Raw genomic sequence first — 47,165 nt, forward strand, 5'->3', positions numbered from 1 at the left:
AACCCTGTCCTAATTGAAGGAGGCATTGTGGCTATCGATCGCACCGTCGTGCTTGGCGTGAATGGACTGACCTGCGGACATTGCGTGGCAACTGTCACCGAAGAACTTGCCGAGGTCCCGGGCGTCCTCAATACCGAGGTCATCCTCCAAAGCGGCGGAACCTCCACCGTCACCGTCGTCACCGACACCGGCGTGGACGATGACGCCCTGCGTGACGCCGTGACCGAGGCGGGCTTTGAGCTGGTCTCCATCACCCGCGACTTCTAAAACCCACTCTTTTCACCCTTCACCCCCTAGGAGTGCAAGGCGCATGTACCGCCTTCGTCTGCTCGTTTCCCTGCCCCTCTCCGCCGTGGTCATGGTGCTGTCCATGTTCCCGCCCCTGCAGTTCCCCGGCTGGCAGTGGCTGGTGGCAGCGCTTTCCCTTCCCGTCGTCACCTGGGGCGCCTGGCCCTTCCACCAGGCAGCCCTACGCACCGCCCGGCACGGGTCGACCACGATGGATACCCTGGTCAGCCTGGGTGTCACAGCCTCCACCCTGTGGAGTCTGTGGGCCCTGTTCTTCGGCGGTGCTGGCCATATTGGGATGACGATGCAGATGAGTTTCATCCCCGCCGCAAACCATGGGCACGCTGATATTTACTTTGAAGGCGCGTGCATGATCGTCGTCTTCTTACTCATCGGCCGCACCATTGAGGCCCGCACACGCCTGGCTGCCGGGGACGCCCTGCGCTCCCTCCTGGAGATGAGCGCGAAGGAAGCTGTCCTGCTCACCACCGACGAGGCTGGCGCCCGCGTGGAACGCCGCGTGCCCACCGCGCAGTTGCAGGTGGGGGACGTGGTGCTGGTGCGTCCGGGGGAGAAGGTGCCCACCGATGGCGTGGTCATTGAGGGAGCCTCAGCCGTGGATTCTTCCCTGATGACGGGTGAGTCCGTGCCGGTGGATGTCACAGTGGGTGATGAGGTCATTGGTGGCGTGATGAACACCTGGGGGTCTTTGACCCTGCGCGCGACGGCTGTGGGTGAGGATACGGCTCTGGCTCATATTGGCCAGATGGTTGCTTCCGCGCAGGCCGATAAGGCTCAGGTGCAGCGTCTGGCGGATCGCGTGTCTGGCGTGTTCGTCCCAGCTGTGCTTGCCCTGTCGGCCGCGACCTTCGTGGGCTGGCTAATTGCGGGCGGTTCCACGCAGGCTGCGATGACGGCGGCCGTGGCGGTGCTGGTGGTGGCCTGCCCCTGCGCGCTTGGCTTGGCGACGCCCACCGCTTTGCTGGTGGGTTCGGGCCGCGCCGCTCAGCTGGGTATTGTCCTGCGTTCGGCGCAGGTGTTGGAGTCCACGCGCCGCGTTGACACGATGATCTTTGATAAGACGGGCACCCTGACCGATGGGCGTATGGGCGTGGTAGATGCTGCCTTCGAGGGCGCCTCCGAGCCTTCCTTGTGGGCGAAGGCCGCCAGCGTTGAGGCCTTGTCTGAGCACCCTGTGGGTGCGGCGATTGTGGCCGCTGCCGGGGAGAAGAATATTCCCCCTGTGCCAGTGGAGGCTTTCACCGCTTTTGCTGGCAATGGGGTGTCGGCGGTGATCGGCTCTGAGCGCGTGGTGTTGGGCAAGCCGTCGTGGATGAGCGCCCTTGGCGTGGAGATCTCCCCGGAGATCTCGACCTTCCAGGCAGAGCACGAGGCTGCCGGTGCGACCGTCGTCATGATGGTGAGCGTCCCGGCCAGCGCGGTCGCACCTGGTACAGCCGGCGCGGATGCTCTCCTCCCTGATGCGCCCCAATCTGGTGCCCCGCTTCCTGACAGTCCCTTACCTGACACTCCCGTGCCTAACACGGACGCAAGCAGACATCTGCTCCCCGCCCTCGCCTCGCCAGAGGCACCAGCCACCCCGTCGGCCCCCGAATTGCCGACCCTTGCCTTCCCCCAGATCGAGCTCAAGGTTGAGGGCATGACCTGCGCTTCTTGCGTGCGTCGTGTGGAAAAGAAGCTCGCCAAACTCGAGGGCGTGTCCGCCTCGGTCAACCTCGCCACCGAGTCCGCCCTCGTCACCCTGGATCGCGAGTGGGATCCCCAGGCGATTGCTGACGTTGTCGATGCCGCGGGCTTCCATGCGACCATCCTTGGGCTGCGCGAGGCTCCCGCCCGCCAGGCCGCCATGCAGGCCGCGCCCCAAGCTCCCACCTGGGACCCCCACTCCCTCACGCAAGCGAAGGCGCGCGTCAGTGCGGCTTTTGCCGTGAAGGACGCCCTCAAACCTGATGCCCGCCAGGCCATCGCGCAGGTCCGTGACCTGGGGATCACGCCCGTGCTCCTCACCGGTGACAATGAGCGCGCCGCCCGCGCCGTCGCCTCCGAGCTGGGCATTGAGCGAGTCCACGCGCAGGTCACGCCCGCCGACAAGCACGACCTGGTGCGCGAGCTCCACTCTCAGGGTGCGACGGTGGCGATGGTCGGTGACGGTGTTAATGATGCCGCTGCCCTCGCCCAAGCGGACCTGGGCATGGCCATGGGGTCGGGCACGGATGTGGCCCAGGACGTGGCTGATATTGTCCTGACCACCTCGCGGGTGAGCGCCGCGCCCCTGGCGGTGCGCATCTCCAAGAAGACCCTGCGGATTATTAAGGAGAATCTCTTCTGGGCCTTCGGCTACAACGTTGCGATGCTGCCCTTGGCTGTCATGGGGCTGCTCAATCCGATGATCGCGGCGGCCGCCATGTCGATGTCTTCGGTGTGCGTGGTTGGAAATTCCCTGCGGCTGCGCCGGATTCGCCCCGACGCTTAGAGAGCAACGCTCAGCCTCGCGGGGTGCGCTCGGCGCTCTGACCGCCATGGTCGCCGCCTTCAAGGGCCAGCAGAGCAACCTTGATCCCATCCCCACCCGTGTAGCGGCCCAGCGTCCCATCGGCGCGCACCACCCGGTGGCAGGGGACGAGGATCGGCAGGGGATTCTTCCCGCAGGCCGTGCCCACCGCGCGCGTCGCACCCGCATTCCCCAGGGCGGCAGCGAGGTCCGCGTAGGTCCGCCGCTGCCCGTAAGGGATGGTGGCGATGGCCTCGTGGACGCTGGCGGTGAAGGGCGAGGTCGACGCGGGGGAAAGGGGCACGGTGAAATGCTGACGTTCGCCGCGCAGATAGTCGGCGATTTCCTCGGCGGCCTGACGAGCGTGGTGCCATGCGCGCGCCTCATCCGGCTGCGCGGAGAGGCCCTCACGGGCGTTGGTGCTCCCCGCAGTGAAACACCCCGAGGGCACCTTCACATCCGGGGCGTCAATGAGGATCGTCGGCGCCTTCGGCACAGTCGGTAGGCGATCGCCTAGAATCACGCGCGTCACGCCCTGTGCGTTGGCGCAGATCTCCACATCAGCTTGAGCGATGATGCCGGCCAACAGGCCACGCACACGCACGCGGACCTCTAGGGAAGCTCCGGCGGCCTGATGGGCGTTCATTGAGCGTCGCCAGAGAGAAGGTCGGCATCCCGTGCGGCGGCAGGCTGCGGATAGGGCTGACCTTCAACCTGCTGGCGGGCCGCTTGACGGCGCACCGACACCGGCAGGTGCACGCGACGCAGGCGACGATTCGCAATCGTCCACAACACATCAGCGTAGCGCTGCTTGCGGTTCAGGAAGCCCAGGCTCTCATCAGCACCCGAGTGGGTGAAGGAGCAGGGCAGTTCCACAATTGACATGCCCGCTGACAGCATGTCGATGGTCATCCCCACTTCTAGGCCATAGCCATTAGCAAAAGGCATAGCCGTATTGAGCGCTTCACGCGTGAAACAACGCATTTCCGACAGGGACGCCCGGCACTCCCAACCGGTGGCCCGCCGGATCGCCGCTGCAGCAAGGTTCGCAGCAAGGGAACGCCGCTCAGCTTCCAGGCCCACGGGCGCGGCCACCGCGCAGTCCACTTCACCACTCATCACGGCTTCAACGAGGGTTGAGGCTTCCACCGCTGATTCACCGACGTCGGCCGAGAGGAAGAGGAGGAGGCGTTGGGGGCCGTCAGCGCGATCGCGCATGGCCGCTACTTTCACGCCGGTTTCTCGGGCGGAGGCTCGGCCTCGCGGGACGGAGTGGCGAACCACGACCGCGCCCGCGAGGCGAGCCTGATGGCCAGTGTCGTCGTCCGAACCATCATCGACGACGACGATAAGATCCACGCCGGGGATGGCCCGGCAGGAACGGACGGTTGTCGCAATGTCATGTCCCACGTTGTGCGCCGCAATAATGGCAGCCACTCGGCGTGGCCCTATGCTGTGTGGGCCGTGTGGGTGTGGGGACATGATCCTTGGACTTCCTCTTAGCGGATGGTCACCTGACGGGACACGAGGCCCTGGTAGGCGCGGCGCTCGTCATGCGTGAGGGGATCGGTGACGGCCAGGGCCTTCTCCACGCCCTTCGCAAGAGCCTGAGCGGCGTCGGCGACGTCGGCTGCGGTGGTGCCCTCGGGCAGTTCAAAGACGGGGATGGCGATGCCGCAGGCGCGGAAGGCGCCAACGAAGCGGCTCCCTTCACCCAGGTTGGCGGCGTCGGCGACCTTCAGGCGAGCGAGGGCTTTGAACAGCTGGTTTTCGTCGACGTCGGTGACGTAGCGGACGAAGTTGGCGTTCATCGCGCACCAGAACATGCCGTCAACGCCGGGGACGGCCTCGGTGGGGATGACTTCCTCGGTGTTTTGCTCGAGGGCGTGACGCATTTCGTGGGTGAGTTCTTCGTCGGGGTTGAGCCAGAAGGCGAAGTTCTCACGCAGTTCCATGGAGCCAAAGGAGTCCAGGTCGAGGATGTCTTGAAGGCGGGGGGAGGGCTCACGAACGTCGATTTCGACAACGCCTTCTCCACCGTTGTTCTTCAGTTCAATGGCGGCGAGGATAGCGGCGGCAACGTCATGAGAGAGGTCACCGGAGTTGGACCGGGTTTGGAGGCCCACGAGGATGCGACCATCGCCGCGGACCATGGCGGGATTGCCGTCCGGGACGAGGGTGACGAGGTCAAACTCAACGCCACCGTTATCGGCGTTGGTTCGAGCTGTCATGGTGGCACAGGGAATGATCTCGCGCATGGCGACCAGTTCCTTCTCTGCGGAGAGCCCTTCAAAGGGGCGGTCCACGAAAGGAATCGGCGCGCGGTAGGCGGGACGATTCGCGGGGTTGATGACCTTCTTGCGGCGACTTGCTTTACCCATAGAACACAGGGTACTCGCCATGGGTGTTTTTGTGCGACGCGCGCCCGCGTGTGCGTCCACACCTTTAGAGGGACTCTAGGGGCCACAATGACCGTGGGCGCACACCTGGGAGCGCGGGGGCGTTGAGCGGGGTCGGGCAGGGACAGGCAGGGGGAGAAAGCCGTGTTAAATAGACGAAATAATGCAGATATTTTGATGCTTTCTTGCTGCTCAGATAGGGATACCCTCCAGCATTTCCTGCCCTTTTAGGTTAGATTAGGTCCTACTTCCGCGTGAATCCTTCGGCCAAGACTCAGAGGATCAACTCGTGCAGCATGCAAATAAACCCCCGCTGAAATCATCACTCTGGTGGGCGACGCTCACCGGAGCGCTCTTTCTTGCCGGGGTTACTGCGGGCATCGTTGACTTCTCAGCAGATCACACTGATCGCGCTCTTCCGGGCGTCCATGTGGGCCACCATTCCGTCGCTGGGATGACCCGCGAAGAAATCACCGACCTCATCAAGAGCTCCTACTCATCTGCCCAGCTGACGATCACCATCGCAGGAAAGAGCACGACCGTTCCCCTGAGCCAGACCGGCGCCCGCATTGACGCTGAAGCCACTGCCGATGCCGCACTCGCAGGTAGCGGAACTGTCAACGCTGCACTCTTTTCACTCTTCATGCCCACGCAAGTACCCGCTGTCGTCTCCACCGATGCGGCAACCTTCACGACCTTCACGGACACGGTCAATGAGCTCACCGGGGCCGCCCCCACACAGGGTAGTGTCATCGTCTCGGCAGACGGGAATTCCCTCATCTCCTCGCCGGCGACCGCCGGCCGTGGAGCCAGTGACGCTGAGCTGAGGGAGGCCATCCACTCAGCCGCGCAGAGCCTGACTTCAACGAGCGTTAACGTTCACGAGGACCACCTGGACCCCCGAATCACCACGGAGGAAGCCGAACAGGCCGCCCAGGCCGCCAATGAACTCGTGTCGGCCACCGTCGAAGTGGTCACCCCGAAAGAGACCATCACCGCCTCCCCCGCTGACAAGGTCAAATGGGTGACGGTCAAGGAAAATAACGGAGCGCTGAGCGCCAGCCTCAACACCGCTGAAATCAATAAGTGGATTGATGGTGTCGTCAAGGCAGCGAATCGCACGCCGATCAATGGCATCAATAATGTCGACGCCTCCGGCCAGTTCATTGCCCTAGCTCGCCCGGCCAAACCCGGCGTGAGCGTCACGAATGAGAACGCCGTCCGCGCTCAGATCCTTGAGGCCGTGCAAAACTCCGCCGCCGTGAAAGCCACCCTCACCTACGACGAGGTCCCCGCCGACTTTGATTCGCGCGTTGTGCCCTCCGGCCCTGAACGTTTTGCGCACCGGCCGCGTCCGGGCGAAAAGTGGGTGGATGTGAATCTGACCGATTCCACGTTGACGGCCTATGTGGGCCACGAGGTAGCCTACGGGCCGATCCTCATTAACCACGGCGGCGTCGGGCATGAGACGGTGACGGGCACATTCCACGTCTACCTCAAATACGACAAGCAGGACATGGGCTGCACCGCAGAGTGGCCCTACTGTGAGCGTGACGTGCCCTGGGTGTCCTATTGGCATGGTTCCTACGCCCTGCACGGCGCCCCGTGGGTCAAGGAGTTCGGTATCGGCACCGATGAATCCTCCCATGGCTGCATCAATATCCCTGTCTCTGATTCGCAGTGGCTGTGGAACTGGGCAGAGATGGGGACCACCGTCGTCACCCACTACTAACGAGGGCGGTGGCGGGGGCCGTCGTGGTCACCGCCGCCTCCGCCGCCGCCAGTGTCGGAAGTGCACACCTCAGTGGGCGATGACAACCCCCAGGTTTCGAGGGCCGTGCACGCCATTAATGCGCACCAGCTCAATGTCGCTGGTGGCAGAGGGTCCGGCAATCCAGGTGAGGGGCCGCGTGGGGTGCTCATTGAGCACAGCCACTGCCTCCGGCACTGTCGTGACAATGCTCTTACGCTCCACGACGATAATGTGCTTATCGGGCACGAGGGTGATCGCCCTGCGCCCCTGGTCCGGCTCACCATCGAGGACGATGGTGCCCGAGATGGCGATGCCCAGACGCGAGGCGGTGAGCACCGCGTCGGTCGCATCCAGCTCGGCCTTGGTCAGCGGCTTTTCCGGGGTGTCGACGCGAACGTCACGACCGTTGCGCGCGGCGGCCTCGAAGAAGTAGGCGGGCAGGCCCTCGGGGACGACGACGCTGCGCGCCTCACCGAGGAGGTCGTCAATGGCGTCCCCAATACCGGCCTTGTTCTTCTCTTGGCGCACGCGCGCCCCATAGTCTTCGAGGCTCTCGACCATGGCATCGACGACGGGCGCGCTACCGGGGGCATTCTCACCGACCTGGATGTAGTCGCGAGGAACGGGCGGGGCGGGCTCACGCTGGCTGCGGTCGAGTGCGTCAACGAGGCGAGCCAAAATGGCGGTGCGGGCGTCCATCACTTCTCCTCCTGCGCCGGGTGAGTGCGCTCCCACCACTGTCTAAAGGTTTCCTTGGGGGCGACGGGCACGTCGCGCACACCCGTCCACATGGAGGCCGGGAAAGGCAGTGCGCCGATGCGCTGCTTCTTCCCGCCCAGCAGGCGCGTGGCCTTCAGGGGTGCGGTGGCGACCTTCCACATTGCTGCGTTGGACATGGGGGCGGCCGAGGCCTTCATGCCGACATCCCACATGTCGGGCAGGACCTTGCCCGATTCTTCCACCGTTCGGGCACGCAGGTGGATGAGGACTTCGGGAATGTCGATCTTGACGGGGCAGACCTCGCCGCAGGCGCCGCATAGGGAGGAGGCGAAGGGCAGGGTGTGTACCGGATCGTCGTGGGAGAGGCCCTGGGTGAGCTGCGGGGTGAGGATCGCGCCGATGGGACCGGGGTAGACCGAGCCGTAGGCGTGGCCGCCGGTCTGCTGGTAGACGGGGCAGATATTCATGCATGCACCGCAGCGGATGCAGTGCAGAGCCTGACGTCCGACCTCGTCGGCGAGGGTTTTCGTGCGGCCGTTATCCAAGAGGATGAGGTGGAATTCCTGCGGCCCGTCCCCGGGGTGAACGCCCGTCCACATGGAGGTGTAGGGGTTCATACGCTCGCCCGTGGCCGAGCGCGGCAGGAGCTGACTGAAGACCTCCACGTCACGGAAGCGGGGCACGATCTTTTCGATACCCATGAGGGTGATGAGGGTATCGGGCAGGGTCAGGCACATGCGACCGTTGCCTTCGGATTCAAAGACCGAGACGGTGCCGGTTTCTGCAATACCCATATTCGTGCCCGACACGGCGACCTTGGCCTCCAAGAACTTGCGGCGCAGGTACATGCGGGCCGCATTCGTCAGCTCTTGGGGGTCGGTGGAGAGGTCCTTGGGCGCGCCTTCCATCTTGTCGAGGAAGATGCCGCGCACCTCCGCACGGTTGCGGTGGATGGCGGGAACGACGATGTGGCTGGGCATGTCGTCGGCCAGTTGCACAATCAGTTCGGCGAGGTCGGTTTCGTGGGCGGTGACGCCGCGTTCCTTGAGGTACTCGTTGAGGTTGGTTTCCTGCGTGGCCATGGACTTGACCTTGACGACCTCGGTCACTCCCTTGGACTTAATGATGTCGAGGATGATCGCATTGGCCTCGGCAGCGTTGCGCGCCCAGTGGACGATGCCACCACGCGCGGTGACATTTTCTTCAAATTGGACGAGGAGCTCAGGCAGGTTGCTCATCACCTCGTGCTTGATGGCTGCCGCTGCGTCGCGCAGCTCCTCCCAGTCGGGCATTTCCTCCACACGCAGGGCGCGCTTGCCGCGGATGGTGCGCGTCGCGTAACCGAGGTTTCGGCGCATCTGCGTATTGGCCAGGGTCGCATGCGCCCCCTCGGGGAAACTATGCCCCCAGCGGAGGGTGTTAGCCGGAGGGGTGACGGTGGTGATCCACCCGCCGGTGTTAACGGCGGAAGGGGCGAGGGCGTCGGCCTCGCCAGCCATATCGGAAGAGGTGGCGCGGGAGAAAATGCGGGGCATCCCCAAGAAAACGTTACGCATCATGCACCTGCCGCGAGGGAGTCGGGGGCGAAGGAGACGTTGGAGACGAAGGGCTCATCCTGCGTGGAGGCGAGGATTTCAGCTAGGTGCATGATCCTCACCCCGGAGTTTAGGCGCGCCAGGCCGCCGCCAATGTGCATGAGGCAGGAGTAGTCGCCGGTGCACAGGACCTCGGCCTGGGTGGAGAGCACATTCGTCATCTTATTGGCGAGCATCGCAGCGGAGGTTTCGTGGTTCTTCATCGCGAAGGTGCCGCCAAAACCGCAGCAGACTTCCGCGTCGGGCAGGTCAACGAGGTCGACGCCCTGCACGGCGCGTAGGAGCTGGTAGGGGCGATCCCCCACCTTTGCCACGCGCATGGAGTGGCAGGTGGGGTGGTAGACGACGCGGTGGGGGAAGTAGGCGCCTACGTCCGTCACGCCCAGGACGTCGACGAGTACTTCGGACAGGTCGTAGGTGTGCTTGGCGATGAGGCGGGCCTGTTTGGCCAGTTCATCCTCACCGATGTGCTCAAGGACCATGGACTGTTCGTGGCGGGTGGCACCGGTGCAAGAGCCCGAGGGGACGACAATGCCGTCCCATTCGCCGTCGAGGACGGGGGCGAAGGTGCGCACGTGGTTGGCGATGATGGATCCGGCTTCTTTGAAGTAGCCGGTGTTGGCGTGCATCTGCCCGCAGCACACTTGTTTGTCGGGGAAGACGACCTCGTGGCCGAGACGTTCGAGGATGGTGACGGTTGCCTGCGGAGCCTGCGGGAACATGGAGTCACCGATGCAGGTGGCAAAGAGCGCAAAACGCATGTGCTCCTCCTTGCGGTCGTCGGAAGGGGTGGCCGTCCGGGGGCCTGACATGGCCGGGTCCGTGATGCCTCCGACGCTAGAACACTTTGACCACGATGGCAGCACAAATGATCAGGCTGTGGAATTCCGCCAAAAAGTCAGTGTTTGCGCACGTCATTCAGGGCAGGCTGAACTGCCTTAACGTCACATGAGCGGTACGAAATAGCCTCGCTCAGGCGCCCGCCCCACTGGGGAAGGCAGCGGGTTCAGGCAGGTAGGCGCCAAACCAGCCCTGGGAGGCCATGAACACCAGGGCGCACAGCGTCAGCACGAGGGCGATCGAGAAGGGCGCGGCCTTGCGCAGGATCTCCGCTTCTGAGCCTGGCTCGCCAATGGCGGTGGCGGCGACGGTGAGGTTTTGTGGGGAGACGATCTTTCCCAGGCCACCGCCGATGGTGTTACCGGCTAGGAGCACGCCGGGATCGAGGTTGGCGCCCGCCGCAGCTGTGGCCTGCAGGTTCGCGAAGAGGGCGCCAGCGCTGGTGGCCGATCCGGCAACCGCCGTGCCCGTCCACCCCAGCAGGGGCGAGAGGAAGGCGAAGGCCGCGCCGGTCCCAGCGAGGGCGGCACCGATGGCGGTGGTCTGGCCCGAGAAGTTCATGACGAAAGCCAGGCCCATGACCAGGGCGATGGTCAGCAGGGACAGGCGCAGGTTGTAGATGGTCTGTGGCAGGGCGGCCAGGGAGCGCGACAACGGCATGTCGAAGCTGCCGGGCTTGCCGTAGGCGGCGTAGACCACGGCGACGATAAGGCCGGTGACGAAGATCCAGGTGCCGGGGTTGGACAGGATTTGCAGGGTGTAGACGGCTGAGCCGGAGGGCTCGCCCGATGGGGTGAGGAGTTCCCCATGCAGGCCCGGCCAGGGAATCTTGATGTCGGTGGTTTTGAGCGCGGCATCAACGTCGACGCCGATGCGCCAGAGTTTGGTCAGGCCAATGACGACGACCACAAGGACGTAGGGCAGGAGGGCCAAGGCGATGCGCTGGCCGTTGGGTGCGTTGGCGGTGTCGACGTGGCTGCGTTCTTCCTCGGGGGTGGTGGGGGTCCACACGAGAAGGAACAGGGCGGAGGCGGCCAGACCCAGGAGGGATGCGGTAACGGCGGTGAGTTCGTAAGAGAAGGTTGGGACGAAGAAGTGGCCTGCGGCGGTGGCGCCGCCTGCGACGAGGGCGAGGGGCCAAAGCTGTTTCACGCCGCGAGCGCCGTCCATGATGCCCAGGAGGATAAGGGGGATAAAAGCGGCGAGGATCCAGCTCAGGCGGCCCATGAGGGCGCCCACGTAGAGGGGGCTTTCGCCGCCGAGACGTCCGGCGGTGGTGATTGGGATAGCCATGGCGCCAAAACCGACGTTGATGGCGTTACCGACCACGGTGAGGACGGCGGCTTTGATGGCGGGCACGCCGAGGGCGACGAGCATTGCGCCGGTGATCGCCACGGGTGCGCCAAAGCCGGCGAGGCCTTCCATGAGGCCGCAGAAGGAGAAGGAGACGATGAGGGCTTGGGCGCGCATGTCACCTTTGCCGATGGAGTTGAAGACGGCGCGCAGGTCGTTACTGCGTCCTGATTTTTCAGTGAGGCTGTAGAGCCACACGGCGGCGATGATGATGTAGATGATGGGGACGAGGCCGAGTGCGATGCCTTGGGTGGCCGACAGGAGGGTCAGGGGCAGGGGCATGCCGAAGGCGAAGACGGCCAGGATGATGGCGAGGACGAGGGAGGCCAGGGAGCACCAGTGGGTTTTGACTTTGAATACGCCCAGGAGCACGAAGAACAGTAGGAGAGGGATGACCCCGACAAGGGCGGTAAGCCAGACGCTGCCAGCGACGGCGGTGGTCGAGGGCGTGTATCCCGCAGGCAGTGGCGCCGTGATTGAGGCGAGGGCGGCAGCCAGGGGTGCTGCGGTAGGGACATGAAGAGTCATGGGGGCTCCCAGAATGCGTGGCGGTTGTGGAAAACGCTAACCGATTCAGAGGAAAAACTCCTGCTGAACGGGTGTGACAGGGACAGGGGTGGGGGCGTTGCCAATGGCAACCCCCCCACCCCTGTTCATCTGAGCAGCTTTCACCCCAGCCGTGGGCCAGCTTTTCAACTCAGCTTTTTACGCTGGCTTTTCACGCCGACTTTTCAGCTGATCTTCTCAGCCCAGTCCTGAGAGTGTCCTGCCCTGCTCGTCCCCAGCAAAGGTCGCGGGCAGGCACCCCCGAGGATCTGGGCGTTCATGCTGGGTGCTGGTTATCCGCTCAGTGAGTGTCGCGGTAGCGGGCTTCGAGGGTGTCGCCCACTTCCTGGTCAATATTGCGCCAGTATTCGAACACGCGAGACAGCACCGGCTCCACAACGCCTTCAAGGGAACCAAGCACAGTGTCAATGAGGCGTTCGCGCTGTTCATCGGTGTAAACCTTGCGCACCAGGGTGTGCGCCTGGCCGAAGTCGTCGTCCTCGGCGTGCAGGCTGTAGGCGGCGCGCACCATCGCCCCATCTGCTTCCCAACCATTCTCGACGACCATTTCCTCAGCCTGGTAGGCGCGCCCATAGGAGTTGGGGGCGTAGACCGGCGCAGCACCGGAGTGGTGGTACTGCATGTGGCCTTCCTTGTCGTAGGAGTTGACCGGGCAGATGGGGGCGTTGACGGGCAGCTGGTTGTAGTTGGTGCCCACGCGGTGACGCTGCGCGTCAGGGTAGGAGAAGATGCGTGCCAGCAGCATCTTGTCGGGGGACACGCCGGTGCCAGGCACGGTGTTCGACGGCGAGAAGGCGGCCTGCTCGATCTGCGCGAAGTGATTGGTGGGGTTTTCGTTCAGGGTCAGGGTGCCGACCTCGATACGGGGGTAGTCGGCCAGGGGCCACACCTTCGTCAGGTCGAAGGGGTTGAAGCGGTAGGTCTTCGCGTCCTCGTAGGGCATGATCTGCACCTGCAGGGTCCAGGAGGGGAAGTCGCCGTCCTTGATGGCTTCGAAGAGGTCGCGGCGGTGGAAGTCAGCGTCCTTACCGGCCAGTTCGACGGCCTCGGCGCCGGTCATGTTTTCCACGCCCTGGTTGGTGAGGAAGTGGTACTTCACCCAGAACTTTTCACCCGCGGCATTGACCCACATGTAGGTGTGGGAGGAGTAGCCGTTCATGTGGCGCCAGGTGCGGGGCAGGCCGCGCTCGCCCATGAGGTAGGCGACCTGGTGTGCGCTTTCTGGCGAAAGCGTCCAGAAGTCCCACTGCATATTGGCGTCGCGCAGGCCCGAGTCGGGTAGGCGCTTTTGGGAGTGGATGAAGTCGGGGAACTTCATGGGGTCGCGCAGGAAGAAGATCGGCGTGTTGTTGCCGACGATGTCGAAGTTGCCTTCCTGGCTGTAGAAGCGCACGGCGAAGCCGCGCACGTCACGCCAGGTGTCGGGGGAGCCGAGCTCGCCTGCGACGGTGGAGAAGCGGGTGAGGACGGGGGTGGTGGTGCCGGGCTGGAAGAGGCCTGCCTTGGTGTAGGCGGACACGTCGCCGGTGACGCGGAATTCACCGAAGGCGCCCGAACCCTTGGCGTGCGGGGAGCGTTCGGGGACGCGCTCGCGGTCAAAGCGGGCAAGCTTTTGGACGAGGTTGACGTCGTGGAGCAGTAGGGGGCCGTCAGCGCCGACGCTCATGGAGTAGGAGTCGGATTGGCGGGGTTCGCCGCTTTCGGTGGTGGAGGGCATGGTGGGGTCAAAGGTGGTCATGGCAGGTCCTTAAGAATCAGATGTCAGCAGTCAGGTAGGGCGATTGAGAGGGATCTGGGCAGCGGTAGCGTGGACCGTAGGTCACGCCCACTGGCAGACGAGTGAGGCGGCACGAGCCATCTTCTGCTTCCTGTGCGCACAGAAAGCGGGTGATGCAACGCTATGCGAGGGAGAGTTGGTCGCGCCTCCTTGGTGGTTGCGTGCGAGGGCTCGGTGTGATGCACCGACACCTGGTGTGCGGATCTCCGTCCAGGCACGCTTCCTGCTGGCAAGCTAGCTTTCCTGGTCGATTGCCTTTTGGCAATCGGGGCATACCCCCCGGTAGACGATGTCGGCGAGCCGGATGGTGTAACCGTGGTCGTCTACGGGGTAGAGGCAGGGCGGTTGTTGAAGAGCGCAGTCGACGTCTTCGTATTTTCCGCAGCGTTCGCACCACAGGTGGTGGTGGTTGTCGCCTCGTTCAATCTCGTAGCGGGCGCCTCCACCTTCGACGACCTGCCTACGCAGGAGGCCTGCCTGCGTGAATGCGGCGAGGGCGTCGTAGATGGCTTGCTTCGAGATGGAGCCGAGTTTTTCCTCCACGGCGGTCACAACCATGTCGGCTGTGGCGTGGGGGTGAGCGTGAAGAACGTCGAGTACGGCGAGGCGGGGTGCGGTGACCCGCAGACCTGCTTCTTTAATACTCGTGCGACGTTCTTCAAGCGTCATGACTCCACCCTACCCCATTAATCTGGACTTAGTCCATTTAATGACTATGTCTATACTGAATGTCGTTTTCGTGACACCCTCACGCTATCAACTGTGCGCCGCAGCCGCCCGCACAATCTCCACACCCTCCACATAGCGGCCCAAATAACGCTCAAACGCCACCTGATCCGCAGCATCAGGAGCAATCACCACAGTATCCGCCCCAGCAAACACCCGCTGCGACAAATACTCCGGCAGGCTCAAGCCCGCCCCCGCCACACGGTAACGCGCCAACACAGCGATACCCCAGGCACCGCCCTCGCCAGCCGTCTCCCCCACCTCAATGGCAATACCCAGAGAATCAGCCAACACCTTCTGCGCCACACCAGCAGTCTTAAAAATGCCACCATGAGCGAAAAGGCGATCAACAGCCACCCCCTCCTTCTCCAGGAGGATATCCATCCCCACACGCACCGGCGCAAACACCGCCATCAACTGCGTGCGCATCGCATTCGCCAAGGTAAAACGCGACTCCGCAGTGCGGACAAACAGCGGACGCGCCTCCTCCAAGCCAACCACAGGCTCACCAGAGAGCAGGTTGTAGGCCAACAGACCACCACCATCAGCCTCGCCCTCCAAAGCATGACGGTAGAGCAGCTCATAAACCTCGCCCGGCTCCATATCCATGCCCGCCAACTTCGCAAAGCTCACAAACATACCCACCCAAGCATCCAACTCCGAGGCGCCATTATTCGAATGCACCATCGCCACCTGCGAACCATCCGGCGTCGTCACCGGATCCACCTCCACGTAGGCGTGCTCCAGAGCGCGCTCCAGGACGATCATCGCAAAGATCGAAGTCCCCGCCGACACATTACCCGTGCGCGGAGCCACCGCATTCGTCGCCACCATGCCCGTACCCGCATCGCCCTCAGGCGGGCACATCGGAATACCCGGCTGGAGAACACCCGTCGGATCCAACAGGGCAGCACCCTCGGCAGTCAGCGCACCAGCCTCAGCCCCGGCAGTGAGCACGCGGGGGAAAAGATCGCGCAGACCCCAGCCCATACCCTCCCTCGCCACAAGGGCGTCGAAAGCCTCCACGCGCACCTGATCGTAATCGCAGGTGTCAGAATCAATGGGGAACATGCCCGAGGCATCACCCACACCCAGCACAAACTCCCCCGAAAGCAGCTCATGCACATAGCCCGCCAAAGTATTGACCTTCGCCAAGGCAGGGACGTGATCCTCTTTATCAAGGATCGCCTGGTAAGTGTGTGCCACCGACCACCGCTGGGGAATATTGAAATCAAAGAGCTCGCTCAGCACCTGCGAGGCCTGCGCCGTCGACGTATTGCGCCACGTGCGGAAAGGCACAAGCTGGGTTCCCTCAGCATCAAAAGCCAGATAGCCGTGCATCATCGCCGAAATACCCAGGGCCGCGTAAGTCGTGGGAGTGACGTCATAGCGGGCGCGCACATCCTCCACCAGCGAGGCATAGCAGGCGCGCATCCCCTCGTGAATAAGGTCCAACGCATACGACCAGCGGCCATCCACCAACTGGTTCTCCCACGCGAACCCACCCGAAGCGAGCACCTCGTGATCAGGACCAATAAGGACAGCCTTAATGCGGGTGGAACCAAACTCGATACCCAGGGCGGCCTGGCCGGACTCAATAAGTGAACGACGCTGTTCGATAGTCATCATCAATCTTTCTTGTGAAGGTGCGGCCACAACCGGCTGCTCTGACAGTAATTGTGCCCCAAAACATGGGCAAAAGCGTGAGGGAAAAGCCCAAACCCCCACCCGACCACGCACACGCCCTCACTCGGGCACAACGCACTACTCCCTCGCCCGCTCCATCAACGCACACATCACCGCGGCGGCGCCCTCGTTCTCCACCGAACCCGTCACCGCATTCGCCGCGCGACGCACCTCCGGCAACGCCGACCCCATCGCCACACCATGAGCCGCCCAGGTCAGCATCTCAATGTCATTCATACCATCGCCCACCGCAATGGTGGCGTTAGAGGCAATACCCAGCTCATCAGCCAAATCCTGCAAGCCCGTCGCCTTCGTGCAGCCCTTCGGGCCAATATCCACCCAGGTCGTCCACCCCACCGCATACTGGGCAATATCCCCAATCCCCATCTCCCGGATGGAGGCCTCGAACTCCATGATCTCCATGTCCTCAGTCATCGCCACCAAGCGAGGAGTCAGCGTCTGACGCAATTCCTGCAGATCACGCACCCAGGTGTCCTCAAAAAACACCGGGCCGGGGAAGGTTCGGGAAATGAGGAAACCTTTATGCACCTCAACGCCCAAGTAAATATCGGGCATCGCCTCGCACAGGCGATCAATGACAGGCGCAGGATTAAAGGTATGCGTGCGGAGAATCTCCACACCATCATCAAAAGTCGGGCTCCAGTGGGCGGCCACCGCGCCATTCGAGCACACGCTCCAGCCAGTATCAGCCTCAAGATGACGCCACACCGGGCGCACGCCCTCCGTACCACGGCCAGTCGCAATCACCACCGTCGCGCCAGACTCATTAAGCGCATGGAAGGCCTCCAGCACGCGTTCCGAAGCGCCCTCAGGCAAAAGGATCGTGCCATCCACATCCAAGGCAATAAGAATCTCGTTGAGGTCGCGCGGGAGCGTCTCCGGCAACTCAGCCTTCACCTTGGCAACAAGCTCATCAAAAGGAATCGGCCGCTCACCAGAGTTAAGGGGCGTTAGCAACAGGCTCATACTCGCTCGATTCCTCTCACAATGTGCGGTTTCCGTGTGCGACTGTGAATCTTCAGCGTCGCACACGGAAACAGCATGTCAATAGTGTCATCCTGCGTCCACACCCCAGGTACCACCCACAGGAACCGCGCCCAAGCGACAGGCTGCAACATCGGCACACGCAGGTCACAGCGGGCACACCCGACGGGACGGGCCGGGCACTCCCAAGGACGGGCTAGGCCGGTGGGCTGGAGCTAGTGGGCTAGGCCAGCGGGGTCAAAACCTCCAGGCCACCCAGGTAGGGGCGCAGAGCCTCAGGCACGCGCACCGACCCATCGGCCTGCTGGTGGTTCTCCAAAATAGCCACGATCCAACGCGTAGTGGCCAGGGTGCCATTGAGGGTGGCCACGGGGTACATCTGGCCATCCTCGCGGCGCTCACGGATGCCCAGGCGGCGGGCCTGGAAGGTCGTGCAATTCGAGGTCGAGGTGACCTCCATCCAACGCTCCTGGGTGGGCAGCCACGCCTCGCAGTCAAACTTGCGGGCAGCGGAGGTGCCCAGGTCGCCCGCAGCAGTGTCGATGACGCGGTAGGGCAGCTCAACCTTGCGCAGCATCTCCTCTTCCCAGCCCAAGAAACGCGCGTGCTCTTCCTCAGCGTCCTCAGGACGGCAGAAGGAGAACATCTCCACCTTATTGAACTGGTGGACGCGGATAATGCCTCGCGTGTCCTTCCCTGCCGAGCCAGCCTCACGGCGGTAGCAGGTCGACCAGCCCAGGTAGCGCTTCGCGCCGCCCGACAGGTCAAGGATCTCATCAGCGTGGTAGCCAGCCAGAGCAACTTCAGAAGTGCCCGTCAGGTAGAGGTCATCGGCAGGCAGGTAGTAGATCTCGTCGGAGTGCTCGTTGAGGAAGCCCGTGCCCCCCATGACGGCGGGAGTGACCAAGGTGGGGGTCATCATGGGTGTGAAGCCAGCGGCGACCGCCTGATCCATCGCCATGGTCATGAAGGCCAGCTCCAGGCGGGCACCCACGCCAGTCAGGTAGTAGAAGCGCGAGCCGGAAACCTTCGCACCCCGCTTGACGTCAATAGCGCCCAAGCCCTCACCCAGAGCCAGGTGATCCTTGGGTTCAAAACCCTCGGCAGCAAAATCACGGGGCTCGCCGCCCTCGTGGCGCAGGACAACGAAGTCCTCCTCGCCGCCGGTAGGCACGCCATCAAGTATGAGGTTTGGCAGCAGACGGGCCAGGCGGTCAGCCTCGGCACCAGCCTCATTAGAGCGAGCTTCAGCGGCCTTGACCTGCTCGGCCAGCTCCTTGGCCTTGGCCAGGACGGCGGGGCGTTCCTCCGGGGAGGCCTTGCCCACGGACTTGGAGACGTCCTTTTGTGTGGCGCGCAGTTGCTCGAACTCCTGCAGGGCACTTCGACGTTGGGCATCAGCTTCGATGATCTGATCGACCAGGGTTTCATCGGCGCCGCGGGCTCGCTGGGAGGCGCGGGCGGGTTCAGGGTTCTCACGCAGGGCACGCACATCAATCATGACTCCCATGGTAGTTCAGGCGGGGCGCTCAGCTCACCCCTTGGCCCCGGCGCGGACAGTGGCTTATCCCCGTCCTCTCTTCACCCCTTGACCCCGGCGCGGACAGTGGCTTATCCCCGCTCTCTCCTCACCTCCTGCTCCAAGGTGTGAGCCCAGGCAAGAAAACCCCTCCCCAACCCCCTATCCGGCCTGAACTCACACGGGCGCCCACGCCCCACCCTCCCCCTCCTCTCCCCTTATCCCGTCTCTCTTACCCGCAGGTCTACTCCGCTCTGCCAACTCCCCCGCTCTCTCCTCACCTCCTGCTCCCAGGTGTGAGCCCAGGCAAGAAAAACCCTCCCCAACCCCCTATCCGGCCTGAACTCACACGCGGGCGCCCACAGCGCACAGACACCCAGGCGACTAGGCTGAAGGCATGACCATTGCAGCGTGGATTCTTGTCGCCCTCCCGATCGTCACCGTCATTGCCATGATCATCGTCATCGGCCTGCTCACCCGCTACTTCCAGCAGCGCCGCCAACGCGCCGAAGCCCACAATGACGCCCTGCTCACCCCAGAAGTCCCCCGAGACGATTTCCGCGGCCCGCGACCGTGGATCATCATGAACCCCTCCAAACACGAAGACGTCCACGCCTTCAAAGCCCACGTCGAATCAGCCGCCGCAGCCGTCGGTGTCATGCACCTGCAATGGCTCGAAACCACGCCTGAAGATCCCGGCACCGGTCAAGCCATTGAGGCCGTCGTTGCCGGCGCATCCGTCGTCATCGCCGCCGGCGGCGACGGCACCGTCCGCGCCGTCGCCGCCGGTATGGCTCACACAGGAGTGCGCATGGGGATCATTCCCGCAGGCACAGGTAACCTGCTCGCCCGGAACCTCGGCCTACCCATTGATGACCTAAAACGCCGTGAAGGTCGCTCTCGGTGCCGATCACCGCCTTGTTGACCTGGGCTGGCTCAGCGTTCGCGACATCGAAGAACCCTCCGAACTGCCCGCCGAAGGCGCTCTCGCCCGCGCAGCGTGGAACGCCCACCCCAGGCCACCGCCCCCACGCCCCTGCCCTCAGAGGATGAATACGCCTACGTCGTCATCTCCGGCATGGGCTTCGACGGTGAAACCATGGTCGCCACCGACTCTGACCTCAAGAAGAAAATAGGCTGGGCCGCCTACGTCATCGCCGGCATGAGCGCCCTCAGCGTCGACAAGATCCACGCCAACCTAACCACCATCAGTCCCGACGGTGAATCCACCGACGTTGAAGTTGACGTCCGCTCCATCATGTTCGCCAACTGCGGCGAACTGCCCTACCTGGTCCTCGCACCCAAAGCTACCGTCGACGACGGCATGATGGACATCATCGCCGTTGACACCCACGCTGGCCTGGTGGGCTGGGCTGACCTTGGCCTGAAGATCTTTAACCAGGGCCTTGGCCTGCCTTCCCTCAATCTGCCCTCCACCGGCGAAATTGCCTTCACTCAGGCGCGCGACGCAGCCGTGACCGTCGACAAGGCCAGCCCCGTGCAGGTGGACGGCGACGCCATCGGCACAGCTCGGAGCATCCGCACCCGCATGGATGTGGGAGCCCTCGACATTTCCGTCACCGAAATCTAACGCTCACAGCCCGCCGCAAAGAGGCCTAACAACGATAGATCCCTCTCGCACGAGGCACCAGCTGCAATAGGCCCTAGCTGCAAGTCGCCACCCTGACGCAAACGGGCTTTAGCTGCGCGCACCCAAACACGCCCCTCACGAGGACAGGATCTGCGCCACCCACTCCCGAGCCGCACGGAAATCCTCATCCCGAGCGCCAGCGGGAACCTCGGCCCGCACGCCATCAACACGCGGATAGGAGCCCATGAAACGCACCTCAGGGCTAATGCGATGCAAACCCACCAACGCGGCCTGCACACGCTCTTCAGACACGTGCCCGACGATATCGATCGAGAAGTTGTAGTTCCCCAAGCCATCACCCGACGGGCGCGACTCAATGCGCGACAAGTCCACCCCACGCACGCTGAACTGCTCCAGCAGCGTCAGCAACGCACCCGACTGGTTCACCGGCAACGCCACCTGAATAGTCGTCTTATCCGCACCCGTCGCAGGCGGCAAATTCCCCGGGCGGGCCACCATGACAAAACGCGTCACAGCCCCCGGATTATCAGCCACATCCGCAAACAGGGTCTCCAGCCCATAGCGCGCCACAGAGGTCGCATTACACAAGGCCGCATCAAAGTGAGCCTCACCCGCAGCCAAAAGCTCAGCCGCAGCAGCCGTCGAGGTCGCAGGCACATGCACCGCACCGGGGAACGTAGCCTCCGCCCAATTCCTGCACTGCGCCCAAGCGTGCGGGTGGGTGCCCACGCGCGCCACATCCTCAGGCCGAGTGCCAGGCCTCACCGCCAACTGGAAGGTCACGGTGACCACCATCTCTGAGACGATGACCAGCGGCTCTCCATTGGACAGCGCATCCAAAGTAGCGTTCACACCGCCCTCGATGGAGTTCTCGATCGGCACCACCGCGCGGTCGGCCTCGCCAGATCGCACGGCGGCGAGGGCCTGAGGGGCCGAGGTTTTCGGCAGCAGCTCAGCGCCCGAAGGCGCAACCTGCCACACCGCCTGCTCAGTGAAGGTGCCGAAGGGACCGAGGAAAGCAATGCGCAGGTGGTCGCGAGCGGGGGCCGGGCCAGGGAAGTTCGTACTCACGCTCTTAGTGTCACCGACGAGCCAGGTGTTGCGCATCCCTGGTTCTCATCGTGACACGGGGGCTGTGCAAGGCCGACGCAGAGCGAGGTCGACGTAGCACGGCAGCGCCCAGACCTCAGGCCAACCAGACGGCGCCAGCACCACCCTCTACCGGCAGGCCGTAATCTCGTACAACACCGCATCATCACCCGAGTCCACCACGGTGAACCCCACAGAGGTATCGACGTTATACAAGCCCGGATGCCGCTCAGAGCGATCAAAGTTGTAGTACTTCCCGTCGGCGTCCGCATAAAAGTGGGTGATCCCCTCGCGGCGCACCGCCTCGCACACCTGCGGATTCGTATGAATCTCGTTGAAATGCTTTCGGAACAGGTCACGGGAAGGCTCCGGAGCCTCCGAGGTCGTCAACTGCGGGAAGAAAACCAAGCGCTGCCCAATGGTCTCCACATAGGCCGCACCCGCAATCGGATCCCCCAACACGACCGCATCCTCAGGCAAAGTCGTCGGGATCCGACGAATCATATCGAGCTCCCCCTGAGTGACCATGCCCGGCTTCCCCAGATTCACAGGATCATAGACGTAGCTGGTCGCCTCAAAACGCGCATCCAACGCGCCACCCAAGCTCAACGCCAGCAGCCAAGCCCCCAGCAAGACACCAATGCGCCACTGAGAAGAAGACTCCACCTCCGCGCGAGTCGCCTGCGGACGATGCTGGCGCACCCACATCACCATGCCCGCAAAACCAATGGACACCAGCGGCACCATCACCATGTTCTGAACAGCCATAATGCGGCGCGGATCCATGTACCACGGGGACAGAAGGAAGACGCGCAACACATCCTCCGGCGAATAGGCAAGGAAGGTCGCCGCCGCCCACACAGCAAAAGCACCAATCAGCCACAGGCTCGGACGCGGCCCCAAGGAGTCACGCTCCCATTCGCGTTCGCGCCGCCACTCCTCAGGGGAGACAGGCCCCTCCAAAGCAGGCCGGACCAAGATCGACGAGGCCGACGCCGCAGGCTGGGCGGCCGGAGAAGCCTCAGCACCGTGGGGGACCTCAGGAGCCTCGCCTTCGGCAGGCGGGCTACCGGCGACATCCTCAACACTGTCCTGCCCCGCCGCGACGATGGGAGCCGGGCAGAGGAGATCCTCACGGACCTGCACCCAGATTCGCGTCCGCTGATACAGACGTAACGCCCCCAAGACAGTCAGAATCAAGAAAATAGCCAAAGTCAGGTACAAACCCATGGTCTGAGCAAAAGGCGGGAAAGGCGTCAACGCCCGCGAGACAGCAAAATCCCAGCCCAAACCCCGACGCGGGTAACGGCCCATGCCCTGCAGCTGCTCCGTCATCAGCACCAACAACGGACCACACACGGCAGCAATCGCAACCACAGCAGCAGCCCCCAGCGCAGCCCAATCACGGCACAGCACGGAGCGGCGCACCACCGACACAGCACCAGCAACCGTCGGAATCAGCAACGTCCACGCCGCCCCGAAAACACTACTGGCATGAGAGTGCGCCAAACCCACCGAGGACACCACAAGAGACATCCCCAAAGGAAGATGCGGCAACGCCCTCGTCAAACCCAACTCCGTGGAACGCACCAGGCGGCGACCCCACACAATCGCCACCGCCACCACACCCGGCAGCAACGCCACACCCGTCGCATGCGGCCACTGGTTATACATGGTCAGAGCATCCGCAGGCATCGACAGCATCGTGCCAGCAACCAGAGGCGCAGCCATCACCGCCACACGCGAAGTGCTCACCACCGCCGTCAACGCACCAGCACCCATCACCCACACAGCCATGAGGAACAGGCTCGACACATTCGCAGCCTCAATCACCGTCGTCGGCGCCGCAAAAAGAGTGACAAAAATATGCCACGCAATCGGGTAATAGATCCCCGTCTGACCCCCATACAGTGGAGCAAGAGCAGAAAGCGGCGAAGCTTCCATGCTCTGGGTCATATGCCACACGCCCGTCACATGGAACACCGCATCCCACTGCTGCGCAGGATTATGCGGATCCGCGACAAGAAGCATCGGCAAGGCAGCAAGCAACCACCCGGCAGCCACCAGCAGCCACCACTGACGGCGGGCCCTCGGCGTCAAAATCCGATACGCGTGAGCCGCAGGAGAATCCCCCGCAAACGGGGGACGCGCCGCTTGAGCGCTCCCCAAGAGCTCCTGACTCTCAGGATTGTTGTACCAGCGGCTCCGCCAAAACAACATGCCCCCAGCCGTCACCACCAGCAAAAGCACACCCACACTCCACCACGCCCACGGCACAGACAGGCGAGCAAAAACAACGCTCGCCACAGTCAACACGCCAAAGGTGAACGCCGGAGCGGCAGCGGCCGCCACAAGCGAAGAACGGATCGAAGCACGCAGCCAAAAATAGCCCGGAAGAATAGCCGCCACCATCATGAGGACAAGAAGCGGGAAGAGGGGAATCCATTCGCTCAGCATGAGTACTCCTCAATCACTACGGTGCGCTCTGAGTGGCCCCACGGCCAGTACCACCCCACAACGCTCCTGGGCTTTTCCATCTGCGTACACGAAGTCCTCTCTAGAGAGTTTCCTCCGAAGAAACAGCCTCGCTGCGCTGGACTTGAGCCTGCACGGGCGCATCCTCCACAACCTGCTGGGCTGCACGGCGAGCACGAACGCGGTGGGCGATAACCTCGACAAACATCGGCAGGAGGGAGACAAACACAATAAGGATAAGAATGACCGACAGGTTATCGTGCACGAAAGGCACACCCCCCAGGGCAGCACCGGCGTAGGTCACACCCACACCCCACAGGAAAGCACCCAGGGAGTTAAAGAGGAGGAACTTCGGGTAGGGGTAGCGGGCAATACCCGCAGCCAAGGGCACGAAAGTACGCACGAAGGGAATGAAACGACCGATTACCAGGGAACGCCCACCATAGTTCGTGAAGTAATGCTCAGCCTTATCCAGGTGCTCAGTCTTCAAGAAGCGCGCATCATCCTTAAAGAGCCGTCGGCCATAGCGTGCGCCCAGCCAGTAACCCACCTGAGCACCAACGAAGGCAGCCACAAAGGTCCAGATAATGAGGGTCCACAGGTTCAACCCCAGCTGCGAATGCAAAAGACCCGCCGTGAACAGTAGGGAATCGCCCGGCAGGACCGGGAAAAGAATTCCGGACTCAATGAGGACAATGAGCAAGGTGCCCCACAACACCCACGGGCCCATAGCGATAAGCAAGGACTCCGGGTCATGCAGCCAGCCAATGACAGTGGTCAGCCACGATGCATCTTGAGCAGCCGTATAAAACACGCGTTTCCCTTCAACAGGTACAAGTTCTAATGTCCACACTAGCGCCAATGGGCCTCCCTTAGCGGATCGTCCTAAGAATTCCGGGAAGCAGATACGTCACCTTCTGGAAGACACTGCTGCGCTCCCAGATGTGCGCTCAAGGCTTAAATGACGGCAGACAAGTCAATAGTGCCGTGGACTCACACCCGGGAACGCACCCGACAGCCAGAGAGTTACGCGGCTCTCAATCCGCGAAAAAACGCCATTTGAAACGGCAGGCTTCACTCAGCCGCGTGTAGCATTCAGGTCATGACAACCCCATCGTCCGCGCCCGAAGAGGGCCGCACTTCCGCACCCGACGCCTCGGCCTCCACCCCCGGCCAGGCGCCCGCCTTCCCTCCCACCCAGGCAGAGCGCTCCGCACAGGCCGCAACCGCCAACAACGCCTCCCTGTGGAAGGCAGCCACGATTCTGCTCACCTTGGCACTGGTCGTGCTGCTTGTCGTCTTCTACCTGCGTAGCGCTGGCGCCCCAGAAGGTGCTGATAGCGCAGCACAATCGACACCTCCGGCTGCTCAGGAAACCCAGGCAGCCCCAGAGTTACCCGAGTTTGCCCCGTCCAATCCCAACCCTGAAGCCCTGAAGATTCTGCGTGCAGAGCCTCGCCGTGATGCAAATGACGGCCGCGCCGTAGGCTCGCACGAAGCGCCCGTTGTCATGGTGGAGTTCTCGGACTACTCCTGCCCCATGTGCACCCGCTTTGCCACCCAAGTTGAACCTGAGCTGCAAAAGTTCATCGACGATGGCACTCTACGCATCGAGTACCGCGATCTTGTGATCTTCTCTCAGCACGGCTCTGACATTGCCGCTGCTGGCGGCTGGGCCGCCGCCGCCCAGGGGAAGCACGCCGAATACCGTCACGCTGTGTGGGCAGCTGCCGGGGGCGGTCACCCCGAGTACACCGAGGATGTCGTTGTCGAGCTGGCAAAGACTGCAGGCGTGCCCGACCTGGAGAAGTTCCGCGCAGACATGACCTCTGAAGACACCAAGGCGAAGGTGAAGGCTGAGACCGAGCACGCCTTCTCACTGGGTATCCAAGGCACGCCTTTCATGATGATCAACGATGCGACGATCTCAGGTGCTTACCCGGCTGATTTCGTCATCCGCACCATCGAAGAGCAGGCAAAGGAAGCTGCCGCCAGAAAGTAACTGCGGCTGCTGACGTCGCCAAGTTCTCCGCAGCGGTCCTGCGTTGATGCCCTGAGCTGAGGTTTCGTGCTGGCGTCCTTGTCCCTGCCGCCGTGCTGAGGCGCACTGGGGCCACCGGGTCTGATGTGATTGCACCGCGCGGTTCCTCAATAGTGAAAGGCGAGCGAATCAGCTGGCTTATCTGCGGTGACCACCTGTTCCATACTCAGGAGGGTGCCTGCCGGAGAAATACTGGCAGGCACCCTCCTTTGTGCGGTATCGCCCTTGCCTTGATGTGGACTCCACCTGAGGCGCATTGCTGCGGTTAAGGCGAAGACCAGAGCATCATGCGTACGGCCCAATATGTACACCCCAAATGCGCCCCTCCCCGGCGTGGAACCCCAGGCGCTGGGATCGCCGACGCGGGGATCGCCGGTGTTGGGATCCGTTGCATGCTCCCGCTCCGGGCTCCCAGGTGTGCGCTCAGCGCATAATCCGCCCTCTCAAAGGCCACATCTGGTCTGGACTCACAGCTCGGAGCACCTATGCGCCACCCACACCTGAGTCGTATAAGGCAAGGCAATCTCCTGCCCAGGCACAAACTCCAGATGCTCATAGAGATACCAGCGCAAGTTGTCTTGCATGCGTGCCCGGCCAGCCTCATTCTGTCTGAGATAGGACGAGCGGGTCGTCCCCAACTCAAGGAGCCCTTCAGGAGTGACCTGATCCTCCCAGGCGAGCATCGTCAGCTCCGGCTCCCCCCAAGGCTCGGGCAGTCGGGGCGGCTTATCCGGACGATGCACATCACCCGAACGCATAATGCGCGTGAGTCGATGCACCCAAGGCAATTCCACGTTCATCTGATTCCACACAATAGCCATGTGGCCACCTGGGCGGACGATGCGATCGGCTTCCCGCCCCGCAGCCTCTGGATCCATCCAATGCCAGGACTGAGCGTAAGCAGCAACATCAACACTGTGAGCGGGTAGGCGTGTGTCTTCAGCGTTTGCCGCGACAATCTGCAAGGCCTCAGCGCCGCCAAGGATCGCATCAAGCTGCTCGCGCATCGCTGCCGACGGCTCCACTGCCACCACCTGCGCGCCGCGCTCCAGCAGCAGTCGGGTGAGTTTGCCCGTCCCAGCCCCAATGTCAGCAATCCTTCCCCCCACATGAGAGCCGCACACAGCATCCACCGCCTCCTGAGGGTACTCCGGTCGCACGCGTCCGTAGAAAGGTGCGGGTGTGTGGAAAGGATTCTCACGCGCCACCGATCGGCCCTCACCCACCGCCTGCGTAGGTTTCATACTGAGCGCAGGGTTCGCAGAGTCTGCAAGGTTCATTGCCTGCATAGCCTTCGTCGCATGCGCAGGGCCCAAAGTCCGCCCAAGGCTGGCAACATGCCGAGGATCAAGCGTCCGCCCACGGGTTTCATTGTCGCTGGAGTCCACAGCATGGGCGCTATCGGGAGTGTGTTGGCTGTCAGTCACAGGCTCACTCTAGCGCCCACCTGTGCACCCACCTGTGCGCCCACCCAGCTCCAGGCACCATCAGTACTCGATACACCCTTGGGCGCACAGCTCGGAGCGCAGCCGACACCACGCGCCACCTTTCAAGAGCCTCCCGCTCGGTCAACACCTGTCCCTACATGCTGTACACAACGACATCAGCCAGACGCTGAGGCTGATTGACGCGAATATGCTCATCCTCCTGAGCGGCCCACACATCCCACCACGGCTCGTAGGTCGCGCCGTCGCGCTCAATCGCGCGACGGCGCCGCAGCTCAGGCCCACACTCCACCCAAATCCTCAGATCCGCAGCTATTGCAGTAGCTGGGCACAGTGAGCCCGAGCCCTCAATCAGTAAAGGCCGATCTCGATCAAGTCGCACGTACTGTCCAGGCCGGGAATGCTCCCAATCCCACACACGGTAGCCACGCGTCCCGTTATCTCGGGGGACACCGCTTATACTTGCTGGCCTCAGTGCAAGCGTCCCACTCAACAGCTCAACCAGCATCTGCGTGCCCTGCGCCAATCCATACCACCCCGGATACCACTGGTCAGGGCCGGTTTCCTGCAAGTTGCGGACCCCCGCCATCCGCAGATGGCGGGCCAAAGTCGCCGCCAACGTTGATTTCCCAGAACCCGACCTGCCGTCAATAATGACAACCGGCGCCCGCCACACGCCCCGCCTGGCCGGACCAGCGCAAGCAGCGGCATCGACATCGGCATTGGCCCCGGCAGAAGCGAAGCACCCAGCGGCCGACGCCACCGCGCCCGCAGAAACACCGCCAGCGCCGACCTCATACATCTCACGCACACGCGACAAAAGACCTGCAGGCAGCTCACCCGGCGGCGCGCCACGCAATTCCAGCATCACAGCCTCCTTCAACCGGCCGCCACCTGGGCCTCCACCTCTACTGTAGGCGAAAGCCCCGGCTGATAATCACGCTGCCACGCAGACGCGCCCCTCAGCGTTCAAAGAACAAGAACGTACCCGCCCACATTGCAGCACCCAGGGCAACCACCGGCACAATGACACACAACGCCATCATCACCGCATCAGCCCGGCCCACTACCGACAGTCGCGCATAGGAACGCTGCATCCTCGAGCCAAAACCTCGCGCCTCCATCGTCAACGACAGCTTCGCCGAACGCCGCAAAGCAAAAACCAACAGCGAGAACGCCCCCCGGAAAAAGGCCTGGAAACGATTCCCATCCCCCGAGCCGCGCACGCGACGAGCCCGCTGCAAGCCACGCCAGTCCTCCGTCATCAAACCCGCCATCCGCGCCGCCGCCAATGACGCAATCACCGGGCGGGCGGGAAGCTTCAACAACTGCGTCAGGCCATCAGCCATATCAGTGGGATCAATGCGCGGGAAGATCACAATCGCCGGCATCGCCAGAGCAAAGACACGCAGGAAAATACTGGCTGCCAGCATGACGGAACGCTCCGACACCACGGCTGGACCAAACGCCCAGTAGATCTCGCCGCCCGCCTTCCCGTAAAGCAGCATCGACAGCGCCGCCAAAGGCGCGGCAATGAAGATCGGACTCATGCGCACCATGAAAGTCCGCAGGCTCAACCCCGCCAAAGGCAACAGAGCCAGCTCCAGGAGCACGGCAACCCCCGCCGAAACGACATCAATGGTCACCAGCAGCGGCGTGGTCATCACCGCCACGCCCAGCGCCTGCACCACCGGGTTCACGCGATCCAGGGGAGCGCGGCGGCCCGGGGGCGCCACGCGCCCTTCCCCCTTTGACGAGGGCGCCGCCGCCTTCCGGGCCTCGCGGGGATCTGGCCCTTTCCGCGCCTCGCGGGGATCTGGCCTTTCCGTGGGCTCGGCCGCCCTTGCCGCCGCCTCTTCCGCAGGCAAGGCGAGGGCGTCGGCCTCGTCAGGCAGACTCAGCTTCCCCGGGCGCGAATGCTCAAGCTTGCCGCGGCCAACCTCGCCGACGGCGGCAAGATCGATGACACAATCGCCCATGGCCTGCACGAATGCAAGATCGTGGGTAATGGACACCAGCGTGGTGCCGCGCTGCACCGCGTGACGCAGCAGCCGTACAAGCTCAATCCACGACGAGCGGTCCTGGCCGAAGGTCGGCTCGTCGAGGATGAGCAACTTGGGGGCGCTAATCAGCGCAGTCGCCACCGACAGGCGACGCTTCTCACCACCTGAAAGCGTCATGGGATTAGCCTGCGCAACAGCTTGCAGGCCGAGGATTTCAAGGTGTTCGTCAACCAGGGCATCTAGCTCAGCGCCGCTGAGGCCCTCCAGGCGGGGGCCGATCTCCAGTTCGGCGCGAACTGTGCGCTCAAGGAACTGGTATTCGGGCTCTTGGAAGACCATGGAGATCCGACCAAGGAGTTCACGGGAGGACCACTCGTGCGGGTCAGTGTTTTTACCTTCAGGGCACAGCTCGGAGGCAGCGTCAATGCTCCCCTCCAACTGAGGCAGCAGACCCGCCAGGGTCAATGCCAGCGTGCTCTTTCCCAAGCCATTGCCACCGATAATGCACGTCGACTTGCGGGGAAGAATATCCAGGTCAATGCCCGTTCTGATGGGCTTGCCATCCTCATAACCGACGGCAAGGTCACGGACCTTCAGCAGGGGCTCACTGCCCACGTCAGGGGACGCTGCCCACTCAGGAGACTCAGAGGAGGGAGCGAGAAGGGCCTCGTCGGCGGCGATCTCCTCATCACCAGGCAACCAAATGCCCGCCGCACGCAGGCGCTCACCGTGTTCAGCGATAACCTCGTCAAGGGAGCCATCAGCAGCGATACTCCCCTCAAGGATCACGATCACGCGATCAACAAAGTCGGCCCACACGTCAACACGGTGCTCAATAACCACCACCGTCGCGCCACTGGCGTCCACCACGCGCTGGGCGGCCTCGCGGACCTCTCGCACGCCCGCCGGATCGAGGTTCGCGGTGGGCTCGTCCAGCAGGACAAGTCCGGGTTTCATTGCGAGGATCGAAGCGAGGGCGAGGCGTTGCTTCTGACCGCCGGAGAGAGCAGAGGTTGAGTGGTTGAGGGGGACGTCAGCCCCCACAGCCTCAAGGGAAGAGGTGACGCGACGCCAGATTTCTTCACGCTCCACGCCAAGATTTTCACAGCCGAAGGCCACGTCATCGCCCACTCGGGCAAGGACCACCTGCGCCTCAGGATCCTGCATGACCAGGCCCACGCGGCCACGCTGCTGTTCCGGGACACGACCATCAACGGTGAGGGTGCCTTCATCTTCACCCTCATCAGAGCCGCCAAGGACCCCCGCCATCCCCGCCAGCAGGGTGGACTTACCAGCCCCCGACGCCCCCAGAAGGAGGACGCGCTCGCCGGGGGTAATGGTGAGGTCGATATTGCGCAGCGCCCATTGGCGTCGGCCCGCATGTCGCCACCCCCAATTTCGTGCTTCCACTCGCGCTCCAAGGGGGGGCTCTTGCATGTTGAGGCCCTTATCTTCCGCGCGGGCGCCGGTGCTGGTTGTGGTGGTCACGGCGGAGGTGAGGATGTCTGCGCCTTCGCCGCGCACAGCAGCGCTCAGCGCATGTCCGTGTGCTTGTGCGGTTACCGCGCCGGTGAGCTTCTCTTCGCGTGAATGTTTGGCCTCAGAGGCGCCGTGGGAGCGAGGCTGGGCGGCCATGGGCAGTGTCTTTCCTCGGGTGGGGTTTCCGCATGTGAGTTCACGGGGATTTTCATGCCCTGAGGCCCATTAAGGGCGTGAGCTCACACCTGGGAGAGGGCGCGTCCTGGCGCCATGTAGGCGCCAGGACGCTGGGGCTTGCCCGCACGGGTGAAGGGTGAAAAATCCTATGCAGGCAAGCGTCGTGTCAGACGCGTTCGCGGACCTCACGACCCGCTGCGAAGCGGTCGAGGGCACCGGTCTGGGCAAGGCTGCGTACCAGGATCCATCCCAGTACGCCGCTGAGAATTGCACCGGAAACGAGGCTAGTGGCAATAACCGTGACCTGCACGACGAATTCCTTAGCGTAGTTGTAGAGGAAGAACTCCAAGATTGCGCCGCCTGCGGCAGCAAGGATGCCCGACAGGATAGCGACGAGGAGGGTGTAGCGGCGGTAGGCGAAGATCACAAAGATGAGTTCAGCGCCCAGGCCCTGTGCCAGGCCGGCGTACACGGTTTCCACACCCCACTGGGAACCCAGGGCCATGGAGACCACGGCCGCCAGGGTTTCAACGAAGAGCGCCGCGCCGGGCTTGCGAATCACCAGGCCACCCAGGACGCCGCCCAGGTACCAGATGCCGTAGAGTAGGCCGCCAACGCCGGGGATGATGGCATTGAGGTATTCGACGCCTGCGAAGCCTACTTGGTTCCAGAACAGGAAGATCAGGCCGGTAGCAACGGACAAAACAGCAGCGGTCACGATGTCAATGACTCGCCATGACAGGTTGGTCTTAGATTCGACCATCGTTGATTTCCTCTCGTCAATCGCAACAATGGTGCGCACGAGGAGAAGAGCCTTCCTACGCCGGCATTATCCGGTTCAGGTTCTACGGTCGAAGGCGAGCCCGCCTTCCTCTCAACCTGGGGTCCCAGGTTCCCGTGGCACGCCCTTAAGCATACATGCAGGGTTTTTCTCTATGCACACATGGTCCGTGCGAGAGCAGGCACACCTGAGCACATGCCCGAAGGTACAGAGTCCCTTAAAACTGACGACATGTCAGGGTGTTCACGATACGCCCACGCTCCTCCTGCCCCTCATTGCCCTCAACATTCCCTCAAAAACCACAGGAACTCCAACACGGACTTTCCCGCAGGATCATGCGAACAAACGGCAGATAACGCCACACTTTTTGTCCATCCTCCAAGTAGGAGCGCAACAACTTCAACACACATTCCTGCACCAAACCAACGAAAATCCCCAAAAAAATCCGCACCCCCTTTTGTCGTATAGCCCCCCGTTGCCTCCTACCCCTCCTTGCGATCAGAGCAGCAAAAACCCTGGGGCGGAACCTCACGGTTCCACCCCAGGGAAGCACATCACAGGGCACGCCTCACAGGGCGCGCACATACGGCATCACAACGCACTCACAGGCAATCAGCCTTCGAGGTAAGCCTTCGCCTGGGCGAAAGCATCCTCCCAGGTACCAGCCGCATCCTCCCATGCCTGGCGGGCGACAGCCTCGTCGTCAGAAACCTGCGACAGACCAATCTCTTCCACATGGAGGGCAACCATGCCGTCTTCCTCAGACAGGGAGAACTCAACGCGGGTCGCTTCCTCAGGCAGCTCATCCCCCGCCAGGGGATACCAGCGGTAAGACACCACATCCATGGGGTCCTCATCGACCTTTTCCACCAGCCAGGTGCCAGCTTCAGGGTCATTGACCTCGTAGTAGCCCTCCTCCGTGAGGGTCACCTCGTGGTCACCCAGGTCCCCGTCGTTAATCCACCAACCGGGCTCACTGACCAGCTCCCAGACCTGTTCAACTGTCGCGGCAATCAGAATGTCTGCTTCGACAGTGTCGACATTCTCCTGGGGGGCCTCATTGTCAACGTCAAAGAAGTTCATAGCTCAACGGTACGTTGCCTTCACATGCGCGAGATCTATGCACTTTCTTCCACGCGTCGCACCCACCCCGCGCCCACATGTGACCCCAAGCCGGAATCAGCCGCCCACAGCCCCCATTCACCCTTGACGCACACCCGGGCGCAAAAGCCACCGAAGACACTCGCCCGCCCCTCTCCTGCCCACACCCCCGACACACGCAGCGCCCCAACATGCCCCTCACCACGCCGAAACCCCAGCCCCACCCCGTCAGCACGCCACGCCAGAAACCCCCACCAATCGCCGCCTCCCGCCCATATTTCGGCTTTCCTTGTCGGCTCAAACTAAACTTGATAGAGGTAGTGACATCGAAAGCGCCCCCTGGGTGCCCTGCCTCCACGACAAAGGAGTCCTCGTGCTAATTGGAGTGCCAAAGGAAGGGGTCAACCAACCACTGGTTGGAGCCACCCCTGACACGGTCAAAAAACTCATCTCCCTGGGCTATGACGTTCGCGTGCAATCCGGTGCTGGAGCCTACGCTCACCTGACCGATCAGGCCTACGCAGACGCTGGCGCTGAACTCACCGACGAAGCTGGCGCCTGGGGTGCCGACCTCGTCATCGCCCTTGATGCCCCCACAGACGAGCACCTGGCCCTCATGCGTTCAGGCGCCACGCTCATCACCCGCCTGGCACCCGCTCGCAACCCCGAGCTCCTCGAAAAACTACGCGCCGCAGGCGTGACCGCCATGGCGATGGACACCGTGCCGCGCATTTCCCGAGCTCAGGCCATGGACGTCCTCTCCTCCCAAGCCAATGTTGCCGGCTACCGCGCCGTCGTTGAAGCCGCCGCCGCCTTTGGCCGCCTCTTCACCGGTCAGGTCACCGCTGCTGGCAAGATGCCCCCCGCCAAGGTCTACGTCATTGGCGCGGGTGTGGCGGGCCTGGCAGCGATTGGCACCGCCAACTCCATGGGCGCCGAGGTCGCCGCCACCGACGTCCGCCCCGAGGTCGCCGAGCAGGTCGAATCCATGGGCGCGCGCTTCGTCGCCATCCCCACCCAGCAAGAGGTTTCCTCCGACGGCTACGCCAAGGAAATGAGCGCCGACCAGGAAGTGGCCGCCCGTGCCCTCTACGCGAAGGTTGCCGCAGAGTCCGACATCGTCATCACCACCGCTAATATCCCCGGCCGCACGGCCCCGATCCTCCTAGACGAGGACGCCGTCAACGCCATGCGCCCCGGCTCCGTCATCGTCGACATGGCGGCCGCCAACGGAGGCAACACGGCCCTGACCGTCGCGGGTGAAACCATCGTCACCCCCGGCGGCGTGACAATCATTGGCCACTCTGACCTGGCGGGCCGCCTGCCCGGCCAATCCTCCCAGCTCTACGGCCAAAACGTCGTCAACCTGCTCAAACTCATGACCCCCGGCAAGGATGGGGAGCTCGTCGTTGATCTCGAGGACGAAATCGTCCGAGGCATCACCGTCACCCAGGCGGGTGAAATCCTCTGGCCACCACCGCCCGTCAAGGTCTCAGCCGCACCCGCAGCGACTCCCGCCAAACCCAGCCCCGAAGAGCACGCCGCCGCTGCCGCCCGCGCAGCCGAGGAGGCCGCCCTCGCCAAACGACGCACCTTCTTTGGTCTGCTCGCTGCTGCCCTCGTCGGCGCCGCCCTCGTCCTGTCGACCCCCGCGCTGGCCGCTGGCAACTACATTGTGCTGATGCTGGCCGTGGTCGTCGGCTTCTACGTCATCACGGGCGTCACGCACTCGCTGCACACGCCGCTGATGTCGGTGACGAACGCGATCTCAGGCATTATCCTGCTGGGCGCGATCTTGCAGATCGGCTCGAGCAACCTCTTCGTGTCGGCGCTGAGCTTTGTCGCCATCGTCGTTTCCTCCATCAATATCTTCGGCGGCTTCCTGGTCACGCACCGGATGCTCGCGATGTTCCAGAAGGGCTGATCGATGACAGACATGCTTTTCTTCGACGGTGGCCTGCTCACTCGCGCCACCACCCTGGCCTACCTGGCGGCCGGCCTGCTGTTCATCCTGGCCCTGGCGAGCCTGTCCAAGCACGAGACCGCTAAGCGCGGCAATACTTTCGGCGCGGTGGGTATGCTCATCGCCCTGGTTGCCACTATCGCCTTGGCGCTGGGGTCGGAGCCTGGGCAGGGCGTCCTGGTCACCTTCTTGCTGATCGCCTTGGCGATGGGCATTGGTGGCGCGATCGGCACCGTTATGGCCAAGCGCGTGGAGATGACCGGCATGCCCGAGCTCATCGCCATGCTGCACTCCTTCGTGGGTCTGGCCGCCGTGCTGGTGGGCTTCAACTCCTACCTCGCGCCCGACGCGACCGCGCACGCGCTGGGCACCTTCCACCTGGGTGAGATCTTCCTGGGCATCTTCATTGGCGCGGTGACCTTCACCGGTTCGATCGTCGCCTACCTGAAGCTGTCGGCGAAGATCTCGGGCAAGCCCCTGACGTTGCCCGCGCGCAACTGGCTGAATCTGGCGGCTCTCCTGGTGTCGTTGGCGCTGATGGTCGTCTTCATGCTCACTGAGGAGGGTTCGCTGCTGTCCTGGGCGGCCCTGCTGGCGATGACGGTGATTGCCCTGCTGCTGGGCCTGCACCTGGTGGCTGCGATTGGTGGCGGCGACATGCCCGTGGTTGTGTCCATGCTGAACTCGTATTCGGGCTGGGCTGCGGCCGCTGCGGGCTTCATGCTCAATAACGACCTGCTGATTATTACTGGTGCGCTCGTGGGCTCCTCGGGTGCGTACCTGTCGTGGATTATGTGTAAGGCCATGAACCGCGCCTTCATTTCGGTGATCCTGGGCGGATTCGGCTCGGATTCTTCGGCCAGTGCTGCTGGCGAGGGCGAAGAAGAGGGGACGATTGACGAGGTCGACGCCGCCGCTGTGGCCGCGCTGCTGTCGGACGCTCGCCGCGTGGTGATTACTCCCGGCTACGGCATGGCTGTGGCTCAGGCGCAGTACCCGGTGGCGACCCTGACGGAGAAGCTGCGTGAGAAGGGTGTGGAGGTGCAATTCGGTATTCACCCGGTTGCTGGCCGCCTGCCTGGTCACATGAATGTGCTGCTCGCTGAGGCGAAGGTGCCCTACGACATTGTGCTGGAAATGGACGAGATCAACGATGACTTCCCTGAGGTTGACGTGGTCTTGGTGATCGGCGCGAATGACACGGTTAATCCTGCGGCTGAGGAGCCTGGCTCGCCGATCGCGGGCATGCCGGTGCTGACCGTGTGGGAGGCCGGGAAGGTCATCGTCTTTAAGCGTTCGATGGCGACCGGTTATGCCGGTGTTCAGAACCCCTTGTTCTTCAAGGAGAACACCTCGATGCTCTTTGGGGACGCGAAGGGTTCTGTGGAGGCCATAATTCAGGCGTTGTGACGCCTTGGCGTTGTGGCGCCTTGGCGTTGTGGCGTCCCGCTGCAGTGTCATTTAGGCGCAGTGACGCTTAGATGCACTGGCGTCTAACTGCTCTGAGATTCAGATGCTGTCATGCCGTGGCATTGTGATATCCAGGCATTGCGACAGCCAGACGCTGCGAGAGCCACACACTAGGGGCCGCCACACACTAGGGGCTGTGCAGTTCTGTGGAACTGCACGGCCCCAAGTTGTGCCGACCTCAGCGCCGGCCCACACCTCGCCTTTCCAGAGCTGCAACCGCGGGCATGCTTGTGCCAGCCCCCCCTCATGAACAGGGTGATATGGAGCTGTTTTGGGCACCAGCTGCCCACCTTGACACTAACCTCACCCCGGGACCAGTGCTGGAAACACGACCGGCGATGCGCTGGCACACCTGCGCCTCACTCACGGATGGAGGCCACCCCTCCTGCGCCTCACTCCCCTCCCTTCGCAGCCCCCCTTTGCGCCCTCGTGTGCCACCAAGGCCCGGATCGGCATCCGGAGGGTAGTTTCCGCGCTGGGAGCACAGCTCGGAGCGGGCGAGAGTCGAGGAGGCCGCAGTGGCTAGAGGCTACACATGGTGGCGACTCGTCCCAAGCGCGCCTGACAACGCCGACACGGCGCCGTCACTTCATAGGCTCCGCGTTGCACCACATAACCTCAGCGAAGCACCCTCCCACTTAGGGAAAGAACCCAGGTCAATCCTGGTTTCATGCATAAGGGTGGGTGTTTCTGGCAACGCCAGAAACACCCACCCTTCAGTCCAGCAGCCCTCAGAAGATACGTCTCAGAGGCACCTCCTCAGGCCACACACCCTAGGACACTCGAGTGACGAGGTAGCTCCACCTCTCCGGGCCAGACTCGCGGGTCTGGACACGGTAATGCGACTCGGACTGCTGCAAGTGAGCAAACAAAGGATCCGGCTGGTGATTGGTCACAACATTCAGCGATTCCCCCACCGGCAGGACATCGACTGCGTGCAGCAGCAATTGCTTACGGACAACGCGGGGAAGCTCGTAGACGCGCAACTCCTCAGCATCGGCGCCGGGCACTACCACGTGCCCGGACTCGCCAGATTCTGCCTTAGCTCCGTGATGCCTGCGGCGCCCATGCCCACCGCAGCCGCAGCCCCCAGCGTGTCCGTGTTGGTGTTGATGACGGTGCTGGTGTTCGCCGTGGGCAGCAGGCTCACCGGGGTCAACGGTCTTCTTCTTCCCACCGCAGCCACCTTTACCGCCGCAGCCACAGCCACCCGAAGAGGAAGGCTGCACGCGAGCATCCACCAACTTAAATACCTGGGTACCAGGGCCCGATGCTGCGTCAGGCAGCGTTACGTCACTCATAATTTCCTCCACATATTTCCTGACAACAAGTTTAGTGTTGCTTGCATCGTAGTCACCTCATGCCCCCACTCACCGCTGCAAGTGGGCACATTCATATTGCACCTACGAGCTTCCTTATCAGCACGCTGCCACATCCACGCGCGCAAGCCTCAGGGAAGCATCCCTCGGAGGTGACACTATCGCAGCGGCACAACAGAATTACAGGGAATTCCAAGAAAAGACCCCTCCACCGCGAAGGCAAGCACGCAAAGAAAGTGGAGAGCCCAACGAGGCAGGCGCCAGAGCACACCCACGAGGACAAACCTTCACACCTAAACGCCTAAGACACCCACCACGCCGCTCACCCGGCAGAGGAGCCACTCGAGAAGCCCGAGTCAGTCTTCCCTCAAGACGAACTCAACCTCAACCTCCACCGAGGCATTCAGCGGCAACGCGGCCACACCCACAGCCGAGCGCGCATGGGCCGAACCAAACACCTCGCCGAAAAACTCAGACGCACCATTGATCACACCAGGCTGACCATAGAAGTCAGGCAGAGAGGCAACAAAGCCCACCACCTTCACCACACCCGTCAAACGGTCAACACCGCCAGCAGCCGCAGCCGCAGCCGCGAGCGCATTCAGCGCACACACCCGCGCAGCGTCCTTCGCGTCCTCAGGATCCGCGCCGTCCTCGCCAACCGCACCAATACACGCCAGCTCGCCAGCCTCCATTGGAAGCTGGCCCGAGGTGCGCACAACACCTCGATCAATCACAGCAGGCACATAGGCTGCCAAAGGAGCAACCACCTCGGGCAGCTCAACACCCATCTCACGGAGTTTTTCAGAAGGAGTTGTCATGACGGCAGGGCCTTTCGCTCAGCTTCACTGGTGGCTTGCGGGACGCAAGTCGCTACCCTAACGCTACCGCACCACCAGCTCGCCTCGCGCACTCCCTCACGCCGCCAGCACCCACAGCGGACGCGGCATTTTCTTCAAGCCCGCCCGGCGGATCACCTCGTCAATCACGATCTGCGGGTTGGCCAGCTCGAAGTACTCGAAACGCAAGACGATGAATCCGTGAGCTTCGAGCCGTTTTTGCCGCTGATCGCGGGCGGTGAGGGAGCGCAGGATCTGGTCGGGGAATTCGCCGTACTTGTCTTTCCCGTCGAACTCAATGACGATCCGCGTATTCCCCAGACGGAAGTCCACGTAGTAGACGTCACCGCCGTCAAGAACCACACCCTGCGTGCGAACATCGCGCAGGCCAGCCGCCTTCAGCACCCACAGTAGTTCGCGTTCGGGCACGGATTCGCAGCCCGCATCAGCGGCGACGAGGACGACGCGGGCGCGCGCCTTACCCTGACAGCGCGGCATGGCCTCAAGAATACTTGCGACCTCAGCCCGGAGGAAGGTTTCACGGCGGCGGCTTTCCGTCATGCGGAAGCGGTTAAAAGACGTCATACGGCGCAATGCGCCACTGACCGTCACCACCGCATCTTTTGGCCCCAAAATGCAGGCGCATTGCGCGGCGGCGTACTCACTGAGGGCCACGCGCACACCCTCGACATTACTCACCCATTCATTGGGGATATGCGCGCCGTGCCGGATCAGCCGCACGGCTGGCACGCGCGGCACGCCGGGCACATTGATGGCGGGGAGGGTGGCGGCTTTGCCACCCCACCGGCCAGAACGCGAGACATGAATGTCAGGCAGAGCCTCAGTCAGTTCCACCCCCGCCATCAACAGGGCAGTGTCGTGGCTGAGAACATTACGCTCCCCCAAGGCAAGGGCAACCGCGCAGGCCCGCAGGATGGTGACGCGCGCGTAGAGTTCCCATTTGCCAAGGCCATAAAGGTAGCGGGTGTGGACGTAGACATTGCGAAAGATTCGAATAATACGCCCTTCGCGCAAGAGGGCTGCCGTGCGCTTGGAGGTGGCACGCCGGGACACGATAAGGCTTGCAACGGCCATTTCGATGCTGGCGGCAGGATCGGTGGTGCGAAAGGTGTTCATTCCTCCAGTCTGGCGCGCTGTCCCGCGAGCGACGAATGAGTCAGCGGCCGCCTGTGGATAACGCGTTTTCACCCCCCATGCCTGTGGATAACCTTCGCCTGCCGCCTGCCTGCCACAGCCCGTCCGTCAAGACCCTCAGCAAGTCGGGGGCAATCGCCCGCGCCCGCCTGCCTACCGGGCCTGGTCGCGGCCCCGCGTGTGCGCTCAGGACACGGAGTCCCCGCACACCGGCATTTCTGGCCTGGACGCACACCTCGCAGACGCGCGCTCACCGCAGCGCCACCTGGGCACCTGCGCATCAACTCGCCCCCACCGCCCCTCAACAGGCACAATGATTCCTATGGATCTTCGCCCGTCAGCTCCTACCGAAGAGCTCACCCCGACACCCCAACCGGTTGCAGCTGCCGTACTCTCCGGCGAAGTTCACGCCACGGACGCCCCGCGTCCCCTCTCGGTGTTTGACATGTTCCGCGTGGGTATAGGCCCCTCCTCATCCCACACTGTTGGGCCCATGCGCGCCGGACTGGCCTTCACCACCGAGCTTGCCTCCCTGCCAACGCCCTCTCGTCTCCACATCGACCTTTTCGGCTCACTCGGAGCAACGGGCCGCGGCCACAATACGGATCGCGCCGTGCTGCTGGGTCTGGCAGGGTTCTCCCCCGAATCAGTGTCCATTGACACGGTAGAGTCCCTGCTCCCAGGGGTCGCCCGCTCCGGGCATCTTCCCCTTCCCGGCGCAGCCTCGGTCCCTTTTGATCTCACGACCGACATTCGTTTCCTACCAGGCACGGTGCTGCCCTACCACGTCAATGCCTTGACCATTTCAGCGTGGGTGGAAGGCTCGCCGGGCGAGGCCCCAGCCCTTGTGCGTACCTACTATTCGGTGGGTGGTGGTTTCGTGATGGCCCAGGTCAACGACGATACCGACAATCCGCAGGTGGAGGCCCTGGCGAGCGCCAGCGAAGCGGTGATCCCCCAAAAGGACGCGCCCTTTCCTTTCGCGTCCTCAGATGCCCTGCTCGCGCAATGCGATGCGAGCGGCCTGTCTGTGGCGCAGCTTGTTCGCGCCAATGAACTGTCATTACGGTCTGAGGTTGAGCTTGATGCCTACCTGGATCAGATCGCCAACACCATGTTTGATTGCGTGGACGCTGGGGTTGGGACGAGTGGGATTCTCCCCGGAGGGCTGGATGTGCCCAGGCGCGCGGGCACCCTTGCTCGCAAGCTTGCCGAGCGCGCACGCGTAGGCGCGCCCTCTGGCAGCCTTCAATGGGCGGCGACAGCCCACGACCCTATGCGAGCAATGGACTGGGTGAATCTTTTTGCTCTGGCCGTCAACGAAGAAAACGCCGCCGGGCACCGGATCGTCACCGCCCCGACCAATGGTGCTGCAGGGGTGATTCCTGCGGTCTTGGGCTACCTGGTGTCCTATTGCCCCGAGGCCGGTGCGTCGGACTCGGCGTTCGTACCCTCGCCTGAATCTCCCATGGCGCCCTTCCAGCTTGACCCCTCTGACCTGCGTGAATGCGCGCAGGCCCGGAGGCGCGTCGTCCATGATTTCGTGCTGGCGGCAACGGCGATTGGTGCGTTGATTAAAACGAATGCGTCGATCGCGGGGGCCGAGGTCGGCTGCCAGGGCGAGGTCGGTTCAGCATCGGCAATGGCCGCAGCAGGGTTGGCTCAAGCTTTGGGCGGGACCCCTCAGCAGGTGGAGAATGCTGCGGAGATTGCCATGGAGCATTCTTTGGGGTTGACCTGTGATCCGGTGGCTGGCTTAGTGCAGATCCCGTGTATTGAACGCAATGCTATCGCCGCCGTGAAAGCGATTAATGCCGCGCGTATGGCCCTCTGGGGCGATGGGCGCCATACGGTGAGCTTGGATGTGGCGATCGAGACGATGCGTCAGACGGGTATTGACATGCTCTCGAAGTACAAGGAGACTTCGGCCGGTGGTCTTGCTGTGAATGTCGTGGAGTGCTGAGTGCTGGTCTGCACTGATTGAGGTGCCAACGCGCTTGGGGTTGCCGGGAGTCCACACTGACGGAGATTCCTCCGGGTTGCTGTACCTCCCGGCGCCCACCTGCGTCCATGACTATCCCCACTGCGCCATTGGTGATGCCCCGGGGGTGGATGACCCCGGCGCCCGCGTGTGTGCTCAAGCGCATTAAGCAGCGCTTGAGCACTACATACCTCTTGGGCTCACAGCTGGGCGCCTGCGGAAGACAGAGCGGACTGATGTCAGAAGCGCGAATGCGCTTGAACAGTATTCTCCCCTCGCCTGACGCTTCTGAGCCCTCACTTCCAACTGGACCCTATATCTAGGGGTGTCCGCCACGCATGCCAAATGAAGCATCCGCACGCTGGACGCTCCCTATATCTAGGCGGCGCCCTCCCATCTATCCGCATATCGGGATGCGACACGCCGCCTCGTGTGGGAGTTTTGGGGATTTTTCTTGAAGGGTTATCCACAGCTGTGGACTCTTCTGGCCGTAACTTTCCACACCCTGTGCACAGCCCCTCAGCGGCAAAAGCGACGCAGATTCGGGGTGTCTACACGACTCTCAGAGTGCCCTCTTGGGCGGCGCGGACATGTTGTTCATCACTGCATTTTCAGCGTCCACAGAGCTATCCACACAAAACACGCCAATCTTGTCGAAACACAACATCTTGGGGTGATCGACCCAAAGCAACACAAGGTGTAGTGTTAGTACACGAGATGCGGCGCCTCAAGCCGCTATAAATGACAAACGTGTGATTACGTGCAGGTATGCAGTTCTCACCCCCAAGGCCGGAGGAATCTCATGACGATCACCGTCTACACCAAGCCGATGTGCGTCCAGTGCACTGCGACCTACCGCGCCCTCGACAAGCAGGGCCTGCCCTACACCTCCGTTGACGTCTCCGAGGACGTGGCTGCCCTCGAGTTCATCAAGGGGCTTGGCTACCAGCAGGCTCCAGTGGTCATCGCAGGCGACGACCACTGGAGTGGCTACCGCCCCGACCGCATTAAGGCAGCTGCCGCCGCCTTTGAAGCATCCTCCGCATTGCGCGTCGCCCAGGCCTGAGACCCCTATCCCGGTCACCCTGTGGGTGGCCGGGATACGTGCATCTGCTATGAAGCACAACCCTCGCAGATAGGATTCCACAGGAGGACCCGGGATGGTTAAGCTCGTCTACTTCTCTTCAGCAACCGGCAATACCCGCCGCTTTGTTGAGAAGTTGGGCTTCCCCGCCGAAAGAATCCCCCTGCGCGCCGCCGACCCCTTCCTCAACGTCGACTACGACTATGTGCTGATCGTGCCCACATACGGCGGCGGCAACCACAAGGGCGCCGTCCCTAAGCAGGTCATCAAGTTCCTCAACGACCCCACGAATCGAGGCCACTGCCTGGGTGTGATTTCATCCGGAAATACCAACTTCGGCACCGCCTACTGCCTTGCTGGCGACATTGTCGCGGCAAAATTAGGGGTGCCGCACATGTACAAGTTCGAGCTCCTCGGAACCTCCGAGGACGTCTCCCGAGTTCAGAATGGACTGGAAGAATTTTGGCAGAGAATCTGACCGACACCGGCCTGGAAGAAGCCCCCAGCCCTGAGCTGGACTACCACGCTCTCAACGCCCAGCTCAACCTCTACACCGAGGAGGGGCTGATTAACTTTGATGCCGACCGTGCGGCGGCTCGCCAGTATTTCCTCCAGCACGTCAACCAAAACACCGTGTTCTTCCACGACCTGGAAGAAAAGCTCAAGTACCTGGTGGACGAGGGCTACTACGAGGGCCACGTCCTTGACCAGTACGACTTCGCCGACGTCAAGGCCCTGTACAAGCAGGCTTACGCCCACAAGTTCCGCTTCCCCACCTTCCTGGGCGCCTTCAAGTACTACACCTCGTACACGCTCAAGACCTTCGACGGTAAGCGCTACCTGGAGCGTTTCGAGGACCGCATCGTCATGGTCGCCCTCTATCTTGCGCGCGGTGATCTGCAGCTCGCCCAGCACCTCGTTGACGAGATGATCAGCGGCCGTTTCCAGCCCGCCACTCCCACCTTCCTCAACGCTGGTAAGGCCGCACGAGGCGAGCTGGTTTCCTGCTTCCTGCTGCGCATTGAAGACAATATGGAGTCGATCGCGCGCGGTATTAACTCCTCCCTGCAGTTGTCCAAGCGCGGCGGCGGCGTGGCCCTGTCTCTGACGAACCTGCGCGAGGCCGGCGCCCCCATTAAGAAGATTCAGAACCAGTCTTCGGGCATCATTCCCGTCATGAAGCTGCTGGAGGATTCCTTCTCCTACGCGAATCAGCTTGGTGCCCGCCAGGGTGCTGGTGCGGTCTACTTGCACGCGCACCACCCCGACATCATGGCTTTCCTCGACACGAAGCGTGAGAACGCTGACGAGAAGATTCGTATTAAGACGCTCTCTCTGGGCGTGGTCATCCCTGACATTACCTTTGAGCTGGCTCGTAATAACGAGGACATGTACCTCTTTAGCCCCTACGACATTGAGCGAGTCTACGGGGTGCCTTTCACAGAGATCTCCGTGACCGAGAAGTACCGTGAGATGGTCAATGACGGGCGTATTCACAAGAAGAAGATCAACGCTCGCCGTTTCTTCCAAACCCTGGCTGAGATCCAGTTCGAGTCCGGCTACCCCTACATCGTCTTTGAGGACACGGTCAACCGCGCCAACCCCATTGATGGCCGTATCACCATGTCCAACCTGTGCTCGGAGATCCTGCAGGTGTCGGAGGCCTCGACCTACAACGATGACCTGTCCTACTCCCATATTGGTAAGGACATCTCCTGCAACCTGGGGTCGCTCAATATTGCTAAGACTATGGATTCTCCCGACTTCCAGGCCACGGTGGAAAGCGCCATCCGCGCCCTGACTGCCGTCTCGGACCTGTCGGATATCCAGTCGGTTCCTTCCGTAGCCCGCGGTAATGCTATGAGTCACGCCATTGGCCTGGGTCAGATGAATCTGCATGGCTACCTGGCGCGTGAGCATATCCACTACGGCTCTGAAGAGGCCCTGGATTTCACGAATATGTACTTCCTGGCCATTACTTACGCGGCGATCAAGGCCTCGAATATGATTGCCCGCGAGCGCGGCGAATCTTTCGTGGGCTTTGAGCGCTCCAAGTACGCCTCTGGCGAGTACTTCGAGAAGTACATTAAAGGCGATTGGACGCCTAAGACCGAGCGTGTGCGCGAGCTGTTGGCGGCCTCCACGATCTACATTCCCACGCAGGATGACTGGCGTCAGCTGGCTGCGGATGTGGCGGAGTTCGGCATGTACAACCAGAATCTGCAGGCAATCCCACCAACCGGTTCGATTAGCTACATCAATAACTCAACCTCGTCGATTCACCCGATCGTGTCCAAGATTGAGATCCGTAAGGAAGGCAAGATTGGCCGCGTTTACTACCCGGCGCCCTTCATGACGAATGAGAACCTTGAGTTCTACCGCGATGCCTACGAGATTGGCCCCGAGGCCATTATCGACACTTATGCGGTAGCCACCCAGCACGTTGATCAGGGCCTGTCGCTGACCCTGTTCTACCCCGATACGGTGACTACCCGCGACCTCAACAAGTCCTACATTTACGCCTGGAGGAAGGGTATCAAGACCCTCTACTACGTGCGTCTGCGCCAGATGGCTTTGGAGGGCACCGAGGTCGCTGGCTGCGTGTCCTGCATGCTCTGACCTGGGCTGCGGCGCCCCGCTCTTGGGCGTGTAAGTGACGTTGATTGGCGAGGTGCCCGCCGCTTGCAGTGTAGCCCACCGGCTTGAGGAAGCCGGTGGGCTACTGTTTTATTCTGCTTTCGGAGAGGACTCTGATCCGCCGCGATAAGTTCCGGAAGACCTTGCTTGTTCCACCAGACCTCACTTGTTGAGGCCTGCGGTGCCTTTCCCTCCAGATGTCGCACGTTCTGGCAGACACCGCACGTTCTGGCCAGCGCCGCTAGTTGTGACACAAATTACCTGATCTGGCCTGCGCCACCTCTTCCCTTGCACGTAACACTCCACCGCCCACGTCGCCCCTTCCGGCGCCCGCGTGTGCGCCCAAGGGGTTGAAGGGTGACTGAGGGGAGTTATCGCCCTTGGCGTCACAGCTGGGCGCCGACTACGCCGCCACACCCGGGATCCGCCACTACCTTTAGCTGACCTTTTCGACCTCAATAAGTACGGCTGTGCCGGGCAGGATATGCGGGGGACGGATTCCCCACTCGGTCAATACCGCCCCGGGTACACAGGCACCTTCTTCGTTCCACCACTCTAGGTCAGAGCGGCATGAAGGATTGCGCAGGCTTTCATAGAGCTCAGGCCCACCGTAGGGACGCACTCTGTAGAGAGCATCCGCCTCCAACTCGGGTAGGCGCATCAGGCCGTAGGGGTAGTGTTCGGAAGTGTCAAGGGCAGCGAAGCACCACACCGACCAGCGCTCATCCGGGGAAACGACTCCATCGAGTCGCACAGCAGGGTCGGCGATGTCAGCGTGGACGGCGCGTGCTCCCCACGCCAGATTCTGGTTACCTTCAGGCAGCCCATTCTCGTCCACGATCAGCGGATTTCGCGCTGACCATTCGCGTCGGGCCTGCGTGTAGAGGGCAATCCAGCGGCGTAGGGGTGCCAACTGTTCGTCGTTCATCGTCAGGATGTTCCACTCGATGCCGAGGTGTCCGCTGAAGGCTACCGAGGCGCGCGTGGCCAGTCGAGTGAAGCGGCCGGTCATATGCGAGGGTGATTCGGCAATGTGGGCGCCGATCATTTCCGGTGGAACCAGCAGGGAGGTGTGTCGTTGAATGTCGACTCTTTCCAAGGGATCGGTGCAGTCTGATGCCCACACTCGGTCGGTCCGACTGAGGATGCCCAGGTCAATTCGACCTCCACCCGACGAGCAGGATTCAATCTCAAGATTGTCGAATCGCTCCCGTAGGGCGTCAAGCAGTGCGTAGAGGGCAAGGGTTTGGCCGTGTACGGCCGGGCGACCCGTGTAGGGAGAGATTGCTTCGGTCACGAAACGGTTGTGATCCCACTTGATGTAGTCGATTCCCAGCGCCTCAACAAGGGTGCTGATCTCTGTGTAGAGGTAGTCCCAGGCTTCAGGGTTGGCGAGGTCAATGACGTACTGGTCTCGTCCGGGCAGAGGCAGACGTGAAGGTTCGGGGCGAAGCACCCATTCGGGATGGGCTCGGGCAATGTCAGAGTCAAGGCTGATCATTTCTGGCTCGAACCAGAGTCCGAACTCCATGCCAAGGGAGTGCACAAGCTCTGCGATGGCGTTGAGTCCTCGCGGCCAAACCTCGGTGTCAACCTGCCAGTCACCAAGGGCCCGTGTGTCATTTCGGCGGCCTTTGAACCATCCATCGTCAATGACGAAGCGTTCAACCCCCACGTGGGCGGCGCGTCGGGCGAGGTCCATCATGGTCTGCTCGTCGTGGTTGAAGTAGACGGCTTCCCAGGTGTTGAGGGTGACGGGGCGGGGGCGGTAGGT

At 62.6% G+C, this 47,165-nt stretch carries 36 protein-coding genes and 1 riboswitch; of the genes, 12 read left to right on the forward strand and 24 right to left on the reverse strand.

What is annotated here, in order from left to right; all coding sequences use genetic code 11:
* Window positions 1-27: 27 nt before the first annotated feature.
* Both HWX48_RS10580 and HWX48_RS10585 read left to right on the forward strand, forming a co-directional pair.
* The gene (locus tag HWX48_RS10580) at window positions 28-267 is read left to right on the forward strand and encodes a heavy-metal-associated domain-containing protein (protein ID WP_175957350.1); all 240 of its coding nucleotides are present in this window, start codon (window positions 28-30) and stop codon (window positions 265-267) included.
* Between the two features lie 43 nt (window positions 268-310).
* Window positions 311-2,782, forward strand: a complete 2,472-nt coding sequence (locus HWX48_RS10585; protein WP_175957351.1) for a heavy metal translocating P-type ATPase — start codon at window positions 311-313, stop codon at window positions 2,780-2,782.
* A gap of 10 nt (window positions 2,783-2,792) precedes the next feature.
* On the opposite strand, the gene HWX48_RS10590 is transcribed toward HWX48_RS10585, so the two are convergent.
* The 3 genes from HWX48_RS10590 to HWX48_RS10600 are packed head-to-tail and all read right to left on the reverse strand — an operon-like array spanning window position 2,793 to window position 5,181.
* Window positions 2,793-3,446: a methylated-DNA--[protein]-cysteine S-methyltransferase gene (locus tag HWX48_RS10590; protein WP_175957353.1), complete on the reverse strand. Its 654-nt coding sequence runs from the start codon at window positions 3,444-3,446 to the stop codon at window positions 2,793-2,795.
* Window positions 3,443-4,282 (reverse strand): glycosyltransferase, encoded by an 840-nt coding sequence (locus HWX48_RS10595; RefSeq protein ID WP_175957355.1) that lies wholly within the window; start codon window positions 4,280-4,282, stop codon window positions 3,443-3,445. Before HWX48_RS10595 ends, HWX48_RS10590 begins: the two co-directional genes overlap by 4 nt.
* A 17-nt stretch (window positions 4,283-4,299) precedes the next feature.
* On the reverse strand, window positions 4,300-5,181 hold the full coding sequence (locus tag HWX48_RS10600) for a DUF5926 family protein (RefSeq protein ID WP_175957357.1): 882 nt from the start codon (window positions 5,179-5,181) through the stop codon (window positions 4,300-4,302).
* A gap of 307 nt (window positions 5,182-5,488) precedes the next feature.
* Here HWX48_RS10600 and HWX48_RS10605 point away from each other — a divergent pair, with 307 nt between their 5' ends.
* Complete coding sequence (locus HWX48_RS10605; protein ID WP_175957359.1) at window positions 5,489-6,931, forward strand: L,D-transpeptidase; 1,443 nt, start codon at window positions 5,489-5,491, stop codon at window positions 6,929-6,931.
* 69 nt (window positions 6,932-7,000) lie between these two features.
* On the opposite strand, the gene HWX48_RS10610 is transcribed toward HWX48_RS10605, so the two are convergent.
* The 9 genes from HWX48_RS10610 to serS all read right to left on the reverse strand — a co-directional run bounded on the left by HWX48_RS10610 (window position 7,001) and on the right by serS (window position 18,722).
* Window positions 7,001-7,651, reverse strand: coding sequence for an LUD domain-containing protein (locus HWX48_RS10610; RefSeq protein WP_175957361.1), 651 nt, complete (start codon window positions 7,649-7,651; stop codon window positions 7,001-7,003).
* A complete protein-coding gene (locus HWX48_RS10615; RefSeq protein ID WP_175957422.1) occupies window positions 7,651-9,228 on the reverse strand; it encodes a LutB/LldF family L-lactate oxidation iron-sulfur protein in 1,578 nt (525 codons plus the stop codon). Before HWX48_RS10615 ends, HWX48_RS10610 begins: the two co-directional genes overlap by 1 nt.
* Complete coding sequence (locus HWX48_RS10620; protein ID WP_175957363.1) at window positions 9,228-10,028, reverse strand: (Fe-S)-binding protein; 801 nt, start codon at window positions 10,026-10,028, stop codon at window positions 9,228-9,230. The genes HWX48_RS10615 and HWX48_RS10620 overlap by 1 nt, the downstream gene beginning before the upstream one ends.
* Window positions 10,029-10,239: 211 nt before the next feature.
* Window positions 10,240-11,988: an L-lactate permease gene (locus HWX48_RS10625; RefSeq protein ID WP_175957365.1), complete on the reverse strand. Its 1,749-nt coding sequence runs from the start codon at window positions 11,986-11,988 to the stop codon at window positions 10,240-10,242.
* A 319-nt stretch (window positions 11,989-12,307) separates the two neighbouring features.
* Complete coding sequence (locus HWX48_RS10630; RefSeq protein WP_175957367.1) at window positions 12,308-13,765, reverse strand: catalase; 1,458 nt, start codon at window positions 13,763-13,765, stop codon at window positions 12,308-12,310.
* A gap of 273 nt (window positions 13,766-14,038) precedes the next feature.
* Window positions 14,039-14,473: a Fur family transcriptional regulator gene (locus HWX48_RS10635; RefSeq protein WP_175957369.1), complete on the reverse strand. Its 435-nt coding sequence runs from the start codon at window positions 14,471-14,473 to the stop codon at window positions 14,039-14,041.
* Between the two features lie 87 nt (window positions 14,474-14,560).
* On the reverse strand, window positions 14,561-16,156 hold the full coding sequence (locus HWX48_RS10640) for a xylulokinase (protein ID WP_175957424.1): 1,596 nt from the start codon (window positions 16,154-16,156) through the stop codon (window positions 14,561-14,563).
* 138 nt (window positions 16,157-16,294) lie between these two features.
* Window positions 16,295-17,203, reverse strand: a complete 909-nt coding sequence (locus tag HWX48_RS10645; protein WP_175957371.1) for an HAD-IIB family hydrolase — start codon at window positions 17,201-17,203, stop codon at window positions 16,295-16,297.
* 241 nt (window positions 17,204-17,444) lie between these two features.
* Complete coding sequence (gene serS / locus HWX48_RS10650; protein ID WP_175957373.1) at window positions 17,445-18,722, reverse strand: serine--tRNA ligase; 1,278 nt, start codon at window positions 18,720-18,722, stop codon at window positions 17,445-17,447.
* A 415-nt stretch (window positions 18,723-19,137) separates the two neighbouring features.
* Between serS and HWX48_RS11325 the strand changes: the two genes are divergently transcribed.
* Both HWX48_RS11325 and HWX48_RS11330 read left to right on the forward strand, forming a co-directional pair.
* Complete coding sequence (locus tag HWX48_RS11325; RefSeq protein ID WP_254873080.1) at window positions 19,138-19,665, forward strand: diacylglycerol kinase family protein; 528 nt, start codon at window positions 19,138-19,140, stop codon at window positions 19,663-19,665.
* 75 nt (window positions 19,666-19,740) lie between these two features.
* Complete coding sequence (locus HWX48_RS11330; protein ID WP_254873081.1) at window positions 19,741-20,331, forward strand: diacylglycerol kinase family protein; 591 nt, start codon at window positions 19,741-19,743, stop codon at window positions 20,329-20,331.
* A gap of 135 nt (window positions 20,332-20,466) precedes the next feature.
* On the opposite strand, the gene pheA is transcribed toward HWX48_RS11330, so the two are convergent.
* The 3 genes from pheA to HWX48_RS10670 all read right to left on the reverse strand — a co-directional run bounded on the left by pheA (window position 20,467) and on the right by HWX48_RS10670 (window position 24,646).
* Entirely contained in the window at window positions 20,467-21,423 is a 957-nt protein-coding gene (pheA, locus tag HWX48_RS10660; RefSeq protein WP_175957426.1) for a prephenate dehydratase, read from the reverse strand.
* A 147-nt stretch (window positions 21,424-21,570) separates the two neighbouring features.
* Window positions 21,571-23,898 (reverse strand): DUF6541 family protein, encoded by a 2,328-nt coding sequence (locus HWX48_RS10665; RefSeq protein ID WP_175957375.1) that lies wholly within the window; start codon window positions 23,896-23,898, stop codon window positions 21,571-21,573.
* 100 nt (window positions 23,899-23,998) lie between these two features.
* The gene (locus HWX48_RS10670; RefSeq protein WP_175957428.1) at window positions 23,999-24,646 is read right to left on the reverse strand and encodes a DedA family protein; all 648 of its coding nucleotides are present in this window, start codon (window positions 24,644-24,646) and stop codon (window positions 23,999-24,001) included.
* A gap of 372 nt (window positions 24,647-25,018) precedes the next feature.
* Between HWX48_RS10670 and HWX48_RS10675 the strand changes: the two genes are divergently transcribed.
* Window positions 25,019-25,918 carry a thioredoxin domain-containing protein gene (locus tag HWX48_RS10675; protein ID WP_175957377.1) on the forward strand — a complete coding sequence of 300 codons (900 nt, stop codon included), beginning with the start codon at window positions 25,019-25,021 and terminating at the stop codon, window positions 25,916-25,918.
* A 506-nt stretch (window positions 25,919-26,424) separates the two neighbouring features.
* On the opposite strand, the gene HWX48_RS10680 is transcribed toward HWX48_RS10675, so the two are convergent.
* The 5 genes from HWX48_RS10680 to HWX48_RS10700 form a co-directional block, all read right to left on the reverse strand.
* Window positions 26,425-27,384: a class I SAM-dependent methyltransferase gene (locus tag HWX48_RS10680; protein ID WP_368483997.1), complete on the reverse strand. Its 960-nt coding sequence runs from the start codon at window positions 27,382-27,384 to the stop codon at window positions 26,425-26,427.
* Between the two features lie 154 nt (window positions 27,385-27,538).
* Window positions 27,539-28,270: a hypothetical protein gene (locus HWX48_RS10685; RefSeq protein ID WP_175957379.1), complete on the reverse strand. Its 732-nt coding sequence runs from the start codon at window positions 28,268-28,270 to the stop codon at window positions 27,539-27,541.
* A gap of 94 nt (window positions 28,271-28,364) precedes the next feature.
* On the reverse strand, window positions 28,365-31,040 hold the full coding sequence (locus tag HWX48_RS10690) for an ATP-binding cassette domain-containing protein (protein ID WP_368483998.1): 2,676 nt from the start codon (window positions 31,038-31,040) through the stop codon (window positions 28,365-28,367).
* Window positions 31,041-31,227: 187 nt separating this feature from the next.
* Window positions 31,228-31,824: an ECF transporter S component gene (locus tag HWX48_RS10695; protein ID WP_175957434.1), complete on the reverse strand. Its 597-nt coding sequence runs from the start codon at window positions 31,822-31,824 to the stop codon at window positions 31,228-31,230.
* Window positions 31,825-31,859: 35 nt separating this feature from the next.
* A riboswitch (TPP riboswitch) is annotated at window positions 31,860-31,970 on the reverse strand.
* Between the two features lie 484 nt (window positions 31,971-32,454).
* On the reverse strand, window positions 32,455-32,925 hold the full coding sequence (locus HWX48_RS10700; protein ID WP_175957381.1) for an SRPBCC domain-containing protein: 471 nt from the start codon (window positions 32,923-32,925) through the stop codon (window positions 32,455-32,457).
* Window positions 32,926-33,316: 391 nt separating this feature from the next.
* Between HWX48_RS10700 and HWX48_RS10705 the strand changes: the two genes are divergently transcribed.
* Together HWX48_RS10705 and pntB are read left to right on the forward strand one after the other, a co-directional pair.
* Window positions 33,317-34,867 carry a Re/Si-specific NAD(P)(+) transhydrogenase subunit alpha gene (locus HWX48_RS10705; protein ID WP_175957383.1) on the forward strand — a complete coding sequence of 517 codons (1,551 nt, stop codon included), beginning with the start codon at window positions 33,317-33,319 and terminating at the stop codon, window positions 34,865-34,867.
* A gap of 3 nt (window positions 34,868-34,870) precedes the next feature.
* Window positions 34,871-36,316 (forward strand): Re/Si-specific NAD(P)(+) transhydrogenase subunit beta, encoded by a 1,446-nt coding sequence (gene pntB, locus HWX48_RS10710; protein ID WP_175957393.1) that lies wholly within the window; start codon window positions 34,871-34,873, stop codon window positions 36,314-36,316.
* A gap of 833 nt (window positions 36,317-37,149) precedes the next feature.
* Here the strand turns inward: pntB and HWX48_RS10715 are convergent.
* The 3 genes from HWX48_RS10715 to HWX48_RS10725 all read right to left on the reverse strand — a co-directional run bounded on the left by HWX48_RS10715 (window position 37,150) and on the right by HWX48_RS10725 (window position 39,671).
* Window positions 37,150-37,677 (reverse strand): DUF2249 domain-containing protein, encoded by a 528-nt coding sequence (locus HWX48_RS10715; protein WP_175957395.1) that lies wholly within the window; start codon window positions 37,675-37,677, stop codon window positions 37,150-37,152.
* 374 nt (window positions 37,678-38,051) lie between these two features.
* Complete coding sequence (locus HWX48_RS10720) at window positions 38,052-38,516, reverse strand: RidA family protein (RefSeq protein WP_175957398.1); 465 nt, start codon at window positions 38,514-38,516, stop codon at window positions 38,052-38,054.
* A 96-nt stretch (window positions 38,517-38,612) separates the two neighbouring features.
* Entirely contained in the window at window positions 38,613-39,671 is a 1,059-nt protein-coding gene (locus tag HWX48_RS10725) for a DUF559 domain-containing protein (protein ID WP_175957400.1), read from the reverse strand.
* A 340-nt stretch (window positions 39,672-40,011) separates the two neighbouring features.
* Between HWX48_RS10725 and HWX48_RS10730 the strand changes: the two genes are divergently transcribed.
* From HWX48_RS10730 to nrdE, 4 genes are all read left to right on the forward strand, one after another.
* The gene (locus tag HWX48_RS10730; protein WP_175957402.1) at window positions 40,012-41,652 is read left to right on the forward strand and encodes an L-serine ammonia-lyase, iron-sulfur-dependent, subunit alpha; all 1,641 of its coding nucleotides are present in this window, start codon (window positions 40,012-40,014) and stop codon (window positions 41,650-41,652) included.
* 820 nt (window positions 41,653-42,472) lie between these two features.
* The gene (gene nrdH / locus HWX48_RS10735; protein WP_175957404.1) at window positions 42,473-42,736 is read left to right on the forward strand and encodes a glutaredoxin-like protein NrdH; all 264 of its coding nucleotides are present in this window, start codon (window positions 42,473-42,475) and stop codon (window positions 42,734-42,736) included.
* 94 nt (window positions 42,737-42,830) lie between these two features.
* A complete protein-coding gene (gene nrdI / locus HWX48_RS10740) occupies window positions 42,831-43,232 on the forward strand; it encodes a class Ib ribonucleoside-diphosphate reductase assembly flavoprotein NrdI (RefSeq protein WP_175957406.1) in 402 nt (133 codons plus the stop codon).
* Window positions 43,217-45,373: a class 1b ribonucleoside-diphosphate reductase subunit alpha gene (gene nrdE, locus HWX48_RS10745; protein ID WP_175957408.1), complete on the forward strand. Its 2,157-nt coding sequence runs from the start codon at window positions 43,217-43,219 to the stop codon at window positions 45,371-45,373. Before nrdI ends, nrdE begins: the two co-directional genes overlap by 16 nt.
* Before the next feature lie 454 nt (window positions 45,374-45,827).
* Here nrdE and HWX48_RS10750 read toward each other — a convergent pair.
* Window positions 45,828-47,165: alpha-galactosidase (locus HWX48_RS10750; RefSeq protein WP_175957410.1), on the reverse strand; the 1,338-nt coding region annotated here is incomplete at its 5' end.

Origin of the sequence: Schaalia sp. Marseille-Q2122, from assembly GCF_903645355.1 — a bacterium.
Lineage (GTDB): Bacteria > Actinomycetota > Actinomycetes > Actinomycetales > Actinomycetaceae > Pauljensenia.

Bases quoted from the DNA above. Each gene is read 5' to 3' on its own strand.
- HWX48_RS10585 (WP_175957351.1), top strand. From the start codon at position 311: ATGTACCGCCTTCGTCTGCTCGTTTCCCTGCCCCTCTCCGCCGTGGTC.
- HWX48_RS10590 (WP_175957353.1), bottom strand. From the start codon at position 3,446: ATGAACGCCCATCAGGCCGCCGGAGCTTCCCTAGAGGTCCGCGTGCGT.
- HWX48_RS10700 (WP_175957381.1), bottom strand. From the start codon at position 32,925: ATGAACTTCTTTGACGTTGACAATGAGGCCCCCCAGGAGAATGTCGAC.
- HWX48_RS10690 (WP_368483998.1), bottom strand. From the start codon at position 31,040: ATGGCCGCCCAGCCTCGCTCCCACGGCGCCTCTGAGGCCAAACATTCA.
- nrdH (WP_175957404.1), top strand. From the start codon at position 42,473: ATGACGATCACCGTCTACACCAAGCCGATGTGCGTCCAGTGCACTGCG.
- HWX48_RS10595 (WP_175957355.1), bottom strand. From the start codon at position 4,282: ATGTCCCCACACCCACACGGCCCACACAGCATAGGGCCACGCCGAGTG.
- HWX48_RS10610 (WP_175957361.1), bottom strand. From the start codon at position 7,651: ATGGACGCCCGCACCGCCATTTTGGCTCGCCTCGTTGACGCACTCGAC.
- HWX48_RS10630 (WP_175957367.1), bottom strand. From the start codon at position 13,765: ATGACCACCTTTGACCCCACCATGCCCTCCACCACCGAAAGCGGCGAA.
- HWX48_RS10720 (WP_175957398.1), bottom strand. From the start codon at position 38,516: ATGACAACTCCTTCTGAAAAACTCCGTGAGATGGGTGTTGAGCTGCCC.
- HWX48_RS10685 (WP_175957379.1), bottom strand. From the start codon at position 28,270: ATGCTGGAATTGCGTGGCGCGCCGCCGGGTGAGCTGCCTGCAGGTCTT.
- HWX48_RS11325 (WP_254873080.1), top strand. From the start codon at position 19,138: ATGACCATTGCAGCGTGGATTCTTGTCGCCCTCCCGATCGTCACCGTC.
- nrdI (WP_175957406.1), top strand. From the start codon at position 42,831: ATGGTTAAGCTCGTCTACTTCTCTTCAGCAACCGGCAATACCCGCCGC.
- HWX48_RS10640 (WP_175957424.1), bottom strand. From the start codon at position 16,156: ATGACTATCGAACAGCGTCGTTCACTTATTGAGTCCGGCCAGGCCGCC.
- HWX48_RS10715 (WP_175957395.1), bottom strand. From the start codon at position 37,677: ATGAGTGACGTAACGCTGCCTGACGCAGCATCGGGCCCTGGTACCCAG.
- HWX48_RS10625 (WP_175957365.1), bottom strand. From the start codon at position 11,988: ATGACTCTTCATGTCCCTACCGCAGCACCCCTGGCTGCCGCCCTCGCC.
- HWX48_RS10600 (WP_175957357.1), bottom strand. From the start codon at position 5,181: ATGGGTAAAGCAAGTCGCCGCAAGAAGGTCATCAACCCCGCGAATCGT.
- HWX48_RS10730 (WP_175957402.1), top strand. From the start codon at position 40,012: ATGGATCTTCGCCCGTCAGCTCCTACCGAAGAGCTCACCCCGACACCC.
- pntB (WP_175957393.1), top strand. From the start codon at position 34,871: ATGACAGACATGCTTTTCTTCGACGGTGGCCTGCTCACTCGCGCCACC.
- HWX48_RS10675 (WP_175957377.1), top strand. From the start codon at position 25,019: ATGACAACCCCATCGTCCGCGCCCGAAGAGGGCCGCACTTCCGCACCC.
- HWX48_RS10645 (WP_175957371.1), bottom strand. From the start codon at position 17,203: ATGAGCCTGTTGCTAACGCCCCTTAACTCTGGTGAGCGGCCGATTCCT.
- HWX48_RS10635 (WP_175957369.1), bottom strand. From the start codon at position 14,473: ATGACGCTTGAAGAACGTCGCACGAGTATTAAAGAAGCAGGTCTGCGG.
- HWX48_RS10725 (WP_175957400.1), bottom strand. From the start codon at position 39,671: ATGAACACCTTTCGCACCACCGATCCTGCCGCCAGCATCGAAATGGCC.
- HWX48_RS10665 (WP_175957375.1), bottom strand. From the start codon at position 23,898: ATGCTGAGCGAATGGATTCCCCTCTTCCCGCTTCTTGTCCTCATGATG.
- serS (WP_175957373.1), bottom strand. From the start codon at position 18,722: ATGATTGATGTGCGTGCCCTGCGTGAGAACCCTGAACCCGCCCGCGCC.
- HWX48_RS10670 (WP_175957428.1), bottom strand. From the start codon at position 24,646: ATGGGCCCGTGGGTGTTGTGGGGCACCTTGCTCATTGTCCTCATTGAG.
- HWX48_RS10615 (WP_175957422.1), bottom strand. From the start codon at position 9,228: ATGCGTAACGTTTTCTTGGGGATGCCCCGCATTTTCTCCCGCGCCACC.
- HWX48_RS10620 (WP_175957363.1), bottom strand. From the start codon at position 10,028: ATGCGTTTTGCGCTCTTTGCCACCTGCATCGGTGACTCCATGTTCCCG.
- HWX48_RS10695 (WP_175957434.1), bottom strand. From the start codon at position 31,824: ATGGTCGAATCTAAGACCAACCTGTCATGGCGAGTCATTGACATCGTG.